Raw genomic sequence first — 57671 nt, 5'->3', positions numbered from 1 at the left:
GCTGGAAGCTTTACGATTAGACGAGCGGATACCAGATCATCAGGCGAAAGTCCAGCGACGACATGAGGAAGCGCTGAAAAATCCTCGGATGCGGGTGCGGCGCCCGTTCCCGCGCCGGAAGCAACCGATCCGAGGCCATGTCGCAACTGCGCGCAAGTCCACTCAATTGCGTCGCAAAAGAAACGTTGCGCAGGCCTCGGATTTGCGATTTCTAACGCCAATGAGATCGGGGTTCATGGAGTAGAGGCCGATGCGCAAATATTCAGTTTTCGCCGTGGCGCGCGAGGCGTTGCGCGGCCACAAGGGGTGGGGCCCGCACTGGGCGTCGCCGGAGCCGCGCAAGGAATATGATGTCATCATCATCGGCGGCGGCGGCCATGGCCTCGGCGCTGCCTATTACCTCGCCAAGGAACACGGCATCACCAATGTCGCGGTGCTCGAAAAGGGCTGGATCGGCGGCGGCAATACCGGCCGCAACACGACGATCATCCGGTCCAACTATCTCTATGAAGAGAGCATGGACATCTACGAGCATTCGCTGAAGCTCTGGGAGAACCTGTCGCAGGATCTGAACTACAACGTCATGTATTCGCCGCGCGGCGTCATGATGCTGTCGCACAACATCCACGACCAGCAGTCGTTCAAGCGCCATATCAATGCCAACCGTCTCTACGGCATCGACAACGAGTGGCTGACGCCGGAGCAGGCGAAGGCCTATTGCCCGCCGCTCGATATCGCCAAGACGGCGCGCTATCCGATCAATGGCGCAGCCCTCCAGCGCCGCGGCGGCACGGCACGCCACGATGCGGTTGCCTGGGGCTATGCGCGTGCGGCCTCCGACCGTGGCGTGCATATCATCCAGAACTGCGAAGTGACGGGCATCCGTCGCGACGAAACCGGCCGGGTCGTCGGCGTCGACACCAACCGCGGCTATATCGGCGCCAAGAAGGTCGGCATTTCCGCCGCCGGCCATACCTCGGTGCTGATGCAGATGGCGGATGTCCGCGTGCCGCTGCAAAGCCAGCCGCTGCAGGCGCTCGTTTCCGAGCCGCTGAAGCCGATCTTCCCCTGCGTCGTCATGTCGAACTCGGTGCACGCCTATATCTCGCAGTCCGACAAGGGCGAGTTCGTCATCGGCGCCGGTACCGACCAGTACAATTCCTATTCGCAGACCGGCGGCCTGCAGATCATCACCCATACGCTGGATGCGATCTGCGAGCTCTTTCCGATGTTCCGCCGCGTCAAGATGATGCGTCAGTGGGGCGGCATCGTCGATGTCACCCAGGATCGCTCGCCGATCCAGGGCGTCACGCCGGTACCCGGCCTGTTCCTGAACGCCGGCTGGGGTACGGGCGGCTTCAAGGCGACGCCGGGCTCGGCCAACCTCTTCGCCCATCTGATCGCGAGGGGCGAGCCGCATCGTCTGGCCGCCGGGCTGACGCTGGAGCGGTTCCGCACGGGCCGGCTCATCGACGAAGCGGCTGCCGCCGCTGTTGCGCACTGAGGATTTCGAGATGCTTCTGATCTACTGCCCCTATTGCGAGGAAGAGCGCTCCGAGCTCGAATTCCGCGGCGCCGGCGACGCTCATATCGCCCGCCCGGCCAATATCGCCGACATCACCGACGAGGAATTCGAGGAATACTTCTTCCTGCGTCAGAACCCGAAGGGTCTGATCTTCGAGCGCTGGCGCCATATCCATGGCTGCGGCCGTTTCTTCAACGCCGCCCGCGACACGGTCAGCGACCGCTTCTACACCACCTACAAGGGTGGCGAGCCGAAGCCCGACATATCAGCCATTCTTCAGAACGAGCAGGACAAGGGAGCCGCGAAATGATGGGGGCCAATCGCATTCCAGGCGTCGGCCGCCTGACACCGGCACGCACCGCGCGCTTCACCTTCGACGGCCGCACGCTGACGGCGCTCGAGGGCGACACGGTCGCCTCGGCGCTTCTCGCCAACGGCATTCATCTCGTCGGCCGTTCGTTCAAGTATCACCGTCCGCGCGGCATTCTGTCCGCCGGTGCCGAGGAGCCGAACGCGCTGATCGACGTCGCGCGTGATGCCGCCCGTCGCCAGCCGAACGTGCGCGCCACGGTGCAGGAAGTCTTCGACGGCATGAAGGTGGAATCGCAGAACCGCTGGCCGTCGCTCGCCTTTGACGTCGGCGGCTTCAACGATCTCCTATCGCCGTTCTTCGCCGCCGGCTTCTACTACAAGACCTTCATGTGGCCGAAGGCTGCCTGGCACGCGATCTACGAACCGTTCATCCGCCGTGCCGCCGGTCTCGGCGTCGCGCCGACGGAAGCCGATCCGGATCATTATGCCAGCCGCTACGCTCATTGCGACGTGCTCGTCATCGGTGGCGGCCTCGCCGGCCTCTCGGCCGCGCTCGCTGCCGCCAAGGCCGGTGCCAAGGTGATCATCTGCGACGAGCAGCCGGAAATGGGTGGCGCGCTTCGCTATGAAAGCGGCACGACGATCGACGGCAAGGACGGTTGGGACTGGGCGCAGGAGACCGCGAGGACGCTGGCCGAGATGGACAACGTCACCGTGCTTACCCGCACGACCGGCTTCGGCTACTACAACCACAATTTCGTCGGCCTCGTCGAACGCGTGACCGACCATCTGGCGGCGCTCGACAAGTCGCTGCCGCGTGAGCGGCTGTGGCAGGTCCGCGCCAAGAAGGTGATCCTCGCCAACGGCCAGATCGAGCGACACATGGTGTTCGCCAACAACGACCGTCCGGGCATCATGCTCGCTTCGGCCGGCCGCACCTATCTCAACCATTTCGGCGTCGCCGTCGGCTCGAAGGTCGGCGTCTACACCGCCCATGACTCGGCTTACGAAGCCGCCTTCGACCTGAAGCGCGCCGGTGTTTCGGTGGCGGCCATCGTCGACTGCCGCGAAAATCCGGGCGAGGCAGTGCTTGCCGAAGCGCGCAAGCTCGGCATCGAGGTGCTGACCGGGCACTCGGTCATCAAGGCCGGTGGCAAGCTGCGGGTGAACTCGATCAGCGTCGCCCGCAATGGCGGCGGCTCGGCGCGCAAGATCGCCGTCGATGCGCTGCTGGTCTCGGCCGGCTGGACGCCGTCGGTGCACCTCTTCTCGCAATCGCGCGGCAAGGTGAAGTTCGATGCGGCGACGCAGCGCTTCCTACCGGGCACCTACCTGCAGGATTGCCTTTCGATCGGCGCCTGCAACGGTACCGACGACCTGCAGGCAACGATCGATGAGGCGCTTGCCGCGGGTGAACTGACGGCTCGCGCCGCCGGTGCGGAAGGCGGAACGCAGGTGACGCTTTCCGGTGAAAACCGTTTCGGCTGGACCGGCGGCATGATCGGCGCTGCGGAAGGCGCAGGGCCGGACACGACCGTCAAGGCCTTCATCGACTTCCAGCACGACGTCTGCGCCAAGGACATTCGTCTGGCGGTGCGTGAAGGCATGCACTCGATCGAGCACATCAAGCGCTTCACCACCAACGGCATGGCGTCCGACCAGGGCAAGCTTTCCAACATGCATGGCTTGGCGATTGCCGCAGAAGCGCTCGGCAAGGACATCCCTCAGGTGGGTCTCACCACCTTCCGCCAGCCCTACACGCCGGTGACCTTCGGTGCGATCGTCAACCATTCGCGTGGGCCCCTCTTCGATCCGGCGCGCAAGACGCCGATGCATGCCTGGGAGGAGGCGCATGGCGCCGAGTTCGAGGATGTCGGCAACTGGAAGCGTGCCTGGTTCTATCCGCGCTCCGGCGAAGACATGCACGAGGCGGTCGCGCGCGAATGCAAGACGGTGCGTGATGTCGCGGGTGTGTTCGACGCTTCGACGCTCGGCAAGATCGAGGTCGTCGGCCCGGACGCCGCCCAGTTCCTCAATCTGATGTACACCAACGCCTGGGACAATCTGAAGCCCGGCCGCTGCCGCTACGGCATCATGCTGCGCGACGACGGCTTCGTCTATGACGACGGCGTGGTCGGCCGCATGGCAGAGGACCGTTTCCACGTGACAACGACGACCGGCGGTGCGCCGCGCGTCATGAACCACATGGAAGACTATCTGCAGACCGAGTTCCCGCATCTGAAGGTGTGGCTGACCTCGACCACGGAGCAATGGGCCGTCATCGCCGTGCAGGGTCCGAAGGCGCGCGAGATCATCGCGCCGCTCGTCGAGGGCATCGACCTTTCCAACGAGGCCTTCCCGCATATGAGCGTTGCCGAGGGCAAGATCTGCGGCGTGCCGACCCGGCTCTTCCGCATGTCGTTCACCGGCGAACTCGGCTTCGAAGTCAACGTGCCTGCCGATTACGGCCAGGCGGTCTGGGAAGCGATCTGGGCGCGGGCCGAACCGATGGGCGCCTGCGCCTATGGCACGGAAACCATGCACGTGCTGCGCGCCGAGAAGGGCTACATCATTGTCGGCCAGGATACCGATGGCACGCTGACGCCCGACGATGCCGGCCTCTCCTGGGCGGTCTCGAAGAAGAAGCCCGACTTCGTCGGCATTCGCGGCCTGAAGCGGCCGGATCTCGTCAAGTCCGGGCGCAAGCAACTGGTCGGCCTTCTCACCAAGGATCCGAAGGTGGTGCTGGAGGAAGGCGCGCAGATCGTTGCCGATCCCAACCAGCCGAAGCCGATGACCATGCTCGGTCACGTGACGTCGTCCTATTGGTCGGAAAACTGCGGTCGCTCGATCGCGCTGGCCATGGTTGCCGGCGGCCGCGAGCGGCTCGGCCAGACGCTCTACGTGCCGATGACCGATCGCACCATCGCCGTCGAAGTGAGCGACATGGTGTTCTTTGACAAGGAAGGGGGCCGCCTCCATGGCTGACCAGGCAATTGCAAGCCGCAGGGCGGCGCTCACCTCGCGCGGCGGTTCGGCCGAGGCGATCCTGACGCCGGCACCGGCGGCAACCCGCATCTCGCTCAGGGCCGGCGCCGATGCTCTGCCGGCACTCTCGGCTGCGCTCGGCGTGACGCTGCCGACGCGGCCGAAGACCTCGGCCTCGAGCGGCCAACGCCATGCGCTATGGATCGGTCCAGACGAGTGGCTGGTGATCGACGAGAGCGAGGCCGACCTGATGGCGGCCGCTGCCTCAAGCGGTACGCTGCATTCGGCCGTGGACATCTCGCACCGCAACGTTGCCGTCATCGTCAGCGGTCCGGGCGCGGACGTGGCGATCAACAGCGGCTGCCCGCAGGATCTGTCGCCGGCGATCTTTCCGGTCGGCGCCTGCTCGCGCACGATCTTCGGCAAGGCCGAGATCATCCTCTTCCGTACGGCTGAGGATCAGTTCCGTGTCGAGTGCTGGCGGTCGTTCTCGCCGTTCGTCTTCGGGCTCTTGTCCGAAGGCGCTGCCGACGCGAGCCATTGAATGCAAAGGCCGGGAGGTGCTCGCAGGCGTCCCCCGGCTTTCGATTTTTCAGGCGAAACGTAAGTACCAGAAGGCTGTCCCGGATCGGACGATCCGGTCACGCTGCTCAGGCATCGGCGGGCCGGTCCTTGGGATCGAACTGGATGATCGTCTGCCAGGTGGCCGTCAGCGCCGGCTTGCGTTCGCCTTCGATCTCAACGCTGACGTCGTAGGTAATCATCAGCATGCTGGCGCCGCGGAAGCGGGCATCGGCCATGGTGAAGTGCCCGCGCACCTTGGCGCCGCTCTTCACCGGCGCAACGAAGCGCACCTTCTCGAAGCCGTAGTTGATGCCCATCGTCTGCTCGCGGATCTTCGGCAGGCAATTGTAGTTCATCGCCGAGAGCAGCGAGAGCGACAGGAAGCCGTGCGCGATGGTGCCGCCGAACGGCGTCTCGGCGGCGGCGCGGACCGGGTCGACATGGATGTACTGATAGTCGCCGGTTGCCTCGGCGAACTTGTCGATCGTTTCCTGTGTGACCGTGATCCAGTCGGAAACGCCGACCTCCTTGCCGACGAGTCCCTTGATCTCAGAAAGTGAAATGTCCTGCAGCATGTGAACGCCTCGAAACAAGCCCCCCGAGCGTTCTATAGGCTCGCCCGTTGCAACCTGCAAGTGGTGGAAAAGCTTTAGAAAACCTCGACGAGGAAGGAGACCGAGCGCGGCGCGACATGATCGGCCGGGAATGACGCCGTCAGCGCATCTTGCCACTTTCCGTCGATGCTGTCGGGCAGGCGGAAGGGATGCGGCGCGTGGCTGCGATTGACGATCACGGCAAGGCGCGTCGTCCGTTTCTGGAGACGGTCGCGGGTGGTCAGCACCATCATCAGATTGTCCGTTGCCGGGTGTTCCCAGTCGCCTGTCGTCATCGGTTGCCCGTCGAGGCGCCGCCATTCGACATCGCCGTTCCCGGTCAGGAACGTGGTCTGATCGAACACGTCGAAGCGTTGGCGCATTGCCGACAGCGCCGCCGTGTGGGCGACGATCTCGTCATCCATCGCCGTCCAGTCGAGCCAGGTGATGGCATTGTCCTGGCAATAGGCGTTGTTGTTGCCGCTCTGGCTTCGGCCGCCTTCGTCACCGGCCGTCAGCATGATGGTTCCGCGCGAGGAGAACAGCGTGCCGATGAGCGCCATCACGTCATGGCGTCGGGCTGCCAGAATCTCCGGATCGGTTGTCGGACCTTCGGCGCCATTGTTCCAGGAGTGGTTCTCGTTGTGACCGTCGCGGTTCTCCTCGCCGTTGGCCTCGTTGTGCTTGCCGGCATAGGCGACGATATCGGCGAGCGTGAAGCCATCATGGGCGGCGATGAAATTGACCGTGCGCGTGCCGTTCTCGCCCCAGCGGGCGAAGCTCTCCGATGAACCGGCAAGCGCCGTTGCCAGAGCGCCGATCGCGTGGCGGTCGCCGCGCCAGTAGATGCGGATGTCGTCGCGGGCGCGGTCGTTCCATTCGAGGAAGGGAGAGGGGAAATTGCCGAGCTGGTAGCCGCCGGGGCCGACATCCCACGGTTCGGCGATCAGCACACGGTCGGCAAGCAGTGGATCGGCCGATATCGCCTGGAAGAGCCTGGCATCGCGGTGGAAACCGCCCATGTCGCGCCCGAGGATCGAGGCGAGGTCGAAGCGGAAGCCATCGACGCCGGCGGCGCGAACGAAGTGGCGCAGGCTGTCGAGGATCAGCGTCTCGACGGTCGGATGGTCACAGGCAATCGTATTGCCGCAGCCGGTGTCGTTGATGAGGTCGCCCGGCTGGTCGGTGACGTGACGGTAATAGGTGAGGTTGTCGAGGCCACGCATCGACAACGTGGTGCCGAAGCGATCGCTCTCGCCGGAATGGTTGAAGACGAGGTCGAGGATGACGCCGATGCCTTCCTTGTGCAGCGTTTCGACCGTCTTGCGCAATTCCTTGACGCCGCCCGGCACCAGTCGCGGGTCGAGCGCCATCGGCGCGATCGGATTGTAGCCCCAGCCGTTCTTCAGCCCGAGTGGCGGCAGATGGCGCTCGTCGATCCAGGCGACGATCGGCATCAATTCGACCGCAGAGACGCCGAGGCGCTTCAGATGTTCGATGATGGCGGGCTCGGCGAGCGCCGCCACGGTGCCGCGCTTCGCCTTCGGGACATCCGGATGCAGAATGGTGAAGGGCTTGACGGCGATCTCGTAGATGAGGCCGCCGGCGCGAAAGAGCGGCGCCTTCACTTTGGCTGCCTTCACTTCGGTGACGATGGCCTTCGGCACGAGATCGGCGGTGTCCTCGCCAAAGATCGTCAGGCGCGGATCATGCCGGAAAGGCCGGTCGAGTTCGATCGCATAGGGATCGACCAGCAGCTTGGAGGGATCGAACCAGAGACCATGATCGGGCGAATAGACGCCGTCGGAGCGAAAGCCGTAGCGCGTTCCCTTCGGGGCGTCGGCAACCGTCAGCGTGTGGACGTCGCCGTTCCGCAGCATGGGTAACTGCCGCAATTGCCGGGCGCCGGTCTTGTCGAAAAGGCAGAGGTCGATGCGGGCGGCGTTGCGCGACCAGACGGCAAACTGCGTGCCTTCTGCGGTGATCGTGGCACCGAGGGGTGGCAATCCGGTGGTCGGCATGAAGGCGGCCCTCTGTGTCGAAGGTGTGGTGGGATACCCCCCTCTGCCCTGCCGGGCATCTCCCCCACAAGGGGGGAGATCGGCCCGTGGCAGCCTCCCATTCCACCAGCAAACCGATTGTATTGGTGCGCGGGTGATGGGCCCTACGACGTCAATGCCATCTTAGGGCAAAGCCGTGCCGCGAATCGATCTCCCCCCTTGTGGGGGAGATGCCCGGCAGGGCAGAGGGGGGTAAGCGGCAAATGAAAAAGGGCCGCATGAAGCGGCCCCGACAACGCTGTATCTCAGGTAATGACGCTCGGCTCGGTGCGGCCGGTGCGCGTCTTGATGCCGGCGATCTCGTCGGCAACCGCGATGAGATCGGCGAGTGCTTCCTGCGTCTCGATGTCGTGACGCGCCGGGTCCGGCTCGAAGCGCTCGATGTAGACGCGCAGTGTCGCGCCCGAAGTGCCGGTGCCGGAGAGGCGGAAGACGACGCGGGAGCCGCCCTCGAAGAGGATGCGGATGCCCTGGTTCTTGCTGATCGAGTGGTCGACCGGATCGTTATAGGCGAAGTCGTCTGATGTTGCGACCGTGAGCGCGCCGAAGGACTTGCCTGGAAGCGTGGCGAGCTGGTCGCGCAGGTTGGCGATCAGGCCGTTGGCCGCGTCGGTATCGACCTCCTCGTAGTCATGGCGCGAGTAGTAGTTGCGGCCGTAGGTCGCCCAATGCTTCTGGACGATGTCGAGGGCGCTTTCCTTGCGCACGGCGAGGATGTTGAGCCAGAGCAAGACAGCCCAGAGGCCGTCCTTCTCGCGCACGTGGTTGGAGCCGGTGCCGGCGCTTTCTTCGCCGCAAATCGTCGCCATGCCTTCGTCGAGCAGGTTGCCGAAGAACTTCCAGCCGGTCGGCGTCTCGTAGAGGCCGATGCCGAGCTTCTCGGCGACGCGGTCGGCCGCACCGCTGGTCGGCATCGAGCGGGCGATGCCGGCGAGGCCCTTGGCGTAACCGGGCGCCAGATGCGCGTTGGCGGCGAGCATCGCCAGGCTGTCCGAAGGGGTGATGAAGATGCCGCGGCCGATGATCAGGTTGCGGTCGCCGTCGCCATCCGATGCTGCGCCGAAGTCCGGTGCGTCAGGCGCCATCATCGTCTCGTAGAGCGCGCGGGCATGCACCAAGTTCGGGTCCGGATGGTGGCCGCCGAAGTCCGGCAGCGGCATGAAGTTCATTACCGAGCCCTTGGGCGCGCCGAGGCGTTTCTCGATGATCTCCTTGGCATAGGGGCCGGTGACCGCGCTCATCGCGTCGAAGACGACGCGGAAGCCGCCGCCGATCAGCTTGCGGATGGCCGCGAAATCGAACAGGCTCTCCATCAGTTCGGCATAGTCGGCGACGGGATCGATGACCGTCACGGTCATGCCTTCGATCTCCTGCGTGCCTTCGAGGTCGAGGTTGATATCCCTGACGTCGGCGATCTTGTAGCTGTCGATCACCTTGCTGCGCGCAAAGATCGCGTCAGTGACCTTTTCCGGTGCCGGGCCGCCATTGCCGATATTGTACTTGATGCCAAAATCTTCGGTCGGGCCGCCGGGATTGTGGCTGGCCGAAAGCACGATACCGCCGAAGGCCTTGTACTTGCGGATAACATTGGAGGCGGCCGGCGTCGACAGGATGCCGCCGCGGCCGACGAGCACGCGGCCGAAGCCGTTGGCTGCCGCCATCTTGATGGCGATCTGGATGACTTCGCGGTTGTAGTAGCGGCCGTCGCCGCCGATCACCAGTGTTTCGCCCTGAAAGCCTTCGAGCGAATCGAAGATCGACTGGATGAAGTTCTCGGCATAGTTCTTCTGCTGGAAGACCGGGACCTTCTTGCGCAGCCCTGACGTGCCAGGTTTCTGGTCGCCATAGGGGGTTGTGGTAACCGTTCTTATCATGCTGACTTAACCTTTCCCGAGAAGACCGGAATATAGAGAGACGTAACGCTCGGCACTTGTGGCCCACGAAACGTCCGATTTCATGCCCTGGGTCTGAATTCGCGCCCAGACCTTGGGTTCGTTGTATGCGCGCAATACGCGCCTCACCGCAAGCCGCAACCCGTCGGCGGTGACGGGGGTGAACTGGAAGCCGGTGGCGACCTTGGCCGAAAGCCCGGCCTCGTTGGCGTCGATGATCGTATCGGCCAGTCCGCCCGTGCGGGCGACGACCGGCACGCAGCCGTAGCGCAGGCCGTAGAGCTGGGTCAGGCCGCAGGGTTCGAAGCGCGACGGGATAAGGATCGCGTCCGAGCCTGCCTGCATCAGATGCGACAGCGGCTCGTTGTAGCCGGTGACCATGCCGATATGGCCACGGTGACGGGAGGCGGCCGCCAGAAGCGCACCCTCGAGCGCCGCATCGCCGGAGCCGAGCACGACGAGCTTGGCACCCATCGCGACGATTTCATCCGCGACCTCGGCGACGAGGTCCATGCCCTTCTGCCAGGTGAGCCGGCTGACGACGCAGAAGATCGGCCCGTTGCCCTTCTCGAGTCCGAAGCGTTCTTCCAGGGCACGCCGGTTGCCGACGCGCTGCTTCAAGGTCGTCGCACTGAAATGCTGCGCAATATGCGGGTCGGTCTGCGGGTTCCAGATGTCGGCGTCGATGCCGTTGACGATGCCGCTCAAGTCGGAGACTCGGCTCTTCAACAGACCCTCGAGACCCATGCCGAATTCGGGCGTCAGGATCTCCTGGGCATAGGAGGGGCTGACGGTGGTGATCGCGCTTGCCGTCTGCATCCCGCCCTTCAGGAAGCCGACATCGCCGTAATACTCGACGAACTGCATCGAGAAGGCTTCCGGAGGAAGAGCCAGCTCGGGAAAGACCGAGGCGCCGAACTGGCCCTGAAAGGCGATGTTGTGGATGGTCATGACCGTAGGCGTCGCGGGGGCGCGGCCAAAATGCATGTAGACCGGCGTCAGCGCCGTCTGCCAGTCATGGGCGTGGACGATATCGGGTTTCCAGCCGGGGACGACATCGCCGGCGGCGACCTCGGCTGCTGCAAGCGAGAGTGCGGCGAAGCGACGGAAGTTGTCGGCATAGTCACGGCCGGTCGCATCGACATAGGGACCGCCGTCTCGCTGGTAGAGCGCCGGCTGGTCGAGAACCAGGAGATCCAGGCCATCGATCTCAGCGGCGAGGATCGTGGCCGGATTACCGAACAGGTTCTCGAAGGCGCCGACCTTCTTTTTCTTCTTCAGCTTCTGCAGCACGGCGGGATAGCCGGGCAGGAGAGTGCGGGTCTTGATGCCGTGCGGCGCAAGCGCTGTCGGGAGCGCGCCGGCGACATCGGCGAGCCCCCCGGTCTTGACCAGCGGATAGACTTCGGACGCAACGGACAGGACATTCATGGAAGGCAGACCTACATCCCCAGCTTGTCGATCATCGTTTGCGTGATCAGGCAGACACCGTTTTCCGAGCGCCGGAAACGCTTGGCATCGAGCTCCGGATCGTCGCCGACGACGAGGCCCTCCGGGATCACGACACGGCTGTCGATGACCACGTTACGCAGCGTCGCATGGCGACCGATCTTCACATCGGGAAGAACTACGGCATTCTCCAGACGGGAATATGAATTTACCCTGACGCCTGTGAATAACAGGCTGCGGTTGAGTGCTGCGCCCGAGATGATGCAGTCGCCGGAGATGAGCGATGAGGTCGCCGAGCCGCGGCGGTTTTCATCGTCATGCACGAACTTTGCCGGCGGCTTGATCTCCGCGAAAGTCCAGATCGGCCAGGTGCTGTCGTAGATGTCGAGTTCCGGCGTCACATGGGTGAGGTCGATATTGGCCTGCCAATAGGCGTCGATGGTGCCGACGTCGCGCCAATAGGCCTCGCGCTCGAAATCGGAGCGCACGCAGGACTGGGTAAAGCGGTGCGCGACCGCTTTGCCGTTGTCGACGATGTAGGGGATGATGTCCTTGCCGAAGTCGCGGCTCGATTTCGGATCGGCAGCGTCGCGGCGCAGAAGATCCATCAGGAACTTCGTGTGGAAGACATAGATGCCCATGGAGGCGAGCGCCATGTCGGGATTGCCGGGGATGCCGGGCGGATCGGCCGGTTTCTCGACGAAGGCGATGATGCGATCCTTGTCGTCGACATGCATGACGCCGAAGCCGGTCGCCTCCATGCGCGGCACTTCGAGGCAGCCGATGGTGACGTCGGCGCCGGAATCGACGTGCTGCTGCAGCATCAATTCATAGTCCATCTTGTAGATGTGGTCACCGGCGAGGATGACCATGTATTCGACGCCGTGGTCTTCGATGATGTCGATGTTCTGGTAGACGGCGTCGGCGGTGCCTTCGTACCATTGCGTCTCGGAAACGCGCTGGCTGGCAGGCAGGATGTCGAAGCTTTCGTTTCGTTCCGGACGGAAGAAGTTCCAGCCGCGCTGCAGGTGGCGAATCAGGGAATGCGCCTTGTATTGGGTGGCGACGCCGATGCGGCGGATACCGGAATTCAGCGCGTTTGAAAGCGCGAAGTCGATGATACGGGCCTTGCCGCCGAAATAGACCGCCGGCTTCGCCCGTCGGTCGGTCAGCTCCTTGAGGCGACTGCCGCGACCGCCAGCGAGAACATAGGCCATGGCATCACGTGCCAGAGGTTGCGTACGCTTTTCCACCATTTGTCCTCCCCAATCATTGACTTCCGGGGTCGTCACGGCGGCTTTTGGCGACGCCTTGCGACCCTCGAATCTTACAGTCTCATGCCGCCTGCCGATTTCGGCTGGCGGACCTTATGAAATCTACTCCTGCTCCAGCATCAGTGTCGCCAGAGGCGGCAGCGTGATGTTGGCGATTGTCGCTCCCGTAGTGCTCTTCTCGGCGTAGACGGCGCCGCCGTTGCCCTTGCCGCTTCCTCCGTAGATTTCCGCGTCGGTGTTGAGGATCTCCTTCCAGCGACCCTGGACCGGCAGCGGGATGGCGTAGCTCTCCCGGTAGACGGGCGTGAAATTGGTGATGACGGCGACGAGCTTTTCACCGGGCGCCTTGCGCAGCCAGGCGAAGACCGAATTGTCGCGGTCGTCGGCAAGCAGCCACTCGAAGCCATCGCCTTCGCAATCGCGCGCATGCAGGGCGGGCTTGGCGCGATAGGTGCCGTTGAGGTCACGCACCAGCCGGCGCATGCCTTCGTGCAGGTGGTATTCGAGCAGGTTCCAGTCGAGTGCGCGGTCCTCGGACCACTCGCGCCATTGCGCGAATTCCTGGCCCATGAACAAAAGCTTCTTGCCGGGATAGCCCCACATGAAGGCGTAATAGGCCCTGAGATTGGCGAACTTCTGCCAGTCGTCGCCGGCCATCTTGGCGATCAGCGAGCCTTTGCCATGCACCACTTCGTCATGGGAGAGCGGCAGCACGAAATTTTCGCTAAAGGCGTAGAGCAGGCCGAAGGTCAGGTCGTTGTGGTGGAACTTGCGGTGCACCGGTTCGCGCGACAGGTATTGCAGCGTGTCGTGCATGAAGCCCATGTTCCACTTGAAGCCGAAACCCAGGCCGCCAGCATGAACCGGATGGGATACCTTCGGCCAGGAGGTCGATTCCTCGGCGATCGTCAGGATGCCCTGGTGGATGCCGTAGATCTGGGTGTTCATCGTCTGCAGGAAGCGAACCGCTTCGAGGTTCTCGTTGCCGCCATACTCGTTCGGCACCCATTCGCCGTGCTTGCGCGAATAGTCGAGGTAGAGCATCGAGGCGACCGCATCGACGCGCAGCCCGTCGACATGGAACTTCTCGGCCCAGTAGAGCGCGTTGTTGACGAGGTAGGACAGCACCTCCTGGCGGCCGAAATTGTAGATCGCCGTGTTCCAGTCGGGGTGGAAGCCCTGGCGCGGGTCTTCGTGCTCGTAGAGCGCGGTGCCGTCGAACCAGCGAAGCCCGTGCTCGTCCGTCGGGAAATGCGCCGGCACCCAGTCGAGGATGACGCCGATGCCGACCTTGTGGCAGCCGTTCACGAAACGGGCAAAACCCTCAGGCTCGCCGAAGCGGGCGGTCGGTGCATAGAGGCCGGTCGTCTGGTAGCCCCAGGACGGATCGAAGGGAAACTCGGAGATCGGCAGGAACTCGATGTGGGTGAAGCCCATTTCGACGCAATAGGGGATCAGCCGGTCGGCAAGTTCGTCCCAGGAGAGCATCTCGCCATTGTCGCGGCGCTGCCAGGAGCCGGCATGGACCTCGTAGATCGAGATTGGTTGCCGCCGCGCGTCGACCGTCGCCCAGTGCTTGCGATGCGCCTCGTCCTCCCAGGTTTGCGCGATTTCCGGCGTCGTCACCGAAGCGGTGTTGGGACGAAGCTCGGACCTGCGGGCAAAAGGATCGGCCTTGAGCGGCAGCAGCGTGCCACTGCGGTCGAGGATCTCGTATTTGTAAGCAAGGCCGGCCTCGACGCCGGGAATGAAGATCTCCCAGATGCCGGTGTCAGCACGCAGCCGCATGACGTGGCGCCGGCCATCCCAATTATTGAATTGCCCGACGACGGAAACGCGCTTGGCATTGGGCGCCCAGACGGCAAAGTGATAGCCGTCGGCGCCATCGTGATGGATCGGATGCGCGCCCATCTTGTCGAAGAGCCGGAGGTGTGAACCTTCGCGGATGTAATAGTCGTCCATCGGCCCGAGGACCGGGCCGAAGCTGTAGGGGTCGATAACGATCCATTCGCCGCCCTGGTTGCGGGCGCGATAGCGCACGGGCTGGGGTTTCTTCAGAGAGATGGGACCTTCGAAGAAGCCGGCATCGTCACGCCGTTCGAGCGTGCCGAGCTCTTTGCCCGAGAGCGTTTCCACCGCCACGGTCTCGGCATCGGGGATGAAGCAGCGGGCAAGGATGGCCTTGCCGGCGGGGTGTACGCCGAGGACCGCGAAAGGATCATCGTGCGTACCCGAAAGAATGGCCGCGATATCCGGCGCTGACAGCAGACCTGAAGCTGCGGGTTCCGGGTCCTTGCCGGCCGAAGGCGTCATCCAGCTCTCCAGATTTCCCCGGCATATTGCCGGATGGTGCGATCGGACGAGAACCAACCCATCCGTGCGGTGTTGCGGATCGCCTGCGCATACCAGTCGGATGGGTTCGTCCAGAGCTGGTCGATCTCCCGCTGCGCTTTGGCATAGGCTTCGAAATCGGCGGCAACCATGAACCAGTCATGATTGTAGATGCCGTCGATGAGGCCGGAGAAACGGTTGCGGTCATCGGGCGAGAAGACGCCGGAGGCGATCGCCTGGAGGGCCTGCGACAGTTCGGGCGAGCCCTCGATGATGGCGCGCGGATTGTGGCCCTCGGCACGCGCCTTTGCCACTTCCTCGGCGGTCATGCCGAAGATCTTGATGTTTTCCTCGCCGATCCAGTCGCGCATCTCGACATTGGCGCCGTCGAGCGTGCCGATCGTCAGCGCCCCGTTCAGCGCGAATTTCATGTTGCCGGTGCCCGAGGCTTCCATGCCCGCGGTCGAGATCTGCTCGGACAGATCGGCGGCCGGAACCATGATCTCGGCGAGCGAGACGTTGTAGTTCGGCACGAAGACGATCTTGAGCAGGCCGCGCACCGCAGGATCGTTGTTGACGACCCGGGCGACATCATTGGCAAGTTTGATGATCAGCTTGGCGTTGTGATAGCTCGGCGCCGCCTTGCCGGCAAAGAGCTTGACGCGCGGCACCCAGTCCAGCTCCGGATGCGAGCGGATCTGGTCGTAGAGCGCGACGGCTTCGACGATGTTGAGGAGCTGGCGCTTGTATTCGTGGATGCGCTTGATCTGGATGTCGAACATCGCCGACGGATCGAGCCTGATGCCGAGCCGGCTCTGGACGAGCTGGGCGAGGCGGACCTTGTTCGCACGCTTGACGGCAGCGAAATGCTCCTGGAAATCCGCCTTGCCGGCGAAGGCATCGAGCGCCTGCAGTGCCTCGGTATTGTCCATGAACTCATCGCCGATCGCGTCACGGATCAGCCCGAAGAGCCCCGGATTGCACTGCATCAGCCAGCGGCGCGGGGTGATGCCGTTGGTCTTGTTGTTGATGCGTTCAGGGTAGAGCTTGTGGAGGTCGGCAAAGACCGTTTCCTTCATCAGCTCCGTATGCAGCGCCGAAACGCCGTTGATCGAGTGCGAGCCGACGAAGGCGAGGTTACCCATGCGCACCCGGCGCTCGCCGCTCTCGTCGATCAGCGAGATATTGCGGATCTCATCGTCGGTGGCGCCCTTCTGCTTGCGCGCCTCGATCAGGATCTTGGCGTTGATCGCATAGACGATCTGCATGTGGCGCGGCAGCAGCCGTTCGATGAGCGGCACCGGCCAGCTTTCGAGCGCTTCCGGCAGAAGCGTATGGTTGGTGTAGGAGATCGTGCGGCGGGTGATGTCCCAGGCCTGCTCGAAATCGAGGCCGTGCACGTCGGTGAGCAACCGCACCAGCTCGGCCACGGAAATGGCCGGGTGGGTGTCGTTCAACTGAATGGCAACGGCGTCCGGCAGCGAGTTGAAATCCGGATATTGCTGCAGGTGCCGGCGCAGGATGTCCTGCAGCGAGGCGGATGAGAAGAAATATTCCTGGCGCAGCCGCAGTTCCTGACCAGCCGGCGTCGCGTCGGCGGGATAGAGCACGCGGGTCAGGCTTTCCGCCTTGTTGCTCTCGCGCAATGCGCCGATGTGGTCGCCGGCGTTGAAGGCCGCAAGCAGGATCGGGTCGATCGGCTGCGCCGTCCAGAGGCGAAGCGTGTTGACGCGCTTTGCCCGCCAGCCGACGGCGGGCGTGTCGAAGGCGGTGGCGATGACGCGCTCGGCCGGCTTCCACACAAAGCGCTGGATTTCCTCGTCGATGTTGGCCGTTTCGACCACGCCACCGAAGCCGATCTCGTAGGAGCTTTCACGCCGCTCGAATTCCCAGGGATTGCCGTGGGCGAGCCAGGTCTCCGGCAGTTCCACCTGCCAGCCATCGGCCATCTGCTGGCGGAACAGGCCGTGCATATAGCGGATGCCGTAGCCATAGGCGGGCACGTCGACGGTCGCCATCGATTCCATGAAACAGGCGGCGAGACGGCCGAGACCGCCGTTGCCGAGTGCTGCGTCCGGCTCGAGCTCGGCGATGACGTCGATATCGACGCCGAGAGAAGCGAGTGCGTCGCGCATCTCGTCCATCAGGCCGATATTGGTCATCGCGTCGCGCATCAGCCGGCCGATGAGGAATTCGAGCGACAGGTAATAGACCCGCTTGGCACCGGTCGCGTAGGTCTTCCGGGTGGAATCCATCCACTTGTCGGTGATGCGGTCGCGGGCGACCAGGATCGCCGCCGTCAGCCAGTCGTGCGGCTTCGCGACCTTCGGATCCTTGCCGATACGATACTTCAGACGTTCGAGGATTTCGACGGCGAGCTGGCCAGGTTCAGACGACCTTGGGGCGGGTTGCGGCACTTCGTTGGTGGAGAGCCTGTTCATCATGAAACTGTCTTTACCCTTTTGCGTTGGGAGGTCGCAGGCCGGAACCGACCGGGGATAGGGCAATTTATGCATCGATCCGAAGCGCTTGCAACAGATGTTTTTAAATGGATTAGAATTGTCTCAAACGGTGGAGGACGTGTCCTCTCGAAACGCAAAATGCCGCCCGGCGAACCGGGCGGCATGGTATTGATACGGTCGATGTTACTTCGTCAGACGTGCCATCTTGCCGGAGGTCGTGGCTCCGATGTCGCCGAAGTCTTTGACCAGCGCCGCGGCATTCTCCGGCGACTTGAAGTCGGCCGCGCTGCTGGCGCATCGGTCAAGCACCGATTTTCCCTGGTTCGGTGCCATGAAGGCGATGGTGAAGACTCGAATGCCGGCCTTCTTCGCATTCTCGCACTGCGTGAGTGTCGCGGTGTCGGAGGCGTTGTCCACGGGGGTATAGGTGGCGCGGTCATACGGCAGTTCCGGCTTCGGTTTCCCGTACTTGTCCAGTTCCGGCTTGGGAAGCGGCAGGGCCATTCCGTTAAGGTGGGTGTTCGCTCCATCGGTCATGAAGACGATGTACTTCTGCGGAGTAAGTCCGTTCTTCGCCTTGTGTTCATTCTCTTCGGTGCCGCTTTTGAGAGCCGTGACGGCCTTCTCGAAGGCGCCGCTCGAATCCGTTCCGCCATTCGCCTTCAGAGCTTGGACATAAGTGCTGACCTTCGTGGTACCCCAATCGACTTTTTCTTCCGCGAAGACCGAACTACTATAGGACACGGCACCGGCGCGCACATACCTGTTGTCGGGATCCATCGCAGCCAGCGGCTTCAACAACGTCTCAACCGCAGACTTCAAGGTCGTGGTCTTGTCGATCATGCAGGGCGTCGACGGCTTGACGTTGCTACCCCAATTTTGCGCGTTCCAGTTGATGCAGCTGGTCGTCGGCTTCTTCTCAACGTTCGTCGCGAACGCCATCGAGCCCGAGCGATCGAGGACGAGGTACATCGACATGGCGTTCTTGGTTTCTGTCGCGCTTTCGGCGACGGCGACCGTCTCCAGATTAATGGATTTTTGCCCCAGCAGTTGTGTCATCGGATTGAATTGAAGCGTCTGCTTGTTGACGACGGTGACCTTGAAGGCCGTGTCGCTCGTACCGACCTTTGTCGAGGTTATGTCGATCGTCGGCTGGGTCTGAGTATCCGTCGGCGAAGGACTGCCGTTGCCCACGTTGCTGCCATCGGTGCCCCCGGGTACATCCGTCGAGCTCGTTCCCGACTGCGCCTTCAGGAAATTCAAGGCAATTTCCTTTGCCTTGGCGATCGTTGGCGGATCCTTTGAGACCAGTGAAGAGGCCGCCGCGAGCGCCGCCGCGTCGGCTGCATCCTGCATCTGGTTCTTGGCCGTCATCATGCTGGCCAAGTCGACGGCGACGCCGCCGGCCGCCAACAGCAATGGCGTTGCAAGCGCCGCCATGATACCGAAATTACCACCCCGGTCCTTGAGCATCGCCACAAGGGACCGGCCTACCGTGTATCGTCTTCCCATCTTTGCACACCCCAGAGGAACACGTTGCAAGCTTGGGGGCACAAATAGCGTCGATGGCTTACGATATCGTTCCGACAATCGCTGCAATTTTAACGGAATTCAGGAAAACCAGTGCTTACAGAGGGTTCCGCAATCGTGGCCTTGTCCGGAAACGGGAAACGGCCTGTGCCAAATCGGATCAGGGCACCGGAATGACGTCCACGGCCTGCTTCGTTGTCTGGCTGCCATAGCTCTTCAGGACCCCGATGACGGGGGCGACGTCGCCGTAATCACGGCCATGGCCGACGACGATATGATCGGTTCCCGCCGGAATATTGTTGGTCGGGTCGAGTTCGAGCCAGCCGCCTGTGGTACCGCACCAGATCCGCACCCAGGCATGCATGGCATCGGCACCCTCGAGGCGTTCCTTGCCGGGCGGAGGGATTGTCCGCAGGAAGCCGCTGACATAACCGGCGGGGATGCCGAGGCTTCGCAGCGCCACGATCATCACATGGGCGAAGTCCTGACAGACGCCGCGCTTCAGTTTGAACGCCTCGCCCGGTGTCGTGTTCACGGTGGTTGCCTCGCCGTCATAGGTGAAATCGCGGTGGATGCGTTCGCACACGGCGACGGCGATCTGTCGGACCGTCATGGCGTCGGTGACGATATCCTGCGCGTAGGCGGCAATTTCGGGAACTTCCGGCAGGAGCGGGCTTGGCCCGTTGAAGTGGTGTGGCGCTTCGGCGTCGACCGACCAGCAGGCGGCGAGTTCGGCCGGCAGGCCGGTGAGATGAGGCGAAAAATCCGCTGTCAGCGGCTGCGGCTCCACCTGCACGCGCGCCTGCATGCGGATCGTCAGATCGGCATGGGAGGAGCGGAAGAGGATCGACGTGAACGGGTTGGCAAAGAAGTCGATGCTTTCGGCGCGCTCGGCCGGCATCGGCTGGCAGCTCAACGAACCGACGATGAGACGCTGGCGGCCCTGAAGGGTTGCCGGCATGACGCGCACAAGGTGGCGACCGCCGGAGACCGGCACTTCGTAGTCATAGGTGATCTTCAGGCTGATATCGTAAAGCAATGGTCGCGCCCCTTAGCCGAGATAGGTTCGCGCGAGCAGGTTGGACAGGCCTTCGAGATCCCGCTCCAGCCGATTGTAGACACCGAGAGTCATGGCTTCCGGCGTCATCACCGCGAGGCCGGAATGCAGGCGCATCGCCTCGCGATAGAAGGGTGACATCTGTCCATTGACGAAAGCGTTCGGCAGCAGTTCCACCTCGGTCTTGATCTCGTTCAACTGGTAGAGCACCGAGCGCGGGTTGAGTGGGTCGAGTGCCAACAGGTCCGTTACGGTCAATGCGGCGGTGCTGACATTGTAGCGCCGGCGGTGGGTCATGACGCTGTCGCCGATCTCGAGCAGCATGTCGTAGGCGCCGTCGGGCGCATCCGGTCCCGACATATGGCCGAGCAGCCGCGTCATGTGCAGGCCGCGCTCGAGATAGCGGCCGATCGAAAGAAAGCGCCAGCCGGTGAAGCGGTACATGTTTTCGTGCACGAGGCCGGCAAAGCCGGCGAGCTTACGCAGAAGCACGGTCATCGCGCGGGTCGCGTCGTCGCCGGCCTGCACTGTCGCGTGGAACTTGCGTGCCGTCTGCGACAGGTCGTTCAGCGCCAGCCAGCCGTCCGGCGAGAACCGGTCGCGAATGTTGCCGGCGCTGAAGAGGGCGCTGGCAATATTGGCAAGCAGGCTGTCGGGCACCGGCTGGCGCGTGTCGATGTCGAGCGCGGCGAGATAGTCGCTGACATCGCTCAGGAGCGGCAGGCCCGGATCGGCGGTTTCGGCGAAGCGACCGTGCCAGGCGCGCAGGATGCGCAGCGCCCCTTCGGCGCGCTCGATGTAACGGCCGAGCCAGAAGAGGTTGTCGGCCGCCCGGCTCGGCAGGCTCCCGGGCATGTTGCGGGTGAAGCTCTCCTCCGCCGGAAGCAAAGTCGTGCGTTCCACCGGACGGTCGCTGACGATCCAGACGTCGGCGGCGGTGCCACCCGCCTGCATCGCAATGGCGGCCACATCGTCGCCGGAGCCGATGCGGGCGAAACCGCCGGGCATGATCTGCCAGCCGTCCCGGGTCCGTGCTGCGAAGACGCGCAGGCTCATCGGGCGTGGCGTCAACCGGCCGCGAACCCAGGCCGGGGTGGTCGAAAGCGTGACGACCTCCTGGCCGACGAGCTTGCCGCCTTCCGCGCCAAGCCAATCGGCAATCGAGGCGCGGGCCTCCTCGCCGAGCGTTGCGCCAAGCACGGACTGGCCGTTGTCATCGAAGAAGGGGCGCGTCGCATAGGCCGGGCCGATGACCATGCGATCGAGATTGGCAGCCACCTGTTCTCGCTCGCCCGGCTGCCCGCACCACCAGGTGGCGATCGAGGGCAGCTTCTGCTCCTCGCCGAGCAGGTGACGGCAGATCGCCGGCATGAAGGCGAGGAAGGCGCGTGTCTCGACGATGCCGGTTCCAAGCGCGTTGACGATCGAAACGGAGCCGGCGCGAAGCGCCTCGACGATGCCGGGCGTGCCGATATGCGAGGATTGGTTCAGCTCAAGCGGGTCGGCGAAGGCGGCGTCAAGGCGGCGCCAGAGCACGCCCACGGGTTTGAGACCGGCGACGGTGCGTACCATCACCCGGCCGCCGACCACCGTCAGGTCTTCGCCTTCGAGCAGCATGAAGCCCAGATAGCGGGCGATATAGGCATGCTCGAAATAGGTCTCGTTCGCGATGCCGGGCGAAAGCACGGCGATGCGGTCGTCCGGATGCAGTTTGCGGCCCTGGAGCGCATCGCGGAATTCGCCGAAGAAGCCGGCCAATCGGTGCACGTGGGTTTCGGCATAAAGATTGGAGAAGGCGCGCGTGGTCGCGACCCGGTTCTCCAGCGCGAAGCCAGCCCCGGAGGGCGCTTCGGTGCGGTCCGAAAGGACCCACCAGTTGCCATCGGGCCCGCGGCCGATTTCGAAGGAGACGAAGTGCAGAAAGTGACCATCGGCCGGCTTCACGCCGACGAGCGGCCGCAGGAATTCCGGATTGGAGGCGATCAGCGCCGGCGGTAGCAGACCCTCGCGCACCAGCCGGTTCTCGCCATAGATGTCGGCAACCACCTTCTCCAGAAGCTCGGCGCGCTGTACGAGCCCTTGCGAAACCGTCGCCCATTCCTTCTCGTCGATCAGGACCGGGATATGGGACAAGGGCCAGCTTCGGTCCGAGCTCTCCTTGGCGCCGTAGACCCGGTAGAAAACGCCGGCGTCGCGCAGGTAGCGGTCGGCGCGGGCGAAGCGGTTGGCGAGTTCCGTTTCGTCGAGCCGTCCGAGCGTCGCGAGCAGCCGCTGCCAGACCGGGCGGACATTGCCCTCCCGGTCGAGCATCTCGTCGGCGATACCGGGAAGGGCGCGGTAGCCGAAGACCGGATCGTCGTCGGTGCCCCGATGGTTCACGGCGGCTGTCAGCTTTTTCGCCATTTACGCTCCTGGCGGACGCCTGAGATCAAGCGTCATCGGGAATTCCATAGACGGGCTTTCCGGGCGAAGCGGGTAACCTCCTGACGTATGACCCCAGGGCTCGAACCGCGCCAGGCGCCGCGCTTCGGCCTCGTTGCCGTTGACTGGAAACGTATCGTAGCTTCGCCCACCCGGATGGGCGACATGGTAGACACATCCGCCAATCGCCCGATTCGACCATGTATCATAAATGTCGAACGTGAGGGGAGTATTGACCGGCAGGACCGGATGCAGGCCCGAGGCCGGCTGCCACGCCTTGTAGCGCACGCCGGCAATGGCCGAGCCGTTGGAGCCGGTGCGCGTCAACGGCACCGGCCGACCGTTGCAGGCAACCGCATAGCGCTCGGGATTGGCGGTATCGAGCCTGACCTGCAGGCGCTCGACCGAGCTGTCGACATAGCGAACGGTGCCGCCGATCGCCCCCTGCTCGCCCATCACGTGCCAGGGTTCGAGCGCCTGACGGATTTCGAGCCTGGCGTCTTGATATTCGACCTCGCCGCAGAAGGGGAAGCGGAACTCGAGCTGGGCCTCGAACCATTCTGGCTTGAGGTCGAAGCCGTGAGCGCGAAGATCGGCGAGCACTTCGAGAAAATCCTGCCAGACGTGGTGCGGTAGCATGAAGCGGTCGTGCAGCGCTGTGCCCCAGCGCACGAACCGGCCGTCGATCGGATGCTTCCAGAAGCGGGCGATGAGGGCGCGCACCAGCAATTGCTGGGCAAGCGACATGCGGGCGTTCGGCGGCATCTCGAAACCGCGGAACTCGACGAGGCCGAGACGCCCGGTCGGCCCGTCAGGCGAAAACAGCTTGTCGATGCAGATCTCCGCCCGGTGCGTGTTCCCGGTCACGTCAACGAGCAGGTTGCGGAACAGCCGGTCGACGAGCCAGGGCAGGGGCGGCGCTGCCGCTGACCCCGGCATCGGCACCTGGGCGAGCGCGATTTCGAGCTCGTAGAGCGAATCGTGACGGGCCTCGTCGATGCGCGGCGCCTGCGAGGTCGGGCCGATGAAGAGGCCTGAAAACAGGTAGGAGAGCGACGGGTGCCGCTGCCAGTGCAATACGACGCTCTTCAGCAGATCCGGACGGCGCAGGAATGGGCTGTCATTGGGATTGGCGCCGCCGACGACCACGTGGTTGCCGCCGCCGGTGCCGGTGTGGCGGCCGTCGATCATGAATTTGTCGGCGCCGAGCCGGCTCTGGCGCGCCTCTTCGTAGATCGCGGTGGTGATGTCGACGCAATCGCGCCAATGCGATGCGGGATGTATGTTGACCTCGATCACGCCAGGGTCCGGCGCAACTCGGATGACGTTGATGCGCTCATCCTGTGGCGGGGCATATCCTTCGATATGGACGGGCAGGCCGATGTTGGCGGCAGCCCGTTCCGCTGACGCGATCAGGTCGAGATATTCCTCGATGCTCGTCGTCGGCGGCATGAAGACGCAAAGCCGGCCGTCGCGCGGCTCGACGCTGATGGCAGTGCGCACCAGGCCGGCGATCTCGTCGCGCGCCACCGGTAGCGGGGTCTCCGGAACCTCCGAGGGCTGGAAACGCGCCTGCTGCGGCCGGCCTCCGGCTTCGGAAAAATCGGGGAGATCGCTACGCGGCACGGTCGGATCGACCGGGTTGATATAGGGGAACCAGGAGGGCGCGATATAGGGCAGGGCGCCGAGCGGCAGGCGATAGCCGACGGGACTGTCGCCGGGCACGAGGAAGAGCCGGCCGCGGCGGGTGCTCCATTTTTCGCTCATCCACTTCCGTCCCGATGCGCGGGCGTTCCAGGCCTGCACCGGCAGAACGTAACCCGTGGGCGTCGTCAGCCCGCGCTCGAAGACACGCGCCATGCGGCTGCGTTCCTCCGGATCCTTGAGCTTGGAGTTGGCCGGGTCGACATTGTCGGGGAGGTTCGCCTCCTTCAGCAACCATTCGGCCGGGTCCTCGAAGGCGGGCACGACCATGTCGGCGGCAAGGTCCAACTCGCCGGCGATTGCCTGGAGCAGGCGTTCGGCGTCCTTCTCGGTGACATCGTGGCTGCCCGCCTCCTCGGCGATGAGATCGGGGCGGCGCCAGATCGGTACGCCGTCCTTGCGCCAGTAGAGCGAGAAGGTCCAGCGCGGCAGGCTTTCGCCCGGATACCATTTGCCCTGGCCGTAATGCAGGAAACCACCGGGGGCGAAGCGCTCGCGCAGGCGCCGGATCAACGCGTCCGCCTTTTCGCGCTTGGTCGGGCCAACGGCGGCGGTGTTCCATTCCTCGGACTCGAAATCATCGATCGAGACGAACGTCGGCTCGCCGCCCATCGTCAGCCGGACGTCGTTCTCCTGCAGCACCTGATCAACCTTCTCACCGAGCGCATTCAGCGCGTCCCAGCTTTCGTCGGAGAAGGGCTTGGTGATGCGCGGATGTTCGGCGACTCGCGCCACCTTCATGTCGAAGGCGAAATCGGTGCGGGTTTCGGGGTCGCCGAAGAAACCGCCGGAGATCGGCGCTGCGTTGCGGAAATGCGGGGTGGCGGCAAGCGGGATGTGGCTTTCGCCGGTCAGGAGGCCGGAGGTCGGGTCGAGCCCGACCCAGCCGGCGCCGGGCAGGTAAACCTCGGCCCAGGCATGCAGGTCGGTAAAATCATGGTCGGTGCCGGAGGGGCCGTCGAGTGCCTTGAGATCGGGGGTCAACTGGATGAGATAACCGGAGACGAAGCGCGCGGCGAAACCGAGATTGCGCAGGATCTGGACGAGAAGCCAGCTCGAATCGCGACAGGACCCGCGGGAGGAAGTCAGCGTCTCCTCCGGCGTCTGTACGCCGGGCTCCATGCGGATGACGTAACCGATCTCCTGCTGCAGGCGCGTGTTGAGCCCGACGACCATGTCGACGGTGCGTTGCTGCGAGCGGTCGACCGTCGCGAGGAAGGCGCCAAGCGCCGGGCCGACCGGCTCCGGCGTCATGTAGATCCGGAGGTCGTCGCTGAGATCTTCCGGGTAGGGGAAGGGCCAATGCTCGGCCTCCTCTTCGACGAAGAAGTCGAAGGGGTTGTAGACCGTCATGTCGGCGACGAGATCGACCTCGATCTTCAGTTCGCTGACCGGATCGGGAAAGACGAAACGGGCAAGATAGTTGCCGTAGGGATCCTGCTGCAGGTTGACGAAGTGATTGGCGGGCGAAACCTTCAGCGAGTGGCTGATGACCTTGGTCTTGGAATGGGCCGCGGGCTTCAGCCGGATGATCTGCGGCGACAGCCTTACGGGACGGTCATAGGTGTAGTGGGTCAGGTGATAGATACTGGCCTTGATCGACATGCCGGATTTGGTCCCCTTCGTGGGAGGTCTGGCGCCCCCATCGCCACGAAGTTTGTGCAATGCAAATCGAGAATGCAAGCGCGAAAGCGCGCCGGGAAAATCAAGGCGCTGCAATGCTTTCGCACACCCGGGCGGGGCGTGCGAAAGACGGGCGTTATGCCGTCAGGCGAGCGGTGGGTTGATGCGAGCGAAACCTTCCTGGCGGTAATAGGGGAAGTAGGGATAGGCCGGCGTCGTCTTGCTTGCTTCATCGAGCCGGGCAATCTGTTCCGGCGACAGCGACCAGCCGACGGCGCCGAGGTTTTGGCGGAGTTGCTCTTCGTTGCGGGCGCCGATGATGACGCTCGAGACGGTCGGGCGCTGCAGCAGCCAGTTGATGGCGATCTGCGGGATCGTCTTGCCGGTCTCCTTGGTAAGTTGGTCGAGCGCGTCGACGACGTCGTAGAGCTTCTCGTCATCGACCGGCGGGCCGAAGGCCGCGGTATCATGCAGGCGGCTGCCTTCCGGCCAGGGCTGGCCGCGCCTGATCTTGCCGGTAAGCCGGCCCCAGCCGAGCGGGCTCCAGACAAGCGCGCCGACGCCCTGATCGGCTGCAAGCGGCATCAGTTCCCACTCGTAGTCGCGTCCGACGAGCGAATAGTAGACCTGGTGGGCGACATGGCGGACGAGGCCGCGCTTCTCGGAGACGGCCAGCGATTTCATCAATTGCCAGCCGGCGAAGTTGGAGGCGCCGACATAGCGCAGCTTGCCGGCAGCAACGAGGCCATCAAGCGTTGAGAGCACCTCTTCGACCGGCGTCCCCGCGTCGAAGGCGTGAAGTTGCAAGAGGTCGATATAGTCGGTGCCGAGCCGCTTGAGCGCGTCGTCGACGCCCTTCGTCAGGCGCGAACGCGATGTGCCGGCATCGTTCGGGCCATCGCCCATCGGCAGCGCGATCTTGGTGGAGAGCAGGACGGCATCGCGCCTTCCCTTGATGGCGGCACCGAGCACGGTTTCGGAGGCCCCGTCCGAATAGACGTCGGCCGTGTCGAAAAGATTGACGCCGGCCTCCAGCGAAATGTCGATCAGCCGTCGCGCTTCGGCTGCGTCGCTGTTGCCCCAGGCGCTGAAGAGCGGACCCTTGCCGCCGAAAGTTCCTGCGCCGAAGCTCAAAGCCGGCACCTTCAGTCCCGATGATCCAAGCCGTCTGTATTCCATGTCTGCAAGCTCCTCGTTGGCTTTGTTCATGCGAGACACCGGGCGCCGGCGCTCGCTTCAAAGAGAAGGTGGTGTTGGGTTCATTTGCGATGTAGATCTCACGAAGGAACATCATTTGTGAGTTGAAGTCACATGTCGCGCTTGACGGTCAATCGTTCGGGGGAAATGGCGGTTTTTGCCAAGGTGGTGGAGCTTGGCGGCTTCTCGGCCGCCGCCAAGGTCTGCTGCATGACGCCGTCGGCCGTCAGCAAACTCGTCCAGCGACTGGAGGAAAGGCTTGGTGTCCGGCTCGTCAACCGGTCGACGCGGCGGCTGCAATTGACGGCGGAAGGCTGCGCCTTTTATGAGCGGGTCGTGCGGATCCTCGCCGACATCGACGAAGCGGAGCGCTCGGCCGGTGCCGGAGAGACGCCGGAGGGCCGGGTCCGCCTCAACGTCAGCGCTTCCTATGCGACGCACGCGTTGATGCCGGTGCTGCCCGAATTCCTGACGGCGTTTCCGTCGGTCTCGCTCGACATCCTGCAGACGGACGCTGTCGTCGATCTGATGGCGGAGCGGGTTGATATCGCCGTGCGCGCCGGCCCGCTGAAGACATCGAGCCTGATTGCCCGCAAGCTTGGCAGTACCTCGATGACGATCGTCGGCGCGCCATCCTATCTCGACCGTTTCGGCGTGCCTCAGACCATCGCGGATATCGAGGCGCATAACCGGCTGAGCCACAGCTATGCCCGGGCGTTCGATGGCTGGCCGCTCCTTTCGAATGCAGAACAGATCATTCTGCCGCCGACGGAACGGGTGCGGGTGAGTGATGGCGAGGGTTTGCGTCGGCTCGCGCTTGCAGGCGTGGGTCTCGCCCGGCTGCCGACCTTCACGGTCAGGGAGGATATCCAGGCCGGCCGGCTGCAGCCGCTTGTCGGGCACCTGAACCCTGGCGACACCGAAGCCTTCCACGCGGTGTTCCACGGTCAGGGCGGGGCTCTGCCTGCCCGCGTGCGGGTTGTGCTCGATTTTCTCGCTACGCGCGCGCGGATTTCGTCTTTGTGAAGGAGGCAAGCTCTGCAGGACGGCCGCAGACGCGATTGCGACCCTCCGATTTGGCGCGATAGAGCTCCGTATCGGCGCCCTCGATCAGGTGCTTCCAGCCGCCGTTTGCGGTTCGTCCCTCCGCCACGCCGAAACTGGCGGTGACGTTCAGCTTCTGTCCGCCCGCAACGACGATCGGTTCATGAGCGAGATTGGCCCTGATCCGTTCTGCAAGCGCAAGGGCCGACTCGATGCTGTCGCCCGGGGTGATGATCGCGAACTCCTCGCCGCCGAAACGGGCGACGAGATCGGAGTTGCGCACGGAGTTGCGGATGATGCGGGCGGTTTCCTTGAGCACGATGTCGCCGACCAGGTGACCGTGGGTATCGTTGATCTGCTTGAAATGGTCGATGTCCATCAGGATCAGACAGGCATCCTGGTTGCTGTCGGCCGCGTCTTCAGCGCCACCGATGAGCTCCAGGGCCCGGCGGTTGAGCAGGCCGGTCAGTTCATCGGTTTCGGCCTGGCGTTCGAGGTGCCGCATCAACAGCGCGCGTTCGTCGAGGCGCTTGCGCAGAACGTCGATCGCGTCGAACAAGCGCCCCATCTCGCCTTCGCCGCCCCTGCCTTGAAGACGCGCGATCGGGCGGTCGTTGGCAAGTTCGATGATGCTATGGCGTGCAATGAGCAGCGGCTCGAAGACGAGAGAGCGGGCGCGGCGCATCAGAACCAGTAGGACCAGGAACAGGGCGAAGGTCGCGAGGCTGGCGACCGTCAGCTTGGCCGAAGCCCGCGTCTTGTTCACCGCGAGCCGCTCGACGGTCGCATCCATGAAGGCGCGGCGAAGATCCTCGAGCGGCTTCATCTTCGGGACGAAGCGGTCGGTCAGTTGCTCGGCCGTCATCTGGTAGGCACCCGATTGTCTGCCGATCGTGACAATGCTGTCGATGATCGCAAATCCATCGCCGAAGAACTCGCGGTCGATCCTGGCGAGATCTGCGATATTGGCCGGTTTCAGGGCGGGAAGGGCGCCGGGCTTGCCGACAATGGACCAGATCTCCTGCAGCCTGCCGCGCGTACGCTCGCTGTCGGCGATGTTCTTCGCTTCGAGCGGCCGCCCGACGGCGACCGGGGCCATCACCTGGGATCCGAGGCGGCCGCCGTCTTCGCGCAGGTTGGCGAGCATCTGTGCCGCGAGTGCGATGCCGGCGAGGTTCGGGTCGGTGTTGGTCAGGCGTTGAACGTTCCAGTCGATCGCCGGGCGAATGGCATCGATGACGCTGAACATCGCCTCGATCGTTGCCTGGATTTCTGTCAGGTCCCGTCGTTCGGGCGGAAGGGCGGCAATGCGATCGACCTCGGCGCGTGCCAGCATCAGGCGGCGGCGGACTTCGACGAGAATGGGGGAGAGGGCACCGGCCGGCTCCGTGCGGCTGGCATTGTCGATGTCTTCGGTGAGCTTTGCGAGCGCCTCGTCGCTGCGGGCGCGAAACTCGGCAAGGCGGGCCTGGACGGGCGAACCGGGCGCCACGCCGATGCCCAGCACGCCATTGGAAGGTCCGCGCTCGGCCGAGAGATAGTTTGCGGCGTCGAGCACGCGGCAGAAGGCCATGACTTCGATCAGGTTGCGGCGGGCGATGGCGAAATCGCTATAGGAGGCGGCAATGATCTCGGTCGCGAGCACACCGGTACAGGCGACGACGATAGCGAGCAGCCATTGGAGCTTGTGGCGCAGCGCCTTTGCGGTACGCGCTTTCGCAACGCCCGTCTCTGGGGGCGTATAGCTGCCGCCTTTGCTCTTCATTTACGCGAAGTTGCTCCACCCATGTCGCCGCTCATCGCTTTGGCTGTCGCGACAATTCTTGTCGTGCGACAAGAAACCCATCCGAAATCAGTGTGCTCGTCGCCCCTGCTATCGTATAAGGTGTTAAATAAGCTTGAAATACCCTGAGATACTAGGGGTTGCGCCGCAACCGAGGGATGCGTACGACGCAGGGCAGCGGTTCGTCAGTGCGCTCTACCCATCGGATCGAAAGAAGCCCGCCTCCCATGGGGTGGCGGGCCCTGTTTCTTGCGAACGCTTATCGGTTGGCGATACGTGCGGCCGGTTCAACGCTTCGGCGCGACCAGCGCGAAAAGCGCGCCTTGCGGGTCGAGCGCCTGAACGATCCAGGCGCCGCCGGGCACCTCCATCGGCTCGAGCACGACCTTTCCGCCACCGGCCTTGAGGCGCTCGATCGATGCGTCGAGCGTGGGTACGTTGATATAGTAGAGCCAATAGGGCGCGGGTACTTCCTTCGGCTTGGTCATCATCCCGCCGATCGGGGCGCCGCCATGGGCAAAGATCTGGTAGGTGCCCATCTCGCCCATGTCCATGCCCTGGTCCTTCGTCCAGCCGAAGAGCTCGGCGTAGAAGGGGAAGGCGGTATCGAGGTCCCCGGACGCGAGCTCATGCCAGCCGACAAAGCCCGGCGCCATCGGATCGGTGGCCGGCGGCGGATCGCCCGTTCCCTTGAAGATGGCGAACACGGCGCCGTGCGGGTCGGTCACGACCGCGAAACGCCCGATGCCCGGGATATCGTCCGGCGCGCGGTGAACCTTGCCGCCCTTGGCCGCAATCTTGGCGGCGGTCGCATCGACATCGTCGACGCCGACATAACCGAGCCAGGCGGGGGGCACCTTCATTTCGAGTGCGCCTTCCGGCATGGTCATCAGTCCGGCGACCGGCAGTTCGCCGACGCTGAACAGCGTGTAGCTGATATCGGCCATGCCGGAATCGCGGGCAGTCCAGCCGACGACGTCCTTGTAGAACGTTTCCGCCGCGGCCATGTCCGTCGTCATCAATTCATACCAAACGAATTTGCCGTGATCTGCCATTGCCTTGCTCCAGTTTGCTTTGGCGCGGCGCGTCCTGCGCCGCTTGGTTGCATGCTCGAATGGACCGCCGTCGGATGAGGTTCTAGCGGGCGGCCGGAAGACCAAGGACAGATCGCCCAACCCGCGTTCAATCCCGGCGTACGTATTCCGCCGTCATCATGTCTTTCCAGCTTCCATCCGGCGCCTGCACCTGCGCAGTCAGCAGGCGCCGGGATTGATCGATGAGCGTGATGATGTCCCGGTACCGCGCAGTCTTGCCGGGATTCTCGAAATCCGGTCCCTCGCAATAGAGGGACAGGGACCTGCCGTCCGCATCCAGTTCGCCGTCATAGACCCACATATGGGTCAGCATGGAGCCGACCCAGGTGCCGACGTAGCGTTTTGTCTCGGGATTATAGCCGAGCGTCATGAGCGTCTCGCCAAAGCTGCCGCCCGGCATCGTTCCCTGACCTTCGCAGACGATCCAGAGGCCCTGAAGCGAGCGAACATGTTCGCTCCAGGGGCCGCTTCCATCGGGTTCGTTGTCCGGCCCGGAGGTGCGAACCTGCCAGTCGCCCAGCATTTGTTCGAGCCAGCGATGCGCTTCTTCCGGTTCTGCTCTCACAGTTTTGCTTGTCCTTTGTGGCGGGCGCAGATCATTTTCGGCGGGCGCAAATCATCGCTTGACGCGCGAACGCTCGTGAAACGCTTGCGCTGGCGAAAGGTTCCGCCTGCGCGAATGTCGTCCGTCTAGCCTGCCTTGCGTTCCTGTTCGTACTCGTCGTGGCGCCGGACGAAGCTCATCGTCCGGTCTTCGTTGCGGCCCTTCGGCGCACGATCGAGCAGCATCAGCGTGCCGATCAGTTCTTCGAGACCGCGGGCATAGGACGAATAGGTGTGGTAGATCGCGCCGTCTTCGCCTTTTTGGAAGGCGCTCAGCCCCGGCAGTTCTTCATGCGCGTTGGCGCTGTCGATCTCGGTGAAATTGTAGGCGACCTTGCCGCTTGCGAGTTCGTCCGGAGAAAAGGCGACGTGGAAGTCGTGGTTGAATCCGTTGCCCGCGGCCGAGACCCATGGGAAGTGCCAGTCCATGCGCTTCCTGTAGGCTTCGATCTTCGCAAGCGGTGCATTCGATGCGGCGATCAGAGTCACGTCGTGGTGATTGAGATGCGGCAGCATTCCGGCGAAGTGATCGGCCAGGAAGGAGCAGCCGGGGCAGCCGGCCTCCCAGGTGGGCCCGAACATGAAATGGTAGACGATGAGCTGACTGCGGCCGTCGAAGAGTTCGGACAGCGACTTGCGCCCGGCCAGCGTGTCGAAAACGTAGGTCTTTTCCATCTTCACCCAGGGCAGCGCCAGCCGGGCAGCATTGACCTTGTCGCGTGCGTGGGTGTGTTCCTTTTCCAGCGCGAGCAGTTCTTTGCGCGCTTTCAACCACTCCTGAGGCGATACGACTGCGTGGTCCTGTCTCATGCCCGTTCCTCCTTCCAACGTTGCACTTGACTATTTACGTTGATATCAACATTAATCAGCCATGTCAAAGATGCCGTCAATTCCGTTCGAGACCACCCTGCATGTGAAGGATACCTGCCTCTGTCTGCATGTGCAGCGTGCCGCTCGCGCCATAGCCCGCCGATTCGATGAGGCGCTGCGGCCTCTCGATATCACCAACGGACAGTTCTCCCTGCTGATGTCGCTCAACCGTCCGGCGCCGCCGAACATGGGGTCGGTTGCTTCGCTGCTTGCCATGGATCGGACGACACTGACCGCGGCGCTGAAGCCCCTGGAACGGCGTGGCCTGGTCGAGAGCTTTCCTGACCCGGAGGACCGGCGGTCACGGCGATTGCGGCTGACGCAGGAGGGCGAAGCGCTGCTGGCGCGTGCCCTTCCCATCTGGAAGGCATTGCATGAGGCGCTCGATCCGGTGCTTGGCGAAGGTGGGCCGGACCGGCTGCGCGCGGATCTCCTGGCGCTGGCTTGAACGGTGTTGCTGAGGGGCTAATCTCCGGCTGAGGATCGTTCCCTGAGAACTTCGATGATCTCCGCCATCAGGGCCGAGGCCTGGCGCAGGCGTCTTTCGCCGAGCTCGGCGCCGAGCCTGTCGGCCCAGGCCGCCTGGCGTTCCTTGATCTCGTGCAGTGCCGTTCGCCGGCCGCCGTCAGGACCATGAGCTTCGCCTTGAGCAGGTTCATCATGACAGTATGTTGTCATTGTGGGCAGGAGCCAACAGATCCATCGGGTTCGGCAAGCAGGAGGAACGGCGATGAAACTGACCTATAAGGGAAGCTGCCACTGTGGAAATATCCGCTATGAGGCCGATGTCGACCTCGACGCCGGCACCGGCAAGTGCAACTGCTCGATCTGCTGGAAGCGGCGCTACTGGGGCGCGGTCGTCAAGCCCGACGATTTTCGCCTGCAATGCGACGAGGCCAATATCGCCGACTACCAGTTCGGCAGCGACAGTGTGCATCACCGCTTCTGCAAGACCTGCGGCGTTGCCGCCTTCGGCCACGGCTATATCGAGGAAATCGGTGGTGCCTACTACTCGGTCAACGTCGCCTGCCTGGACGACCTCGATCCGGCGGTACTCGCCGAGGCGCCGGTGCGATACATGGACGGACGCAACAACAACTGGTTCCATGCGCCCGCTGAAACGCGCCATCTCTGACGCCGGGAGATCGGTCGTCGGTCAAAGCCGGCGAAATTCGAGATGGTATGTGACCTCCTCGCCGGTCCTGGGGTCGATGGCCGGTGCGCCGTAGATCACCAGCTTGTCGCCGTCCACGAAAAAGGGGCGGATGAGATCGGACATGCCCCATGCCGGATTCCAGCTCGCATCCAGGTGGTGGATAATCCGGCCGTCTTCCAGCGTGTAGGTTCCCGCATAGGCGAGCATCGTATCGAAGAGCGCCGCCTTCTCGTCGTCCGTCGGCACGGGGCCCTTCAGTTTCGGCCGGTCGCGCTTCACCACGACGGCGCTGACGCGGCCATCCCGGTTGTAGGAGAGGTAGCCGATCGGATCGGCGCCCATGGCATCGCTGGTATCGCCGGTGGCGACAACCTCGCGCTTCCAGGAGAGCATCTTCCACGTGCCGAGCAGTTCGGATGTGCTTGCCATGACCCACCCCCTTAATCTTAGGGTTGGCTAAAATAGCAGATACACTTCATCCGGCAAAGGAGGCCGCGGTATTGAACGCGGCCGGGCGAGCGCAAAACCAGCCCAAGAAAAAAGGCTCCCGGAGCGCGGGAGCCTTTTGGCGTCATAGCTTGCTTGCGGGCTCAGCGTTCGCCGAAGTCGCGCACGGCGCCGCGGTCGGCAGAGGTTGCGAAGGCCGCATAGGCCTTGAGCGCGGTCGTCACCTTGCGCTTGCGCTGTTCGGCCGGCTTCCAGCCCTTGGCATCCTGTTCGGCGCGGCGGCTGGCAAGCTCCGCCTCGTCGACGCGCAGGCTGATCGTGCGGTTCGGGATGTCGATGTCGATCATGTCGCCTTCGCGCACCAGGCCGATCGTGCCGCCATTGGCCGCTTCCGGCGAAACGTGGCCGATCGAAAGACCGGAGGTGCCGCCGGAGAAGCGGCCGTCGGTGATCAGGGCGCAAGCCTTGCCGAGGCCCTTCGATTTCAGGTAGCTCGTCGGATAGAGCATTTCCTGCATGCCCGGGCCGCCCTTCGGGCCTTCATAGCGGATGACGACGACGTCGCCGGCCTTGATCTCGTTGCCGAGGATCGCCTTCACCGATGCATCCTGGCTTTCGAAGACGCGGGCCGGACCGGAGAACTTCAGGATGCTCTCATCGACGCCGGCGGTCTTCACGATGCAGCCGTCGATCGCGATGTTGCCCTTGAGGACGGCGAGGCCGCCGTCCTTGGAGAAGGGATGTTCGACGGAGCGGATGACGCCCTTTTCGCGGTCGGTGTCCAGTTCGTCCCAGCGCGCCTCCTGGCTGAAGGCGACCTGGGTCGGAATGCCGCCAGGGGCCGCACGGAAGAAGTTGCGCACCGTTTCGCTCGTCGTGCGGGTGATGTCCCAGCGGTCGAGGGCGTCGCCGATCGTGGCGCTGTGAACCGTCGGGCAATCGCGGTTGATGAGCCCGCCTTTGTCCAGTTCGCCGAGGATCGACATGATACCGCCGGCGCGGTGCACGTCTTCCATGTGCACGTCGCTCTTGGCCGGCGCGACCTTCGAAAGGCACGGAACCTTGCGCGACAGCCGGTCGATGTCGTCCATGGTGAAATCGACCTCGCCTTCGTAGGCGGCGGCAAGGATGTGCAGCACGGTATTGGTCGAACCGCCCATGGCGATATCGAGCGCCATGGCGTTTTCGAACGCCTGCTTGGAGGCGATCCTGCGCGGCAGGACGTTTTCATCTTCCTGCTCGTAATAGCGGCGGGCAATATCGACGATCAGATGGCCGGCTTCTACGAAGAGGCGCTTGCGGTCGGCGTGGGTCGCCAGCGTCGAGCCGTTGCCGGGCAGCGACAGGCCCAGTGCTTCGGTGAGACAGTTCATCGAATTGGCGGTGAACATGCCGGAGCAGGAGCCGCAGGTCGGGCAGGCGGAGCGCTCGATGACCTTGACGTCCTCGTCGCTGACGTTGTCGTCGGCGGCGGCGACCATGGCATCGACCAGATCGAGCGCATGCGTCTTGCCATGCAGCACGACCTTGCCCGCCTCCATCGGGCCGCCGGAGACGAAGACCGCAGGGATGTTGAGGCGGAGCGCCGCCATCAGCATGCCGGGCGTGATCTTGTCGCAGTTGGAGATGCAGACCATGGCGTCGGCGCAGTGGGCATTCACCATGTATTCGACCGAGTCGGCGATGATTTCGCGCGACGGCAGCGAGTAGAGCATGCCGTCGTGACCCATGGCGATGCCGTCGTCGACGGCGATCGTGTTGAATTCCTTGGCGACGCCGCCGGCCGCCTCGATCTCGCGGGCGACGAGCTGGCCGAGATCCTTGAGATGCACGTGGCCCGGCACGAACTGGGTGAACGAATTCACCACCGCAATAATCGGCTTGCCAAAATCGCTGTCCTTCATGCCCGTCGCGCGCCAGAGGCCGCGGGCACCGGCCATGTTACGGCCGTGGGTGGTGGTACGTGAGCGATAGGCAGGCATGGCATGTTCCTTCACGGACAGGGGGCATTGCTCGAAACATGGCGATCCTTATCGCCACAGAAGGGGCTACCTAGCGCAAAATTGCGTGCACGTCATCTTTTGCGTCAGATTATTTCGACGCCGCGCGCCTGCGTTTCACGGGGGTGATCTGTCCCTTCGAAGGTCAATCTAGCCGCGCATGGATGTCTTGGACAGCGCCGATCGGGAGGCTTTACGGAAATCTTATGGCGGGCGCCCGAAGTCGGAATCGAATCCGGACGTCTGGTGCAGCTAGGCTCTCTCCATCGAATGCGGATGAGTTCCATGTCTCTTCACGATTTCAGCCTGCGCCGTCATGCCCGGAGCCTCCTGCCCGGGCATGGTTTGCGTCGGCGACCCGATACTGTCGAAGCGAATGCGGATGAACTGGAGGCGCTGCTGCTGCGGTTGACGGCCGTTCGTCGTCTGCGTGAGCATCACGTATGGGAAGCTGTCCGAGTAATCCGGGAACTGCCCGGTCTCGCCGTGGACGAGTGGCCGTCGCGCCGGTTCCGCGATTTGATGGCGGCCGATGCCCTGGTCGACGCGGTCATCCACCTGACGTCCACGACCGAGGCAAAACTTTGCCTGCGCACGCTCAGCCACGAACTCGGGCTCTGGACCTGCACGCTGCGCTATCAGCCACCGGGTGCCGGCCGGGTCACGTTCAAGGCACGGCATGCCGATCTGGCGGCTGCGATCCTTGGCGCCTTCCTGCGTTCCTGCCGCGGCTACCAGCTTGCCGCCAGTGCCGCCGGGCACGGCCAGTTTCCCACCTGAAGGATTTATCCATGAGCATGCATTCGCTGCGCCTCGAAGGAGCGATCACGGCGCTTATCACTCCGTTTCGCGACGGCAAGATCGATATCATCGGCCTGATGTCGCTGGTCGAATGGCAGATTCGCCACGGCATCTCCGGCATCGTCGCCTGCGGCACCACCGGCGAGGCGCCGACGCTGTCGCGCGCCGAGCGGGCCGTGGTGATCGAGCGCTGCGTCGAGGTCGCTGAGCGGAAGGTGCCGGTCATCGCCGGAACCGGCACCAACAGCACCGAGACGACGATCGCGCTGACGGCAGAAGCCAAGGCGCTTGGCGCCGATGGGGCGCTCATTGTTGCGCCCTATTACAGCAAGCCGTCGCAGGAGGGGCTCTATCGCCACTTCGAGGCGGTCGCGAAGGCTGTCGATCTACCCGTCATCGTCTACAACATACCTTCGCGCACCGGCGTCGATCTCATGCCGCGCACGCTCGAACGGCTGGCGGAGCTTCCGGGCATTGTCGGCATCAAGGATGCAACCGGCGACATCGGGCGGATCCTGTCTCTGCCTGCTGCCCTGAAGAGCCGCCTTCACCCGTTTTCCGGCCGTGACCAGACGGCGCTGCCTTTCAATCTCTGTGGCGGTCACGGCACCATTTCGGTTGCGGCCAATGTCGTCCCGCGGCTGGTGGTGGCGATGCATCAGGCGATCACCACCGGCAATGCAGGTGCAGCGCTCGCCATCCATGAACGGCTAAGGCCATTGCTGGTGGCGCTGGAGCGCGAGACCAATCCGGGACCGATCAAATATGCGCTGCATCTGGTGCGTGCGCTCCGACCGGACGTGCGGTTGCCGCTGACCCCAGTCGCGCCCGAAACGGCGGCCGAGATTCGTGCGGCTCTCGAGCCGCTCGGCGAACTTCCGTCCTCCACGCGTATCGGCCGTGGTGTCCGCATCAGGCTCGCGAGCTGAGTTCCCTGAACAATTTCCGTCCCGGCCGCGTCCCTTCGTCCGTGGGATCAGCGCGGCCAGCCCATACGTCCAAAAGGAGACAGATGATGTCACGCTTGCCGCATCTTGCCGCTCAAGCCGAATCGCGGCGACGCGCCCAAGCCAACGAAAACTTCGAGAACCGCCGCGATAGCGACAGTGCGGTTCGCGACGCCTTTCTCGGCATCGGCATCCGCCTCGGTATCGTTCTTGGCCTCGCCTATGGCATTCAGGCCGCCATTTCGTGGATTGCCGGTTAAGTCTTCCTTCCCATCAACGAGGATCATTCCATCATGGGCAGTATGCAGCAGATCCGGCGCGGTTTTCGCGCACGCGCACGTTTCGTCGTCGGCCGTGACCGGCACGGCTGGTGGGTCGTTTCCGACCGCAAAGGGGTCGTCGGCGGCCTCTTCACCAGCGAGACGGCGGCCATCCACTTCGCGGTCGAGGCCAGCGACAGGCATCCGGAAGAGGTATGCCGCGCGCCGGAAGGTGCAGCCATCGATCTCGATACGTTTTCACGCCCACCAAAGGCGGGCCGCGTCCATTCCTGACCGCGCCCGAGACCGACATTGCCGATGATGCATCGTCGCCCATCCGTAAGCCTCAACTGACCGATCGGGAAGCTGCCGTCGGAGACGATGCTCGGTAGAGCCCTTGGACGAGGCGGCATCGGCGGTGTTCGACCGAGATTTTTTGTGTTGCTTGCAAAGCAGTTGGCGCAGGTTCATTCTTTTGAAGCCACCATGCCCCGGCTGGCCCAGCATTCGCCGTGCGATCCGGGGCTCGTCCGAAGGTTCGCCCTCGATGAACTGCCACGAGTGCGGTTGTGAAATTCAAGACGGGTTTGCGTTTTGCCCGAATTGCGGTGCCAAGCAGCATAGCCCGTGCCCCGGTTGCGGCGCACTCTGTCCGCCACACTTCTCGTTTTGCCCCACTTGCGGCACCAGGCTTGCAGCCCCGGCCCCGATAAAGCCGACGGTTTCGCGACCTGCGGCCGTGCAGACGCTTCCGGGGCGATCCGGCAGAGAGGCGCTCGCACCGCTTTTGCCGGAGGAGGCGGGCGCCGACCGCCGCACCGCCACCATTCTCTTCGCCGACCTCTGCGGCTTTACCGGTCTCAGCGAACAGGTGGACCCGGAAGTCCTCAGGGCATTCCAGAACGAACTCTTTGAAGAACTGACCGAGGCGGTCGAGGCTTATGGCGGTTTCGTCGACAAATTTATCGGCGACGCGCTGCTTGCCCTTTTCGGCGCGCCGGTGGCGCACGAGGACGACCCCGAGAGGGCGCTTCGTGCCGCGCTCGACATGGCGGGCAGGGCAAGGCGGGTCGGCGAGCGCTGGCAGCGGCGGATCGGCGAACCACTGGACCTCCATATCGGGCTGAACACCGGAACGGTCGTGGCGGGGCATTTGGGCGCCGGCGATGGCAAGGGCTATTCGGTGACCGGCGACGCAGTCAACACGGCGCAGCGGCTGCAATCGCTGGCGGGGCCTGGGGAGATCCTTGTCGGACCGGTGACCTATCGGTTGACCTGCCACGCCTTTGTCTACGAGGCGCTTGGCGCGATGACGCTGCGCGGCAAGGCGGGCAGCGTCGAGGTCTACAGGCTGACGCAGTCGCTGGAGGCGCCGCGTCGGGCACGTGGTCTCGAGGCGCTGGGGCTCGGCGCGCCGTTGATCGGGCGTGAGGCGGAGATGAAGCGTCTCAGCGATTGCCTCGAACTGGCCTGCGGCGGGGCGGCGCAGTTCGTGCGCCTGACGGGAGAGGCCGGGCTCGGGAAGTCGCGGCTGGTCAACGAATTTCTCGAACGGGTGGCCGCGGATGCGCGCTTTTCGAACGTCGTCGTTCGCCGCGCCGGCAGTTCCTCGCTCGGAGAACCGTCCTATGGCGTTCTCGCGGCAGTGTTGCGCGGTGCCTATGGGATTTCGATGGGCGACAGCCTGCAGCGGACGACGGAGCTGCTTGCCGCCGGACTGGCCGAGATCGGCTTTGCCCAGGACAAGCTCGAACAGCTCGTGCCGCTGTTCCTGCGAATCCTGGGCGTGGATTCCCAGGATGAGCTGTTGCGCCATGTGGAGCCGGAACAGATGCGCCGGCAGCTTTTCGCGGCGGTGAGGGCGATCTTTGAACGGCGCCTGTCGCGGACGCCCTTGCTGCTCGTGATCGAGGACTTGCACTGGGCCGACGCTGCCTCGCTCGAGGCCGTTTCCTTCGTCCTCGACCGGACGGAGGCCAGCCCGTTGATGCTGTTGACCACCCAGCGGCCCGACGCCGATGCCGATCGACTGAAGCCAGGCCGTACAAGCTTGACCGCGCTGCGCCTCGCGCCGCTTTCAGAAGCCGACGGGCGACGGCTGCTTGCGGCCTTCTTCGGTGGGGACGGGCTGCATCAGGCGCTTGCCGGCCGCATATTGGCGCGGGCCGGCGGCAACCCCCTGTTCATCGAGGAAATCGTGCGCGGCCTGATCGATGTTTCCGCCATGCAGCAGGTCGGCTCGGCCTGGCGGGTGGTGGAGCGCGAGGCGGCGGCCGAGATTCCGGTGACCATCGAGGCGATGCTGCTCGGCCGCGTCGACCGGCTGCCGCCGGACGCCCGCCGATTGCTGCATCACGCTGCGGTGATCGGGCCGCGCTTCGATGCGGATCTGCTGCAAGCGGTTTCGGGGCGGACGCCGGTGGACACGATTCTCGATCTGCTCTGCGACAAGGAGATCATCGAAGAGACCAGCGACGGCGGCGGGTTGCTGGGCACGCAGACCTATCGCTTTACCCAGACGCTGTTGCAGGAGGTGGTCTACAACAACCTGCTGCTCAGCCGGCGCACGGACGAGCATGCGTTGATCGGCAAGGTGCTGGAGCGCAGGTTCGGCGAGGATACCGAACGGCTCGAGGAAATGGCGCTGCTCGGCCACCATTTCGGCCTCTCCGAACACAAGGCCAAGGGCGCCCGTTACCTGATCGCGGCCGGAGACCGGGCGCGGGCGCTCTATGCCAATGACGATGCCATCCGGCTCTATGAACAGGCGATGGCGGCGCTGGCGGCCACCGGCGAGGAGGGGCCTGAATGGCTGGCCGCACGCGAACGGGTCGCCGATCTCCTGGGGCCGACCGGCCAGCGCGAGGCGGCGGTTCAGCACTATGGCGCGCTTCTGGAGATATACTGCGCCACGGACGACCGGGTTGCATCGGCACGGATCCGGCGCAAATTCGGCCATCATCTGTGGGAAGCCGGGCGGCGTGACGAAGCGTTGGCTTCCTTTGCCGCAGCCACCGAGCTGCTCGAGGGCGTGAGCGCGCCGATTGAAGGTGCGCATCTTTCGCAGGAATGCGGCCATCTCGCCTTCCGCATGGGCGATTATACCGGCGCCCTCAAGGCGGCGGATGACGCCCTGGATCGCATTGCGGCCTATACCCCGGACAACCCGGAGACCGAGCGGGAGGCGATGCGGGTCAAGGCCGAAGCGCTGAACACCAAGGGCGTGACGCTTGCCCGCCTTGGCCGTAGCGGCGAAGCGATCGGTATCGTCGAGCGAAGTGTCGCGGTGGCGGAAGGCGCGAACCTGTTGAATGCCGCCTGTCGCGGCTACACCAATTTGGCGGTGCTTTACGCGATCACCGATCCGAAACGTGCGATCGAGGTATGCCGCTGCGGTTTCGACATGGCCAAGCGCATCGGCGACCTTGGTTTTCAGGCGCGTCTGCTCGCCAACCTTGCTGTCGCCTATTGCACCTTCACCGATCGCTGTGCGCCGGATGGAATGCCGGCAGCCGAGCGCGCGATCGCGATCGACCGGGAACTCGACCAGCGCGACCATCTGCCGGTGTCGCTGCTGGTGCTCGGCCAGATCCATCAGTGTCATGGCCGGCCGGATGTCGCCCGCAGCCTTTATCAGGAGGCGCTCGACCTTTGCGGAGAAACGCAAGAGGCGCAGCTCCTGTTTCCGTGTTATGATGGCTTGGCGACGCTCTGCCTGGACGCCGGCGATCTCGATGCAGCGGAAAGGTACTTCGCCTTGGCGCGAGACATATGTGCACAACATGGTCTCGATCCTGAGGCGTTGATGATTCTGCCGTTTCTTGATTGACATTTCCGATCGTTGCGTGGGGCGCAGCGTCCGCCTTTGCATTGCCGCGCATAGCTTGCCGGAGAGAAAGCGCCCGCCCTGCCACAGGCGTACCGGGAGCGTTCCGGCCGGGATGAGGAGACGAGACATGGTTGAGCCGATGAGTGGACGGCCGTTGCAGCCGGGTGACCGGGCGCCGAATGTGGTGCTCGACGCAATCACGCAGGAAGGTCAGATCGCCCTTGATGATTTTCGTGGCCGCAAGCCGGTCCTCGTCGGCCTGTTCCGCGGCCTGCATTGTCCGTTCTGCAGACGGCAGATCGCTGCCATGGCGCAGCTCGACGGTGCCTTGCGGGAGAGGGGCATCGAGAGCCTGACGGTGGTCAACACGCCGATCGAGCGGGCCCGCCTCTATTTCCGTTATCATCCCGTGCCGAACTTGCTGGCCGCTTCCGATCCCGAGCGGGTCTCGCATCGGGCCTTCGGTTTGCCCAACCTCGAATTCACGGCGGATGAGGACGAGTGGCCACGCAAGATCGCGCAGTCGACGTTGATGGCGATGAAGGTGAAGCTGCCGGGCGAAATGCCGGAGCCGATGGACCCGATGGCGGCGATGGCCTTTCTCGACAAGGCGGACGGCTATGAGGTCACGGAAGCGGACGAACGCATGATGGCAACGGGGGCGGGGCAGCTCGTCGGCGAATTCCTGCTCGATCGCGATGGCGTCGTGCGCTGGAGCTTCACGGAAGTGCCGGATGGCGGCAAGAACCTGTTCGGCGTTCCCCGTCGCGACGAACTGATGTCCGTCGCTTCCGCCATGGTGCACTAAAGCGGGTCACGATCTTTCCGATCCGCTCCTTGCGCTTTAAGCCCTTGATATTTCGCATGTCGCTATCGCAAAACCGCTGCGCACTTTTACGCGACATGCCTTAGGGCGACGACCTTGGATGGTTGGCCGTCGACGGCAGTTGACGTCGGCGGCGGTCCCGGAACAGCCCCCGCCGATCCGGTGATCGACGGGGTTTTTCGTCGGGACACTTTGCGCGACAGGCTTTAGCCGAGCGACGCGATCGCCTCGTCGATCAGCCCGACGATCTCCTTTGGATGCGATGCAAGCGAAGCGTGGCTGGCGTCGAGGGTGATGATCTTCTTTGCCTTGATGCGTTCGGCCATCCACTGTTCGGTTTCCGGCGGGATCATGTTGTCGTGGCGCGATACCTGGTACCAGCTCGGCTTCGTCTTCCAGGCCGGCGGTCCGGCCTTGTCCTCGAAGCAACGCCCGGCGATCGGCTTCTGCGCCACCGCCATGACCAGTGCGTCGGTCTCGTTCAAATCCTGGCCGAAGCTCTGGCGGAAGGTGTCTTGCGCCAACCAGAGAAAACCGTCCTTGTCGGGCTGGATGCTGGCGGCACCGGAGGGCGGGTCGCGCCGTGCAAAGATGCTGCCGAGGCTGTCGCCCTCATCGGGCGCGAAGGCCGCGATATAGACGAGGCCGACGACATTGGACGCGTGGCCAGCACCGCTGATCACCGCGCCGCCATAGGAGTGGCCGACGAGCAGGGTCGGGCCCTCGAGCGCCTCCGCCAGCCTGCGCGTGCGCTCGACGTCGTCGGCAAGCGAGGTCAGCGGGTTCTGCACTGCGGCGATTCTGTAGCCCTTGGCGTGGAGCGGCGGGATCACATGACGCCAATGGGATGCATCGCCCCAGGCGCCGTGTACGAGCAGGATGTTCTTGACGGCAGGCATTGTCCGTTCCTTTCTCATATTGAGAAGATGTGGCCGGCGACGTCGCCGTCGCGCATCAGGGCGCGAGTTGCGCTGCCGCCCGTTGGTCTACGGATGCGATGGACTACGGATACGATCAGATTGCAAAGGCAAACTAGGGCGCGGAACTCCACCCTTCCATGACGGAAGACATTAAACTTCGTAGAGAATCGGAATGAGTGAAGGTGTCGCCAGCCGGCACGTCACGGGCAAACGAAAAGGGCCTCTCGATTTCTCGAAAGGCCCTTGGAATTCGAATGGTGGGCGTGACAAGGATCGAACTTGTGACCCCTACGATGTCAACGTAGTGCTCTCCCGCTGAGCTACACGCCCATCCGATGTCGGCGCATAGACCACAAAACCCGTTGCCGCGTCAATAGGGTTTTCGAAGGTTTTTTGACAGAAATTTCGACGGCCCGTTTTTTTCATCCGAGGGTCGGTCGCGGCGAGCCGGCGAGTGCCCGGATTTCCGGGATTCCCGCTAAGGCCTTGAAACGAAAAGACCGCCGCAGATCCCTTGTGGATCGCGGCGGTCGATCGGAAATCGTCCCACTGCATGCCGTGAGCGGCAGAGGCTGTGGAAAACCGTCGTGGCTCAGGCGGCGGCCAGCATCTTGTTGACCTCGTCGACGAGGTCGCGGAGGTGGAAGGGCTTCGAAAGCACCTTGGCATCCTTTGGCGCCTTGGAGTCCGGGTTGAGCGCGACAGCGGCAAAACCGGTGATGAACATGACCTTGAGGTCCGGATCGAGTTCTGTCGCGCGGCGCGCCAGCTCGATGCCGTCCATCTCGGGCATGACGATGTCGGTGAGGAGAAGCGAGAAAGGCTCCTCACGAAGCCGGTCATAGGCGCTGGCGCCGTTGTCGTAGGACATGACCTTGTAGCCGGCCTTTTCGAGCGCCTTCACCAGGAATCGGCGCATATCGTTGTCGTCTTCGGCAAGAAGGATTTTCGCAGTCATGAATTCGGCCGTGCTTCTCTTTTTTCAGTTCATTGCGCGTAGATTGCGGCGTTTTATCCAAACCGCAACGCGGTAAATATCTCGTGAACGCGGGACGTCAATTCCCCGGGAGCTGTGATTGGTCACTATGGACACAGAGCGGACCAACTGGCAACATGATGACAATTGTACGAACCGCATATGGTAAAAAAGGGTTCAGATGGGGGAAATTGCGGAGAGGGAACTATTCGAGGTCCTGGAACCTCCAATCCAGCGCATTCCCTTTGTGTTCAATTCGCCGCATAGCGGCCGTTCCTATCCCCAGAGCTTCCTCGATCAATCGCGGCTCGACGCCGTTTCAATTCGCCGGTCGGAAGACCACTATGTCGACGAGCTGTTCCAGAACGCGACTTTTCTCGGAGCGCCGATGCTGCTGGCGCATTTCCCGCGCGCCTTCCTCGACGTCAACCGCGAGCCCTACGAGCTCGACCCGCGCATGTTCGACGGCCTGTTGCCGCCCCATGCCAACATCAGTTCGATGCGCGTCGCCGGCGGCCTCGGCACGATACCGCGGCTCGTCGCCGAGAACATGGAAATCTATCGCGGACGGTTCCCGGTAGAGGATGCGCTGGCGCGGATCGAGTCGATCTACAAACCCTACCATGCCACCTTGCGCAAGCTGATCGCCCGCACCCATGTCCAGTTCGGTCTGTCGGTGCTGATCGATTGTCATTCGATGCCCGGGAACATGCATCTGCCCGGCAGCGCCCAGCGTCCCGATTTCATCATCGGTGACCGCTATGGGACCAGTGCCGCGGGTGAACTCTCGCGCGCTGCGGTCGATCTCTTGCAGCAGCTCGGCTACAGCGTCGTGCGCAACAAGCCCTATGCCGGCGGCTTCATCACCGAGCATTATGGCCGCCCGACGCGCGGGCTGCATGCGCTGCAGATCGAGATCAACCGGGCGCTCTATGTCGATGAGACGACGCTGGTGCGCAAGCCCGGCTTCGGCGCGCTGGTCGCGGATCTCACGACCTTCGTCGCGTCGCTTTCCCGCCATGTCGAAGACTACGGCGCCTACCTCCCGCTCGCGGCGGAATAACATCGGATTTTCTGCAGGCGCTTCAAAAAAAACCGCGCCAACGGCGCGGTCAAGTCTAGGGAGGAAACACCCAAGGAGGGTATTTACAGTCACAGGTGACTGTACCCAAACCTTAATTTTGCACTGCACAAATGTCAAGTTTTTTCGCTGAAAACTTTTGCGGTGCATCAAAAGGTTTTTCAGTCGAAGTGCCGTCTCAACCGATTGAAATCGCCAAAACGGCGATCGGGGGCGAGGGTGGGGCCTTGCGGCGCCCAAGAGCTCGCGGCCCTCGTCGCAGCCGTGATGCCAGCGACAGCAAGCAGCTTACCGCGTTCAGGTCGTTTGCCTTTCGGTGAATTTCGGCTATGCAGGACGTACCTTCCTCCATGCTTCCCTGAGAGAGAGCCATGCTGCCTGACCGCGCCTTCTTCGATCGCCTTGCCGAAGCTGCCAAGGCAGAGACCCTGCCGCGATTCCGGATCGGCACCAGCGTGGTCAATAAGCTCGAAGGCGGCTTCGATCCGGTAACGGAGGCGGACCAGTCGGCGGAAGCGGCGATCCGCGCGCTGATCGAGAAACATTTCCCCGAACATGGCATCCTCGGCGAAGAACACGGCAATGTCGGGCTTGACCGGGAACATGTCTGGGTCATCGACCCGATCGACGGTACCCGTGCCTTCATCTCCGGCCTGCCGGTCTGGGGCACGCTGATCGGCCTCTATCGCAATGGTGAGGCGGTCATGGGCCTGATGGACCAGCCGTTTACCGGCGAGCGCTATTTCGCCGATGGCCAAAAGACGGTCTACCGCGGGCCCGGTGGCGAGCAGGTGCTTTCGACGCGCGCCTGCAAATCGCTTTCGGACGCGGTGCTCTTCACGACGTCGCCGCATCTCTATACCGGCGATTTCAAGACCCGCTACGAGGCGCTGCAGAGCAAGGTCCGGCTCTTCCGTTATGGCTGCGATTGCTATGCCTTCGCGCTTCTCGCTGCCGGTCATGTCGACCTGGTGATCGAATGCGGGCTGAAGCCCTATGATGTCGGCGGCCTCATCCCGCTGATCGAGCAGGCCGGCGGCATCATCACCAACTGGCAGGGCGGACCGGCGGAAATGGGCGGCGAAGTCATCGCTGCCGGCAATGCCGAACTGCATGCGCAGGCGCTGGAAATCCTGAACGGCTGAGGCCGCCGCGCTCCGGCGCTGATGCCGAAGCGCGATGCAAAATCAAACAATCAGCGAAAGTTCCACCTGTATCAGGCGGCGGTATTTTCGCGCTCGTCGCCCTCTTCGGGGATGACGAAGGCGAGGATCGCGGCCATCGCCTGGGCGCGATAACGATCCGCTTCGTGCAGCAATTCGTGGCGGGCGCCATCGATCGGGATCATCTGGGCGGCGCGGAAATTGCGTGCCAGCCACTCAACGGCGAGATGCGGCACCAGACGGTCCGCAGTCGGCGCAAGGATGATCGTCGGCAGGGTGATCTGCGTCAGATGCTCGCGGCGGATGACCCGGCGCATGGCACGGAAGGCCTCGCTCAGCCAGCGCGCCGTCGGCGGGCCAAGCCGCAGTTCCGGATGCGTGTCGGTCAGGGCGATGTTGCGCAGGTAGCGGCGCCGGTCCGCCGTCAGAACGTTGTTCTCGAACGGACGGTTGCCCTTGTCCGGATGCGCCGGCAGCGTGCCGAGACCGATGCAGCGCATAAAGGTCGCAACCGCGGCGATGCTGCGCTCGCCGAGCGCCTGGCCGCCGAGGCCGACGAAGGGCGCCAGCACCACCAGCCGGTCGATCCGGCTTGCCAGCATCGGTGCCAGCGAGAGGGCAACGAGCGCACCCATGGAGTGGGCGACGATCGAGAAGGGCAGGCGCGTGTCCGGCAGCACGATCTGTTCCAGGAAGGTGCTGAGGTCGCGCTCATAGTCGGAGAAGTGATCGACATAGCCGCGTCCGGGGTTCGGCAAGAGCCGCTCGGAGCCGGCCTGGCCGCGCCAGTCGAAGGTTGCGACCCATAGGCCGGCGGCCATGAGTTCGGCGATTGTCTCGAAATATTTCTCGATCGATTCGTTGCGCCCCTGCAGCAGGACAACGGTGCCGCGCGCGACCGGCTGCTTCGTCTTGAAGATCGCGTAGCGGATCTTGCGGCCGCCGACGCCATCGAAGAAGCCCGCCACGTGATTTTCCGGGATCGGATTGTCCGGTGTCGAGTGCAGGATCGATGTCATGACGTCGTAGCGGCCAGGAAGAGCGGTTGATCGATAACATCAAGGGATAGGCGGCAGGGTCTTCGCCGTCAAAGAAAAAAGGCCGGAAACGGTGGGTGAAATCCGGACGATCACCGTTTCCGGCCGCTGAAGGGGAAGGGACGTATCACTTCAGCCTGGGAGTTACCGCCCAGGCTTTCCTTCTAGCCTCCCGCGGCTGAACGGAAGCCGAAGCGGCCATTCATGTCGGGTTCACGGGAAAATCGTGAGCGCTCACGTCTTGAAGTCGCGAATTCGCCTCCCCAAATCAGGGTCACGGGCGCCGAAGACGGGTCCGTTCACCGGTCCTGCCGCTGCCAAAATGGGGTGGCCGACCAGACATCGCAAACCGTTGCTCCAAGGAGGACACAATGCGTCACTTCGATTTCTCTCCCCTCTACCGTTCCACCGTCGGCTTCGATCGCCTGTTCACGATGCTCGATAGCCTCGGCCAGCCGGATCAGGCTCAGACCTATCCGCCCTACAACATCGAACGCACCGGCGAAAACGCCTACCGCATCACCATGGCCGTTGCCGGCTTTGACGAGAGCGAGCTTTCGATCGAGGCCCGTGAGCACACGCTGACGGTCAAGGGCGAAAAGGCCGAGGAAAAGGGCGAAGAAAGCCAGTTTCTCCACCGCGGCATTGCCAAGCGCGCCTTCGAGCGCCGCTTCCAGCTTGCCGATCACGTGGAGATCAAGTCCGCTTCGCTGAAGAACGGCTTGCTGCACATCGACCTCACTCGCGAGATCCCGGAAGCAGCCAAGCCTCGCCGGATCGAGATTTCGTCCGTTGCCTCGCAGCCGAAGCAGATCGAGGCTCAGACCCTCTAACCGCGAAGGCAATCTCCCAAGACAGGCGGCGTCCCCAGGGACGCCGCTTTTTTATTGGCTCTTTTTTGGGGGCTCTTGGAAATCACGCGGGTTCCGGACGGAAATCGCACCAGGCCTTTGCCAGTGATGCCATCTGAAGCGGGGCGCTCTAGGATCTGGCCGGGGCAGGCATTGCGGACGCCTGCTTCCTGGCGGCGTAGCGCTGTGCGATGACGGCGCAGGCCATCAGCTGGATCTGGTGGAACAGCATGACAGGCAGCACGATCGCGCCGATGTTCTGCCCGGCGAAGATGGCGCTCGCCATCGGAACGCCGCTTGCGAGGCTTTTCTTCGAGCCGCAGAAGGTGATGGCGATCTCGTCCGCCGTGTCGAAGCCGAGCAGGCGGCTGCCGAACATGGTGATGGCGAGGACGAGCGCCAGCATGAGGAACTCGATGGCGACGAGGATGCCGAGATCGGTCAGCGAGTAGGTCTGCCAGAGGCCCGATGTCACCGCCTGGCTGAAGGCGAGATAGACGACCATCAGGATCGAACCGCGATCGACGGGGGCCAGCAGCCCCTTGCGCGCCCGGATCCAGCCGCCGATCCACGGCTGCAGCAATTGCCCGGCAATGAAGGGTGCAAGCAATTGCAGCAGGATCTGCTCCAGCGCATCGAGCGTCACGCCGCCATGGCCGCCGGCGGAAAAAAGCAGCCCGACGAGCAGCGGCGTCAGGAACATGCCGAAGATATTGGAAGCAGACGCCGAGCAGATCGCTGCCGGCACGTTGCCGCCGGCCATCGAGGTGAAGGCGATCGACGATTGCACCGTCGAGGGCAGCACGCAGAGGAACAGGATGCCGGTATAGAGCGTCGACGGCAGGATCGAGTTCGGGACGAAGCCGATCGCGAGGCCGATCAGGGGGAAGAGCGTGAAGGTCGAAGCAAGGATCGTCAGGTGCAGCCGCCAGTGCAGGATGCCGGCGATCACTACGTCACGCGACAACCGCGCACCATGCAGGAAGAAGACCATGCCAACGGCCACCTTCGTCGCCATGCCGAACCAGACGGTGGCATCACCATGGATCGGCAGGACGGATGCCAGCAGCACCGTCGCCAGAAGTAGGATGGTGAAGGTATCGGGAAGGTAGCGGCGCATATTAGGTCACTTGCTCGTCATCAAACGTCTTGCCGGGATCGCTCATTATGAAGCAGGATGCAAGGAATAACAGTTATCGCGATTTGGGATGAGCCATGCTGGATCTCGTGCAGTTGCGCAGCTTCGTCGCCCTCGAGCAGATGGGCAGTTTCACGCTGGCGGCGGAAAAACTGTCGCTTGGACAATCGACCGTCAGCCAGCACATTCAGAGGCTCGAGGCCTCGCTCGGGCGGACCCTGGTTGCCCGCGATACGCACCGGGTGGCCCTGACGGCGGATGGACTGGCGCTGCTTGCCCATGCCCGGTCGATGCTGGCGATCGACGGCGAGGTGCGGGCGCTCTTTGCCGAAAGCAGCCTGCGCGGGCGCCTGCGTCTCGGCGTTTCCGAGGACTTCGTCATGAGCCGGTTGCCGGCGGTGCTGGAAGATTTCGTGCGGGCGCATCCGTCGGTCGATCTCGAACTGACCGTCGCCTTGAGCGGCGTGCTCTACCAGATGCAGGACAATGGCGAGATCGATCTCGTGCTGGCCAAACGAAGGCTTGGCGATATCAGAGGCGAACTCGTCTACCGCGAACCGCTCGTCTGGCTGGCGCGCGATCCCGAAAGGATCAGGCGTGACAAGGTCCTGCCGCTGATCGCCTTTCCGCCGCCGAGCATCACCCGCAGCGTCGCTCTCGAGGTGCTCGACCGGCACCGCCTGCCGTGGCGCATCGTCTGCACCTGCGGCAGTCTCAGCGGGCTGACGGCAGCCGCGCGCGCCGGCATGGGCGTGCTCGTGCAGCCGCGCAGCATGGTGCCGGCGGGACTGAAGGAGATACCGGCCGGCATCCTGCCGCCGCTCGAGGACGTCGAATTCGTGCTGGTGCCGAGCAAGGGCGTCGACCGCAAGCTGAGTGCGGCGCTTTCTTCCGAGATTCTCTCCAATGTGCGGACATTGCAGGGGCAGGCTTGATGCGGGAGATCATCCCGCCCGGGCGGCGGGATGATCCAGTTTCTTGTAGCGCGTGGCTGCCGACGGAAAGGCGTCGCCGCTTCCTGGAACTGCCTCAGCAGGCGGCAACGAAGCGTTGGACGTCCTCGGCCTTCGTCGCGAAGCTGGTGACGAGACGATAGAGGCCTTCATTCTCCGCGAGGCTGCCGTCGAGGTCGTGCGGCACGGGCCAGTCGTAAAAGACGGCGCCCTGCTGTCTAAGGTTCGCCGCCACGTCCTTCCTCAGGATGGGGAAGACCTCATTGGCGTCCGCCTGCCAGGCGAGCCGGCTCGTCTTCGAGGCGGCAATGCCCTCGGCAAGGCGGGCGGCCATCGCATTGGCATGGCGCGCGAGGTTCAGCCAGAGATCGCCGGCAAAGTAGGCGTCGAACTGCGCCGAGACGAAGCGCGACTTGGAGAAGAGTTGAGCCGAGCGCTTGCGCAGGAAATGCATTTCGTGCGCCTTGGAGAGATCGAACAGCACCAGCGCTTCGGCGCACCAGCAGCCGTTCTTGGTGCCGCCGAAGGAGACTAGGTCGACACCGCGCTTCCAGGTCATTTCCGCGGGCGTCGTGGCGAGGCTGACAAGTGCATTGGCGAAGCGGGCGCCATCCATATGCAACGGTAACTTATGCGCCTTGGCAACGGCGGCGATCGCCTCGATCTCGGTGAGCGAATAGACCGTGCCGCTTTCCGTCGCCTGGGTCAGCGTCACCGCGGCCGGCTGACCGCCATGGACATTGTCCAGCGGATAGCGCCGGATCTCGGTTTCGAGCCGGGCCGCCTCCATCTTGCCCCATGGTCCATCGACGGGCTTCAGCCGGGCGCCATGCGAGAAGAATTCCGGCGCGCCGCATTCGTCGGCGATGACATGCGCCTCGCGATGGCAGAAGGTGATGCCGCCGGCACGGTTGGCGGTCGCAAGCGCCAGCGAATTGGCGGCGGTTCCGGTGCCGACGAAAAAGACGGCGACGTCCCTTTCGAAAATCTCGGCGAACTTCTTTTCCACTTTCCGGTCGAGATCGCTGGTGCCGTAGGCAGACGCGTATCCGCCGGCATGCGCCGTCAGGCTTTCGGCAATCGCCGGATGGGCGCCAGCCCAGTTGTCAGACGAAAAAATCATCACTTTCCACCCTGTATTACAGTCTTTTCGACGGATTTTACCGACCTTAGCCGAGTTCTCGGCCGGATCAATCACGGTCAGTGGTCGAGAGGCCAACAGGAGACCAGTTTGAAACCAAAAGGAAGAAAACGCGGGGGAGTCGTAATTTAATTATAAAAGCCGGACATTTCCGGCAATGTTCGGCAAAATCTTCTCTATTATTTGCTGATATGCCCCTTGCGGTGGGGGGTAGTTTCTGGCATAGAGCACATGAAATAGGACAGGTTTGCTGTCCTATTTCGGTCTAGGGACCGGAACAATCGCCGCGAGTGCCTAAAAAAATGGCAGGCGGCGTGCGAAGCAGGGGGATTTGCCGGATTTCATCCGGTTGTTATCGCCTGCCGTCAGGATGGTCGCAGACATCAGTGCCTGATGATGTCGTGCTTATTTGCGACCTGATCAGGATCATGAGACGATGAGTGCCCCGGCTTTTTGGCGTGCCTTTGCGCGCAACGAAGAGCCATGCGCGGGCGGTGCCATGCCCGGCGGTGCCGGGTTTAACAGGAGGGAAACCGATGACGGATCATTCGCCATCACAGCAATCTGGGCTCAACCTCGCACACAGCGTTGCGACGGCTGAAAAAACGCCCGCATTCCCGACTGGCCTGCCGCGAAAACAGGGTCTCTACGATCCGCGCAACGAGCATGACGCCTGCGGCGTCGGCTTCGTCGCGCATATGAAGGGCCAGAAGTCGCACCAGATCGTGCAAGACGGCCTCTTCATGCTCGAAAACCTGACGCACCGTGGTGCCGTTGGCGCCGACCCGCTGATGGGCGATGGCGCGGGGATTCTCGTGCAGATTCCCGACCGCTTCTTCCGCGAGGAAATGGCCAAGCAAGGCGTCACCCTGCCGAAGTCCGGCGAATATGCGGTCGGCCATATCTTCATGCCGCAGGACGATGCGCTGGTCGAACATTTCAAGCGGGTGATCAAGGACGTCGTTGCCGAGGAAGGCCAGGTGCTGCTCGGCTACCGCGACGTGCCGGTCGACAATTCGTCGCTGTCGAAGGCGCCGGAAATCGCCGCGACCGAGCCGCGCCACATCCAGGTCTTCATCGGTGCCGGCCGCGATGCCGCCACGAACCCCGAGTTCGAGCGTCGCCTCTTCACGCTGCGCAAGGTGATCTCCAACCGCATCTATGACGAATACAAGGGCGAGGAGAGCAACTTCTACCCCGTCTCGCTGTCGTCCTCGACGATCGTCTACAAGGGCATGTTCCTCGCCTACCAGGTTGGCGCCTATTACAAGGACCTGTCCGACCCGCGCTTCGAGACGGCGGTGGCACTCGTGCACCAGCGCTTCTCCACCAACACCTTCCCGTCGTGGAAGCTCGCGCATCCCTACCGCATGGTCGCCCATAACGGCGAAATCAACACGCTGCGCGGCAACGTCAACTGGATGGCGGCGCGCCAGGCTTCAGTCTCTTCGCCGCTCTTCGGCGAGGACATTTCCAAGCTCTGGCCGATCTCCTATGAGGGTCAGTCGGACACGGCCTGTTTCGATAACGCGCTCGAGTTCCTGGTGCAGGGCGGCTATTCGCTGTCGCATGCAGTGATGATGCTGATCCCGGAAGCCTGGGCCGGCAACCAGCTGATGTCGCCGGAACGCAAGGCCTTCTACGAATACCATGCGGCGTTGATGGAGCCATGGGACGGACCGGCCGCGGTCGCTTTCACCGACGGCCGCCAGATCGGCGCCACGCTCGACCGCAACGGTCTGCGTCCGGCCCGCTATATCGTCACCTCCGACGACCGCGTCATCCTCGCGTCGGAAGCCGGCGTGCTGCCGGTGGACGAAGACAAGATCGTCAAGAAGTGGCGTCTGCAGCCCGGCAAGATGCTGCTGATCGACATGGAGCAGGGCCGCATCATCTCCGACGAGGAGGTGAAGTCCTCGCTCGCCCAGAAGCATCCCTATAGCAAGTGGCTCGAAGACACCCAGCTCATCCTCGAAGAGTTGAAGCCGGTGGAACCGCGCGCGCTGCGCCGCGACGTTTCCCTGATCGACCGCCAGCAGGCCTTCGGCTACACGCTCGAAGACACCAAGATCCTGATGTCGCCGATGGCGACGACCGGTCAGGAAGCGATCGGCTCGATGGGCACCGATACGCCGATCTCCGCGATGTCGGACAAGCGCAAGCTGCTCTATACCTATTTCAAGCAGAACTTTGCGCAGGTCACCAACCCGCCGATCGACCCGATCCGCGAAGAACTGGTGATGAGCCTCGTCTCCTTCATCGGCCCGCGGCCGAACATCCTCGACCACGAGGGCATGGCGCATGCCAAGCGCCTCGAAGTGCGTCAGCCGATCCTGACCAACGGCGATCTCGAAAAGATCCGATCGATCGGTCACACGGAGGATCGCTTCGACACCAAGACGCTCGACTTCACCTATGACATTTCACGCGGCGCCGAAGGCATGCCCGAAATGCTCGACCGGCTCTGCGAGCGCGCGGAAGCGGCGGTGAAGGGCGGCTACAACATCATCGTGCTCTCCGACCGCCAGGTTGGTCCGGACCGCGTGGCTATTCCCGCGCTGCTCGCGACCGCCGCCGTGCACCACCACCTGATCCGCAAGGGCCTGCGCACCTCGGTCGGTATCGTGCTCGAGTCCGGCGAACCGCGCGAAGTGCACCATTTCTGCCTGCTCGCCGGCTACGGTGCCGAGGCGATCAACCCCTATCTCGCCTTCGATACGCTGATCGACATGCACAAGCGCGGCGATTTCCCGAAGGAGGTCGATGCGAGCGAGGTCGTCTATCGCTACATCAAGGCCGTCGGCAAGGGCATCCTCAAGGTCATGTCCAAGATGGGCATCTCGACCTACCAGTCCTATTGCGGCGCGCAGATCTTCGATGCGGTCGGTCTGTCGTCGAAGTTCATCAACCAGTTCTTCTTCGGCACGGCGACGACGATCGAGGGCATCGGCCTCGAAGAGATCGCCGCCGAGACCGTCGCCCGTCACAAGGCGGCTTTTGGTGCCGATCCGGTTCTCGCCAACACGCTCGACATCGGCGGCGAATATGCCTTCCGCATGCGCGGCGAGAGCCATGCCTGGACCCCGGATGCGATCGCCTCGCTGCAGCACGCGGTTCGCGGCAATGCTGAGGACCGCTACCGCGAATTCGCCGAGATGGTGAACAACTCGGCGCTGCGCATGAACACCATTCGCGGCCTCTTCACGGTGAAGAGCGCCGAGGCTGTCGGCCGCAAGCCGATCTCGGTCGACGAGGTCGAACCGGCCGCCGACATCGTCAAGCGCTTCTCCACCGGCGCCATGTCCTTCGGCTCGATCAGCCGTGAGGCGCATACGACGCTGGCGATCGCCATGAACCGGATCGGCGGCAAGTCGAACACCGGCGAGGGCGGCGAGGAAAGCGACCGCTACCTGCCGCTGCCCGACGGTTCGATGAACCCCGAGCGCTCGGCGATCAAGCAGATCGCCTCCGGCCGCTTCGGCGTGACCACGGAATACCTGGTCAATGCCGACATGCTGCAGATCAAGGTGGCGCAGGGCGCCAAGCCCGGCGAAGGCGGCCAGTTGCCCGGCCACAAGGTCGACGCGACGGTTGCCAAGACCCGTCACTCGACCCCGGGTGTCGGCCTGATCTCGCCGCCGCCGCACCATGACATCTATTCGATCGAAGATCTGGCGCAGCTGATCTACGACCTGAAGAACGTCAATCCGGAGGCGGATGTCTCGGTCAAGCTCGTCTCGGAAGTCGGCGTCGGCACGGTTGCCGCCGGCGTCGCCAAGGCGCGGGCCGACCACATCACCGTTGCCGGCTTCGACGGCGGTACCGGCGCTTCGCCGCTCACCTCGCTGAAACATGCGGGCAGCCCATGGGAAATCGGCCTTGCCGAAACCCAGCAGACGCTGGTGCTGAACGGCCTGCGTTCGCGCGTCGCCCTGCAGGTCGACGGTGGCCTGAAGACCGGCCGCGACGTCATCATCGGTGCGCTGCTCGGTGCCGACGAGTTCGGCTTCGCCACCGCGCCGCTGATCGCTGCCGGCTGCATCATGATGCGCAAGTGCCACCTCAACACCTGTCCCGTCGGCGTTGCGACCCAGGATCCGGTGCTGCGCAAGCGCTTCAAGGGCACGGCCGAGCATGTGATCAACTACTTCTTCTTCGTCGCGGAAGAAGTGCGCGAGATTCTTGCCTCGCTCGGCGTCAGGAAGCTCGACGAGATCATCGGCGCATCCGAATTGCTCGAAAAGGACGGTGCGATTGCCCATTGGAAGGCCAACGGCCTCGACTTCTCGAAGATCTTCCACAAGGTGGAAGCCAAGAAGGAAGAGACCTACTGGACCACGCGTCAAAAGCATCCGATCGACGACATTCTCGATCGCAAGCTGATCGAGAATGCAACGGTTGCGCTCGAAACCAAGGCTCCGATCGTGATCGACGCCGAGATCAAGAACGTCGACCGTTCGGCCGGCGCCATGCTCTCGGGCGCGCTTGCCAAGCGCTGGGGTCACAAGGGCCTGAAGGACGACACCATCCACGTGACCCTCAAGGGCACGGCTGGCCAGTCCTTCGGCGCGTTCCTCGCACGCGGCATCACCTTCGATCTGGTCGGTGACGGCAACGACTATGTCGGCAAGGGTCTTTCGGGCGGGCGCATCATCGTCCGGCCGCCGGAAAACGCGAAGATCGTCGCGCAGGAATCGATCATCGTCGGCAACACCGTGCTTTACGGCGCGATTTCGGGCGAGTGCTACTTCAACGGCGTCGCCGGTGAACGCTTCGCCGTGCGCAACTCCGGCGCGGTCGCAGTCGTCGAAGGCGTGGGTGACCACGGCTGCGAATACATGACCGGCGGCGTCGTCGTCGTGCTCGGCGGCACGGGCCGCAACTTTGCGGCCGGCATGTCTGGCGGCGTTGCCTATGTGCTTGACGAGGAAGGCGATTTCGCCCGTCGCTGCAACATGGCGATGGTCGAGCTGCAGCCGGTTCCGGAAGAGGACGACATGCTCGAGAAGCTGCATCACCACGGCGGCGACATCATGCACAAGGGCATGGTCGACGTCTCCGGCGACATGACGCGCCACGACGAGGAGCGGCTCTATCAGCTCATCTCCAATCACCTTCACCACACGGGTTCGCCCCGGGCGAAGGAGATCCTCGATCGGTGGACGGATTACCGGCCGAAATTCCGCAAGGTCATGCCGGTCGAATACCGCCGTGCGCTCGAGGATATGGAACGCATGAAAATGGCAGAGGCGGCCGAATAGGAGGCCCCGGTGACCAAGGCTCCCGGTTCATCACAGACTGGTTCGGGGGCCCCTCACGCGCGCTTGGGAAAAGCGCCTGTTCAGACGCAAAGCTTTCAGGATAGTACGATGGGTAAGGTAACTGGATTTCTCGAGATCGACCGGCAAGTGGCAAAGTACCAGCCGGCATCTGACCGCATCCGCCATTTCCGCGAATTCACCATTCCGATGTCAGAGCCGGAAGTGCAGAAGCAGGCCGCGCGCTGCATGGACTGTGGCATCCCCTATTGCCACGGGCCGACCGGCTGCCCGGTGCACAACCAGATTCCGGACTGGAACGACCTCGTCTACAACGGCAACTGGGACGAGGCGATCCGCAACCTGCATTCGACCAACAATTTTCCGGAATTCACCGGCCGCGTCTGCCCGGCGCCGTGCGAGGAAGCCTGCACGCTGAACCTCGAGGACACGCCGGTGGCGATCAAGACCATCGAACAGGCGATCGCCGACAAGGCCTACGAGATGGGCT

At 63.6% G+C, this 57671-nt stretch carries 43 protein-coding genes and 1 tRNA gene (1 of these 44 cut by a window edge); 19 read left to right on the top strand and 25 right to left on the bottom strand.

What is annotated here, in order from left to right; translation table 11 throughout:
* Window positions 1–250: 250 nt before the first annotated feature.
* Genes QM996_RS14790 through soxG form a run of 4 tightly spaced genes read left to right on the top strand, consistent with a single transcriptional unit; the run spans window position 251 to window position 5369 of the window.
* Window positions 251–1504 (top strand): sarcosine oxidase subunit beta family protein, encoded by a 1254-nt coding sequence (locus QM996_RS14790; protein ID WP_483500034.1) that lies wholly within the window; start codon window positions 251–253, stop codon window positions 1502–1504.
* 10 nt (window positions 1505–1514) lie between these two features.
* Window positions 1515–1835, top strand: coding sequence for a sarcosine oxidase subunit delta (locus tag QM996_RS14785; protein WP_500268117.1), 321 nt, complete (start codon window positions 1515–1517; stop codon window positions 1833–1835).
* Window positions 1832–4825, top strand: a complete 2994-nt coding sequence (locus tag QM996_RS14780) for a sarcosine oxidase subunit alpha (RefSeq protein WP_500268116.1) — start codon at window positions 1832–1834, stop codon at window positions 4823–4825. Before QM996_RS14785 ends, QM996_RS14780 begins: the two co-directional genes overlap by 4 nt.
* Window positions 4818–5369 (top strand): aminomethyltransferase family protein, encoded by a 552-nt coding sequence (soxG, locus tag QM996_RS14775; protein WP_500268115.1) that lies wholly within the window; start codon window positions 4818–4820, stop codon window positions 5367–5369. The genes QM996_RS14780 and soxG overlap by 8 nt, the downstream gene beginning before the upstream one ends.
* Window positions 5370–5475: 106 nt before the next feature.
* Here the strand turns inward: soxG and QM996_RS14770 are convergent, their stop codons facing one another.
* The 12 genes from QM996_RS14770 to QM996_RS14715 form a co-directional block, all read right to left on the bottom strand.
* A complete protein-coding gene (locus QM996_RS14770) occupies window positions 5476–5964 on the bottom strand; it encodes a MaoC family dehydratase (RefSeq protein WP_173520345.1) in 489 nt (162 codons plus the stop codon).
* 74 nt (window positions 5965–6038) lie between these two features.
* The gene (gene glgX, locus QM996_RS14765; protein WP_500268114.1) at window positions 6039–8003 is read right to left on the bottom strand and encodes a glycogen debranching protein; all 1965 of its coding nucleotides are present in this window, start codon (window positions 8001–8003) and stop codon (window positions 6039–6041) included.
* A gap of 284 nt (window positions 8004–8287) precedes the next feature.
* Window positions 8288–9916 carry a phosphoglucomutase gene (locus tag QM996_RS14760; RefSeq protein ID WP_500268113.1) on the bottom strand — a complete coding sequence of 543 codons (1629 nt, stop codon included), beginning with the start codon at window positions 9914–9916 and terminating at the stop codon, window positions 8288–8290.
* Window positions 9917–9922: 6 nt separating this feature from the next.
* Window positions 9923–11365 (bottom strand): glycogen synthase, encoded by a 1443-nt coding sequence (glgA, locus tag QM996_RS14755; protein ID WP_500268112.1) that lies wholly within the window; start codon window positions 11363–11365, stop codon window positions 9923–9925.
* An 11-nt stretch (window positions 11366–11376) separates the two neighbouring features.
* Window positions 11377–12639 carry a glucose-1-phosphate adenylyltransferase gene (glgC, locus tag QM996_RS14750; RefSeq protein WP_173520349.1) on the bottom strand — a complete coding sequence of 421 codons (1263 nt, stop codon included), beginning with the start codon at window positions 12637–12639 and terminating at the stop codon, window positions 11377–11379.
* 120 nt (window positions 12640–12759) lie between these two features.
* A complete protein-coding gene (gene glgB, locus QM996_RS14745) occupies window positions 12760–14970 on the bottom strand; it encodes a 1,4-alpha-glucan-branching protein (RefSeq protein WP_500268111.1) in 2211 nt (736 codons plus the stop codon).
* The gene (locus QM996_RS14740) at window positions 14967–17429 is read right to left on the bottom strand and encodes a glycogen/starch/alpha-glucan phosphorylase (RefSeq protein ID WP_500270321.1); all 2463 of its coding nucleotides are present in this window, start codon (window positions 17427–17429) and stop codon (window positions 14967–14969) included. The genes glgB and QM996_RS14740 overlap by 4 nt, the downstream gene beginning before the upstream one ends.
* A 204-nt stretch (window positions 17430–17633) precedes the next feature.
* Window positions 17634–19040: a vWA domain-containing protein gene (locus QM996_RS14735; protein WP_500268110.1), complete on the bottom strand. Its 1407-nt coding sequence runs from the start codon at window positions 19038–19040 to the stop codon at window positions 17634–17636.
* Window positions 19041–19140: 100 nt separating this feature from the next.
* Window positions 19141–20019: a transglutaminase family protein gene (locus QM996_RS14730; RefSeq protein ID WP_500268109.1), complete on the bottom strand. Its 879-nt coding sequence runs from the start codon at window positions 20017–20019 to the stop codon at window positions 19141–19143.
* Window positions 20020–20031: 12 nt separating this feature from the next.
* Complete coding sequence (locus QM996_RS14725; RefSeq protein WP_500268108.1) at window positions 20032–22440, bottom strand: circularly permuted type 2 ATP-grasp protein; 2409 nt, start codon at window positions 22438–22440, stop codon at window positions 20032–20034.
* On the bottom strand, window positions 22441–25767 hold the full coding sequence (locus tag QM996_RS14720) for a transglutaminase family protein (protein WP_500268107.1): 3327 nt from the start codon (window positions 25765–25767) through the stop codon (window positions 22441–22443).
* A 162-nt stretch (window positions 25768–25929) separates the two neighbouring features.
* Complete coding sequence (locus tag QM996_RS14715; protein WP_500270320.1) at window positions 25930–26964, bottom strand: aldo/keto reductase; 1035 nt, start codon at window positions 26962–26964, stop codon at window positions 25930–25932.
* Window positions 26965–27096: 132 nt separating this feature from the next.
* On the opposite strand from QM996_RS14715, the gene QM996_RS14710 reads away from it, so the two are divergent.
* Window positions 27097–28008, top strand: coding sequence for a LysR family transcriptional regulator (locus QM996_RS14710; protein WP_500268106.1), 912 nt, complete (start codon window positions 27097–27099; stop codon window positions 28006–28008).
* Here QM996_RS14710 and QM996_RS14705 read toward each other — a convergent pair.
* The 4 genes from QM996_RS14705 to QM996_RS14690 all read right to left on the bottom strand — a co-directional run bounded on the left by QM996_RS14705 (window position 27980) and on the right by QM996_RS14690 (window position 32316).
* On the bottom strand, window positions 27980–29791 hold the full coding sequence (locus QM996_RS14705; protein ID WP_500268105.1) for a GGDEF domain-containing protein: 1812 nt from the start codon (window positions 29789–29791) through the stop codon (window positions 27980–27982). The genes QM996_RS14710 and QM996_RS14705 overlap by 29 nt on opposite strands.
* Window positions 29792–30096: 305 nt before the next feature.
* Window positions 30097–30864, bottom strand: coding sequence for a VOC family protein (locus tag QM996_RS14700; RefSeq protein ID WP_500268104.1), 768 nt, complete (start codon window positions 30862–30864; stop codon window positions 30097–30099).
* Window positions 30865–30991: 127 nt separating this feature from the next.
* Window positions 30992–31468 (bottom strand): DUF1579 domain-containing protein, encoded by a 477-nt coding sequence (locus QM996_RS14695; RefSeq protein ID WP_500268103.1) that lies wholly within the window; start codon window positions 31466–31468, stop codon window positions 30992–30994.
* 125 nt (window positions 31469–31593) lie between these two features.
* The gene (locus QM996_RS14690; RefSeq protein ID WP_500268102.1) at window positions 31594–32316 is read right to left on the bottom strand and encodes a DUF899 domain-containing protein; all 723 of its coding nucleotides are present in this window, start codon (window positions 32314–32316) and stop codon (window positions 31594–31596) included.
* 61 nt (window positions 32317–32377) lie between these two features.
* Between QM996_RS14690 and QM996_RS14685 the strand changes: the two genes are divergently transcribed.
* Entirely contained in the window at window positions 32378–32824 is a 447-nt protein-coding gene (locus QM996_RS14685; protein ID WP_500268101.1) for a MarR family winged helix-turn-helix transcriptional regulator, read from the top strand.
* A gap of 17 nt (window positions 32825–32841) precedes the next feature.
* Here QM996_RS14685 and QM996_RS14680 read toward each other — a convergent pair whose 3' ends face one another.
* Entirely contained in the window at window positions 32842–33054 is a 213-nt protein-coding gene (locus tag QM996_RS14680) for a hypothetical protein (protein WP_500268100.1), read from the bottom strand.
* Window positions 33055–33106: 52 nt separating this feature from the next.
* On the opposite strand from QM996_RS14680, the gene QM996_RS14675 reads away from it, so the two are divergent.
* Window positions 33107–33511: a GFA family protein gene (locus tag QM996_RS14675; RefSeq protein WP_500268099.1), complete on the top strand. Its 405-nt coding sequence runs from the start codon at window positions 33107–33109 to the stop codon at window positions 33509–33511.
* A gap of 21 nt (window positions 33512–33532) precedes the next feature.
* Here QM996_RS14675 and QM996_RS14670 read toward each other — a convergent pair whose 3' ends face one another.
* Together QM996_RS14670 and ilvD are read right to left on the bottom strand one after the other, a co-directional pair.
* The gene (locus QM996_RS14670; RefSeq protein WP_500268098.1) at window positions 33533–33961 is read right to left on the bottom strand and encodes a lipocalin-like domain-containing protein; all 429 of its coding nucleotides are present in this window, start codon (window positions 33959–33961) and stop codon (window positions 33533–33535) included.
* Between the two features lie 161 nt (window positions 33962–34122).
* Window positions 34123–35961, bottom strand: a complete 1839-nt coding sequence (gene ilvD, locus QM996_RS14665) for a dihydroxy-acid dehydratase (RefSeq protein WP_500268097.1) — start codon at window positions 35959–35961, stop codon at window positions 34123–34125.
* 303 nt (window positions 35962–36264) lie between these two features.
* On the opposite strand from ilvD, the gene QM996_RS14660 reads away from it, so the two are divergent.
* The 6 genes from QM996_RS14660 to QM996_RS14635 all read left to right on the top strand — a co-directional run bounded on the left by QM996_RS14660 (window position 36265) and on the right by QM996_RS14635 (window position 42624).
* A complete protein-coding gene (locus tag QM996_RS14660) occupies window positions 36265–36759 on the top strand; it encodes a hypothetical protein (RefSeq protein WP_500268096.1) in 495 nt (164 codons plus the stop codon).
* An 11-nt stretch (window positions 36760–36770) separates the two neighbouring features.
* Window positions 36771–37709 carry a 4-hydroxy-tetrahydrodipicolinate synthase family protein gene (gene dapA / locus QM996_RS14655; RefSeq protein ID WP_500268095.1) on the top strand — a complete coding sequence of 313 codons (939 nt, stop codon included), beginning with the start codon at window positions 36771–36773 and terminating at the stop codon, window positions 37707–37709.
* Between the two features lie 83 nt (window positions 37710–37792).
* Window positions 37793–37987, top strand: coding sequence for a hypothetical protein (locus QM996_RS14650; protein WP_500268094.1), 195 nt, complete (start codon window positions 37793–37795; stop codon window positions 37985–37987).
* A gap of 33 nt (window positions 37988–38020) precedes the next feature.
* Entirely contained in the window at window positions 38021–38281 is a 261-nt protein-coding gene (locus QM996_RS14645; protein ID WP_500268093.1) for a hypothetical protein, read from the top strand.
* A 253-nt stretch (window positions 38282–38534) separates the two neighbouring features.
* Window positions 38535–41816 (top strand): adenylate/guanylate cyclase domain-containing protein, encoded by a 3282-nt coding sequence (locus QM996_RS14640; RefSeq protein ID WP_500268092.1) that lies wholly within the window; start codon window positions 38535–38537, stop codon window positions 41814–41816.
* A gap of 127 nt (window positions 41817–41943) precedes the next feature.
* Window positions 41944–42624 (top strand): peroxiredoxin-like family protein, encoded by a 681-nt coding sequence (locus tag QM996_RS14635; RefSeq protein ID WP_500268091.1) that lies wholly within the window; start codon window positions 41944–41946, stop codon window positions 42622–42624.
* A 224-nt stretch (window positions 42625–42848) separates the two neighbouring features.
* Here QM996_RS14635 and QM996_RS14630 read toward each other — a convergent pair whose 3' ends face one another.
* The 3 genes from QM996_RS14630 to cpdR1 all read right to left on the bottom strand — a co-directional run bounded on the left by QM996_RS14630 (window position 42849) and on the right by cpdR1 (window position 44520).
* A complete protein-coding gene (locus tag QM996_RS14630) occupies window positions 42849–43541 on the bottom strand; it encodes an alpha/beta fold hydrolase (protein ID WP_500268090.1) in 693 nt (230 codons plus the stop codon).
* Between the two features lie 276 nt (window positions 43542–43817).
* Window positions 43818–43892: transfer RNA gene (locus QM996_RS14625), tRNA-Val, on the bottom strand.
* Between the two features lie 262 nt (window positions 43893–44154).
* Window positions 44155–44520, bottom strand: coding sequence for a response regulator CpdR1 (gene cpdR1, locus QM996_RS14620; protein ID WP_034786813.1), 366 nt, complete (start codon window positions 44518–44520; stop codon window positions 44155–44157).
* A gap of 199 nt (window positions 44521–44719) precedes the next feature.
* On the opposite strand from cpdR1, the gene QM996_RS14615 reads away from it, so the two are divergent.
* Both QM996_RS14615 and hisN read left to right on the top strand, forming a co-directional pair.
* Window positions 44720–45601, top strand: a complete 882-nt coding sequence (locus QM996_RS14615; protein ID WP_500268089.1) for an N-formylglutamate amidohydrolase — start codon at window positions 44720–44722, stop codon at window positions 45599–45601.
* 389 nt (window positions 45602–45990) lie between these two features.
* Window positions 45991–46764, top strand: a complete 774-nt coding sequence (hisN, locus tag QM996_RS14610; protein ID WP_500268088.1) for an inositol monophosphatase family protein — start codon at window positions 45991–45993, stop codon at window positions 46762–46764.
* A gap of 71 nt (window positions 46765–46835) precedes the next feature.
* Here hisN and QM996_RS14605 read toward each other — a convergent pair whose 3' ends face one another.
* Window positions 46836–47801: an alpha/beta fold hydrolase domain-containing protein gene (locus QM996_RS14605; RefSeq protein ID WP_500268087.1), complete on the bottom strand. Its 966-nt coding sequence runs from the start codon at window positions 47799–47801 to the stop codon at window positions 46836–46838.
* A 389-nt stretch (window positions 47802–48190) separates the two neighbouring features.
* On the opposite strand from QM996_RS14605, the gene QM996_RS14600 reads away from it, so the two are divergent.
* Window positions 48191–48652 carry an alpha-crystallin domain-containing protein gene (locus tag QM996_RS14600; protein WP_500268086.1) on the top strand — a complete coding sequence of 154 codons (462 nt, stop codon included), beginning with the start codon at window positions 48191–48193 and terminating at the stop codon, window positions 48650–48652.
* Between the two features lie 148 nt (window positions 48653–48800).
* On the opposite strand, the gene QM996_RS14595 is transcribed toward QM996_RS14600, so the two are convergent.
* Entirely contained in the window at window positions 48801–49790 is a 990-nt protein-coding gene (locus QM996_RS14595) for a bile acid:sodium symporter family protein (protein WP_500268085.1), read from the bottom strand.
* Between the two features lie 95 nt (window positions 49791–49885).
* Here QM996_RS14595 and QM996_RS14590 point away from each other — a divergent pair, with 95 nt between their 5' ends.
* Window positions 49886–50743, top strand: coding sequence for a LysR family transcription regulator (locus QM996_RS14590; protein WP_500268084.1), 858 nt, complete (start codon window positions 49886–49888; stop codon window positions 50741–50743).
* A gap of 94 nt (window positions 50744–50837) precedes the next feature.
* On the opposite strand, the gene QM996_RS14585 is transcribed toward QM996_RS14590, so the two are convergent.
* Entirely contained in the window at window positions 50838–51884 is a 1047-nt protein-coding gene (locus QM996_RS14585) for a threonine aldolase family protein (protein WP_500268083.1), read from the bottom strand.
* A 554-nt stretch (window positions 51885–52438) separates the two neighbouring features.
* Between QM996_RS14585 and gltB the strand changes: the two genes are divergently transcribed.
* Window positions 52439–57163 carry a glutamate synthase family protein gene (gene gltB / locus QM996_RS14580; protein WP_500268082.1) on the top strand — a complete coding sequence of 1575 codons (4725 nt, stop codon included), beginning with the start codon at window positions 52439–52441 and terminating at the stop codon, window positions 57161–57163.
* Between the two features lie 108 nt (window positions 57164–57271).
* Window positions 57272–57671 carry the beginning of a glutamate synthase subunit beta gene (locus tag QM996_RS14575; protein ID WP_500268081.1) on the top strand. Its footprint extends 1058 nt past the window's final position, so only the first 400 of its 1458 coding nucleotides appear in the window; the start codon lies at window positions 57272–57274; the stop codon falls past the right edge of the window.

The sequence above is a fragment of the Sinorhizobium chiapasense genome (assembly GCF_045277575.1).
Lineage (GTDB): Bacteria > Pseudomonadota > Alphaproteobacteria > Rhizobiales > Rhizobiaceae > Ensifer > Ensifer chiapasense_A.
Note: the sequence above shows the minus strand (reverse complement) of the source record. Positions and strands in the feature narration are given on the sequence as shown.

Excerpts from the sequence above, each read along its gene's own strand:
- QM996_RS14790 (WP_483500034.1), top strand. The coding sequence starts at position 251 with ATGCGCAAATATTCAGTTTTCGCCGTGGCGCGCGAGGCGTTGCGCGGC.
- QM996_RS14785 (WP_500268117.1), top strand. The coding sequence starts at position 1,515 with ATGCTTCTGATCTACTGCCCCTATTGCGAGGAAGAGCGCTCCGAGCTC.
- QM996_RS14780 (WP_500268116.1), top strand. The coding sequence starts at position 1,832 with ATGATGGGGGCCAATCGCATTCCAGGCGTCGGCCGCCTGACACCGGCA.
- soxG (WP_500268115.1), top strand. The coding sequence starts at position 4,818 with ATGGCTGACCAGGCAATTGCAAGCCGCAGGGCGGCGCTCACCTCGCGC.
- QM996_RS14770 (WP_173520345.1), bottom strand. The coding sequence starts at position 5,964 with ATGCTGCAGGACATTTCACTTTCTGAGATCAAGGGACTCGTCGGCAAG.
- glgX (WP_500268114.1), bottom strand. The coding sequence starts at position 8,003 with ATGCCGACCACCGGATTGCCACCCCTCGGTGCCACGATCACCGCAGAA.
- QM996_RS14760 (WP_500268113.1), bottom strand. The coding sequence starts at position 9,916 with ATGATAAGAACGGTTACCACAACCCCCTATGGCGACCAGAAACCTGGC.
- glgA (WP_500268112.1), bottom strand. The coding sequence starts at position 11,365 with ATGAATGTCCTGTCCGTTGCGTCCGAAGTCTATCCGCTGGTCAAGACC.
- glgC (WP_173520349.1), bottom strand. The coding sequence starts at position 12,639 with ATGGTGGAAAAGCGTACGCAACCTCTGGCACGTGATGCCATGGCCTAT.
- glgB (WP_500268111.1), bottom strand. The coding sequence starts at position 14,970 with ATGACGCCTTCGGCCGGCAAGGACCCGGAACCCGCAGCTTCAGGTCTG.
- QM996_RS14740 (WP_500270321.1), bottom strand. The coding sequence starts at position 17,429 with ATGAACAGGCTCTCCACCAACGAAGTGCCGCAACCCGCCCCAAGGTCG.
- QM996_RS14725 (WP_500268108.1), bottom strand. The coding sequence starts at position 22,440 with ATGGCGAAAAAGCTGACAGCCGCCGTGAACCATCGGGGCACCGACGAC.
- QM996_RS14720 (WP_500268107.1), bottom strand. The coding sequence starts at position 25,767 with ATGTCGATCAAGGCCAGTATCTATCACCTGACCCACTACACCTATGAC.
- QM996_RS14715 (WP_500270320.1), bottom strand. The coding sequence starts at position 26,964 with ATGGAATACAGACGGCTTGGATCATCGGGACTGAAGGTGCCGGCTTTG.
- QM996_RS14710 (WP_500268106.1), top strand. The coding sequence starts at position 27,097 with ATGTCGCGCTTGACGGTCAATCGTTCGGGGGAAATGGCGGTTTTTGCC.
- QM996_RS14705 (WP_500268105.1), bottom strand. The coding sequence starts at position 29,791 with ATGAAGAGCAAAGGCGGCAGCTATACGCCCCCAGAGACGGGCGTTGCG.
- QM996_RS14700 (WP_500268104.1), bottom strand. The coding sequence starts at position 30,864 with ATGGCAGATCACGGCAAATTCGTTTGGTATGAATTGATGACGACGGAC.
- QM996_RS14690 (WP_500268102.1), bottom strand. The coding sequence starts at position 32,316 with ATGAGACAGGACCACGCAGTCGTATCGCCTCAGGAGTGGTTGAAAGCG.
- QM996_RS14685 (WP_500268101.1), top strand. The coding sequence starts at position 32,378 with ATGTCAAAGATGCCGTCAATTCCGTTCGAGACCACCCTGCATGTGAAG.
- QM996_RS14680 (WP_500268100.1), bottom strand. The coding sequence starts at position 33,054 with ATGACAACATACTGTCATGATGAACCTGCTCAAGGCGAAGCTCATGGT.
- QM996_RS14675 (WP_500268099.1), top strand. The coding sequence starts at position 33,107 with ATGAAACTGACCTATAAGGGAAGCTGCCACTGTGGAAATATCCGCTAT.
- QM996_RS14670 (WP_500268098.1), bottom strand. The coding sequence starts at position 33,961 with ATGGCAAGCACATCCGAACTGCTCGGCACGTGGAAGATGCTCTCCTGG.
- ilvD (WP_500268097.1), bottom strand. The coding sequence starts at position 35,961 with ATGCCTGCCTATCGCTCACGTACCACCACCCACGGCCGTAACATGGCC.
- QM996_RS14660 (WP_500268096.1), top strand. The coding sequence starts at position 36,265 with ATGTCTCTTCACGATTTCAGCCTGCGCCGTCATGCCCGGAGCCTCCTG.
- dapA (WP_500268095.1), top strand. The coding sequence starts at position 36,771 with ATGAGCATGCATTCGCTGCGCCTCGAAGGAGCGATCACGGCGCTTATC.
- QM996_RS14650 (WP_500268094.1), top strand. The coding sequence starts at position 37,793 with ATGATGTCACGCTTGCCGCATCTTGCCGCTCAAGCCGAATCGCGGCGA.
- QM996_RS14645 (WP_500268093.1), top strand. The coding sequence starts at position 38,021 with ATGGGCAGTATGCAGCAGATCCGGCGCGGTTTTCGCGCACGCGCACGT.
- QM996_RS14640 (WP_500268092.1), top strand. The coding sequence starts at position 38,535 with ATGAACTGCCACGAGTGCGGTTGTGAAATTCAAGACGGGTTTGCGTTT.
- QM996_RS14635 (WP_500268091.1), top strand. The coding sequence starts at position 41,944 with ATGGTTGAGCCGATGAGTGGACGGCCGTTGCAGCCGGGTGACCGGGCG.
- QM996_RS14630 (WP_500268090.1), bottom strand. The coding sequence starts at position 43,541 with ATGCCTGCCGTCAAGAACATCCTGCTCGTACACGGCGCCTGGGGCGAT.
- cpdR1 (WP_034786813.1), bottom strand. The coding sequence starts at position 44,520 with ATGACTGCGAAAATCCTTCTTGCCGAAGACGACAACGATATGCGCCGA.
- QM996_RS14615 (WP_500268089.1), top strand. The coding sequence starts at position 44,720 with ATGGGGGAAATTGCGGAGAGGGAACTATTCGAGGTCCTGGAACCTCCA.
- hisN (WP_500268088.1), top strand. The coding sequence starts at position 45,991 with ATGCTGCCTGACCGCGCCTTCTTCGATCGCCTTGCCGAAGCTGCCAAG.
- QM996_RS14605 (WP_500268087.1), bottom strand. The coding sequence starts at position 47,801 with ATGACATCGATCCTGCACTCGACACCGGACAATCCGATCCCGGAAAAT.
- QM996_RS14600 (WP_500268086.1), top strand. The coding sequence starts at position 48,191 with ATGCGTCACTTCGATTTCTCTCCCCTCTACCGTTCCACCGTCGGCTTC.
- QM996_RS14595 (WP_500268085.1), bottom strand. The coding sequence starts at position 49,790 with ATGCGCCGCTACCTTCCCGATACCTTCACCATCCTACTTCTGGCGACG.
- QM996_RS14590 (WP_500268084.1), top strand. The coding sequence starts at position 49,886 with ATGCTGGATCTCGTGCAGTTGCGCAGCTTCGTCGCCCTCGAGCAGATG.
- QM996_RS14585 (WP_500268083.1), bottom strand. The coding sequence starts at position 51,884 with ATGATTTTTTCGTCTGACAACTGGGCTGGCGCCCATCCGGCGATTGCC.
- gltB (WP_500268082.1), top strand. The coding sequence starts at position 52,439 with ATGACGGATCATTCGCCATCACAGCAATCTGGGCTCAACCTCGCACAC.